Source organism: Rhodospirillum sp. A1_3_36, assembly GCF_047263945.1.
Lineage (GTDB): Bacteria > Pseudomonadota > Alphaproteobacteria > Rhodospirillales > Rhodospirillaceae > Rhodospirillum.
On sequence record NZ_JBLAVB010000021.1, the window covers coordinates 1 to 52,342 of the forward strand.

At 62.2% G+C, this 52,342-nt stretch carries 45 protein-coding genes and 1 pseudogene; 21 read left to right on the plus strand and 25 right to left on the minus strand.

Features of this window, described 5'->3' with window-relative positions; all coding sequences use genetic code 11:
• Positions 1-305 precede the first annotated feature (305 nt).
• The gene (locus ACLIRY_RS23240; protein WP_413207813.1) at positions 306-779 is read right to left on the minus strand and encodes a MarR family winged helix-turn-helix transcriptional regulator; all 474 of its coding nucleotides are present in this window, start codon (positions 777-779) and stop codon (positions 306-308) included.
• Between the two features lie 484 nt (positions 780-1,263).
• Here ACLIRY_RS23240 and ACLIRY_RS23245 point away from each other — a divergent pair, with 484 nt between their 5' ends.
• The 11 genes from ACLIRY_RS23245 to ACLIRY_RS23295 all read left to right on the plus strand — a co-directional run bounded on the left by ACLIRY_RS23245 (position 1,264) and on the right by ACLIRY_RS23295 (position 12,177).
• On the plus strand, positions 1,264-2,460 hold the full coding sequence (locus ACLIRY_RS23245; RefSeq protein WP_413207814.1) for an amidase: 1,197 nt from the start codon (positions 1,264-1,266) through the stop codon (positions 2,458-2,460).
• A 39-nt stretch (positions 2,461-2,499) separates the two neighbouring features.
• A complete protein-coding gene (locus ACLIRY_RS23250; RefSeq protein ID WP_413207815.1) occupies positions 2,500-3,783 on the plus strand; it encodes an aromatic ring-hydroxylating oxygenase subunit alpha in 1,284 nt (427 codons plus the stop codon).
• Positions 3,784-3,796: 13 nt separating this feature from the next.
• Positions 3,797-4,270, plus strand: coding sequence for an aromatic-ring-hydroxylating dioxygenase subunit beta (locus ACLIRY_RS23255; protein WP_413207816.1), 474 nt, complete (start codon positions 3,797-3,799; stop codon positions 4,268-4,270).
• Positions 4,270-5,232 carry a PDR/VanB family oxidoreductase gene (locus ACLIRY_RS23260; protein ID WP_413207817.1) on the plus strand — a complete coding sequence of 321 codons (963 nt, stop codon included), beginning with the start codon at positions 4,270-4,272 and terminating at the stop codon, positions 5,230-5,232. The genes ACLIRY_RS23255 and ACLIRY_RS23260 overlap by 1 nt, the downstream gene beginning before the upstream one ends.
• A 403-nt stretch (positions 5,233-5,635) precedes the next feature.
• Positions 5,636-6,691, plus strand: coding sequence for a TRAP transporter substrate-binding protein (locus ACLIRY_RS23265; RefSeq protein ID WP_413207818.1), 1,056 nt, complete (start codon positions 5,636-5,638; stop codon positions 6,689-6,691).
• A gap of 58 nt (positions 6,692-6,749) precedes the next feature.
• On the plus strand, positions 6,750-7,301 hold the full coding sequence (locus ACLIRY_RS23270; RefSeq protein WP_413207819.1) for a TRAP transporter small permease subunit: 552 nt from the start codon (positions 6,750-6,752) through the stop codon (positions 7,299-7,301).
• Positions 7,298-8,653, plus strand: coding sequence for a TRAP transporter large permease (locus ACLIRY_RS23275; protein WP_413207820.1), 1,356 nt, complete (start codon positions 7,298-7,300; stop codon positions 8,651-8,653). The genes ACLIRY_RS23270 and ACLIRY_RS23275 overlap by 4 nt, the downstream gene beginning before the upstream one ends.
• A 574-nt stretch (positions 8,654-9,227) precedes the next feature.
• On the plus strand, positions 9,228-10,409 hold the full coding sequence (locus tag ACLIRY_RS23280) for an acyl-CoA dehydrogenase family protein (protein WP_413207821.1): 1,182 nt from the start codon (positions 9,228-9,230) through the stop codon (positions 10,407-10,409).
• Positions 10,410-10,455: 46 nt separating this feature from the next.
• Positions 10,456-10,818: a hypothetical protein gene (locus tag ACLIRY_RS23285; RefSeq protein ID WP_413207822.1), complete on the plus strand. Its 363-nt coding sequence runs from the start codon at positions 10,456-10,458 to the stop codon at positions 10,816-10,818.
• 28 nt (positions 10,819-10,846) lie between these two features.
• Complete coding sequence (locus ACLIRY_RS23290) at positions 10,847-11,623, plus strand: SDR family NAD(P)-dependent oxidoreductase (protein WP_413207823.1); 777 nt, start codon at positions 10,847-10,849, stop codon at positions 11,621-11,623.
• Positions 11,624-11,670: 47 nt separating this feature from the next.
• Positions 11,671-12,177 (plus strand): flavin reductase, encoded by a 507-nt coding sequence (locus ACLIRY_RS23295; RefSeq protein ID WP_413207824.1) that lies wholly within the window; start codon positions 11,671-11,673, stop codon positions 12,175-12,177.
• On the opposite strand, the gene ACLIRY_RS23300 is transcribed toward ACLIRY_RS23295, so the two are convergent.
• Entirely contained in the window at positions 12,122-12,712 is a 591-nt protein-coding gene (locus tag ACLIRY_RS23300) for a MarR family winged helix-turn-helix transcriptional regulator (protein WP_413207825.1), read from the minus strand. The two genes, ACLIRY_RS23295 and ACLIRY_RS23300, sit on opposite strands and share 56 nt — an antisense overlap.
• 218 nt (positions 12,713-12,930) lie before the next feature.
• On the opposite strand from ACLIRY_RS23300, the gene ACLIRY_RS23305 reads away from it, so the two are divergent.
• The 4 genes from ACLIRY_RS23305 (at position 12,931) to ACLIRY_RS23320 (ending at position 16,636) form a co-directional block, all read left to right on the plus strand.
• Positions 12,931-13,959: a TRAP transporter substrate-binding protein gene (locus ACLIRY_RS23305; RefSeq protein ID WP_413207826.1), complete on the plus strand. Its 1,029-nt coding sequence runs from the start codon at positions 12,931-12,933 to the stop codon at positions 13,957-13,959.
• A gap of 4 nt (positions 13,960-13,963) precedes the next feature.
• Positions 13,964-14,482 carry a TRAP transporter small permease gene (locus tag ACLIRY_RS23310; RefSeq protein ID WP_413207827.1) on the plus strand — a complete coding sequence of 173 codons (519 nt, stop codon included), beginning with the start codon at positions 13,964-13,966 and terminating at the stop codon, positions 14,480-14,482.
• Between the two features lie 26 nt (positions 14,483-14,508).
• On the plus strand, positions 14,509-15,795 hold the full coding sequence (locus ACLIRY_RS23315; protein WP_413207828.1) for a TRAP transporter large permease: 1,287 nt from the start codon (positions 14,509-14,511) through the stop codon (positions 15,793-15,795).
• A gap of 274 nt (positions 15,796-16,069) precedes the next feature.
• Positions 16,070-16,636, plus strand: coding sequence for a nuclear transport factor 2 family protein (locus ACLIRY_RS23320; RefSeq protein WP_413207829.1), 567 nt, complete (start codon positions 16,070-16,072; stop codon positions 16,634-16,636).
• A gap of 207 nt (positions 16,637-16,843) precedes the next feature.
• On the opposite strand, the gene ACLIRY_RS23325 is transcribed toward ACLIRY_RS23320, so the two are convergent.
• The 10 genes from ACLIRY_RS23325 to ACLIRY_RS23370 all read right to left on the minus strand — a co-directional run bounded on the left by ACLIRY_RS23325 (position 16,844) and on the right by ACLIRY_RS23370 (position 26,049).
• Positions 16,844-18,127: an FCSD flavin-binding domain-containing protein gene (locus ACLIRY_RS23325; protein WP_413207830.1), complete on the minus strand. Its 1,284-nt coding sequence runs from the start codon at positions 18,125-18,127 to the stop codon at positions 16,844-16,846.
• Between the two features lie 30 nt (positions 18,128-18,157).
• Positions 18,158-18,868 (minus strand): c-type cytochrome, encoded by a 711-nt coding sequence (locus tag ACLIRY_RS23330; RefSeq protein ID WP_413207831.1) that lies wholly within the window; start codon positions 18,866-18,868, stop codon positions 18,158-18,160.
• The gene (soxC, locus tag ACLIRY_RS23335; RefSeq protein ID WP_413207832.1) at positions 18,852-20,168 is read right to left on the minus strand and encodes a sulfite dehydrogenase; all 1,317 of its coding nucleotides are present in this window, start codon (positions 20,166-20,168) and stop codon (positions 18,852-18,854) included. The genes ACLIRY_RS23330 and soxC overlap by 17 nt, the downstream gene beginning before the upstream one ends.
• 44 nt (positions 20,169-20,212) lie before the next feature.
• A complete protein-coding gene (gene soxB / locus ACLIRY_RS23340; protein WP_413207833.1) occupies positions 20,213-21,907 on the minus strand; it encodes a thiosulfohydrolase SoxB in 1,695 nt (564 codons plus the stop codon).
• 191 nt (positions 21,908-22,098) lie between these two features.
• Entirely contained in the window at positions 22,099-22,992 is an 894-nt protein-coding gene (soxA, locus tag ACLIRY_RS23345; protein WP_413207834.1) for a sulfur oxidation c-type cytochrome SoxA, read from the minus strand.
• A 97-nt stretch (positions 22,993-23,089) separates the two neighbouring features.
• The gene (gene soxZ / locus ACLIRY_RS23350) at positions 23,090-23,416 is read right to left on the minus strand and encodes a thiosulfate oxidation carrier complex protein SoxZ (RefSeq protein WP_413207835.1); all 327 of its coding nucleotides are present in this window, start codon (positions 23,414-23,416) and stop codon (positions 23,090-23,092) included.
• Positions 23,417-23,441: 25 nt separating this feature from the next.
• Positions 23,442-23,897, minus strand: a complete 456-nt coding sequence (gene soxY / locus ACLIRY_RS23355) for a thiosulfate oxidation carrier protein SoxY (protein ID WP_413207836.1) — start codon at positions 23,895-23,897, stop codon at positions 23,442-23,444.
• Positions 23,898-24,073: 176 nt separating this feature from the next.
• Positions 24,074-24,556, minus strand: coding sequence for a sulfur oxidation c-type cytochrome SoxX (soxX, locus tag ACLIRY_RS23360; RefSeq protein WP_413207837.1), 483 nt, complete (start codon positions 24,554-24,556; stop codon positions 24,074-24,076).
• 147 nt (positions 24,557-24,703) lie between these two features.
• On the minus strand, positions 24,704-25,303 hold the full coding sequence (locus ACLIRY_RS23365; RefSeq protein WP_413207838.1) for a SoxW family protein: 600 nt from the start codon (positions 25,301-25,303) through the stop codon (positions 24,704-24,706).
• A gap of 11 nt (positions 25,304-25,314) precedes the next feature.
• On the minus strand, positions 25,315-26,049 hold the full coding sequence (locus ACLIRY_RS23370; RefSeq protein WP_413207839.1) for a cytochrome c biogenesis CcdA family protein: 735 nt from the start codon (positions 26,047-26,049) through the stop codon (positions 25,315-25,317).
• Between the two features lie 143 nt (positions 26,050-26,192).
• On the opposite strand from ACLIRY_RS23370, the gene ACLIRY_RS23375 reads away from it, so the two are divergent.
• The 3 genes from ACLIRY_RS23375 (at position 26,193) to ACLIRY_RS23385 (ending at position 27,889) form a co-directional block, all read left to right on the plus strand.
• Positions 26,193-26,648 carry a transcriptional regulator gene (locus tag ACLIRY_RS23375; protein ID WP_413207840.1) on the plus strand — a complete coding sequence of 152 codons (456 nt, stop codon included), beginning with the start codon at positions 26,193-26,195 and terminating at the stop codon, positions 26,646-26,648.
• Between the two features lie 47 nt (positions 26,649-26,695).
• A complete protein-coding gene (locus ACLIRY_RS23380; RefSeq protein WP_413207841.1) occupies positions 26,696-27,208 on the plus strand; it encodes a GlcG/HbpS family heme-binding protein in 513 nt (170 codons plus the stop codon).
• Positions 27,209-27,532: 324 nt separating this feature from the next.
• Positions 27,533-27,889 carry an ArsR/SmtB family transcription factor gene (locus ACLIRY_RS23385; protein WP_413207842.1) on the plus strand — a complete coding sequence of 119 codons (357 nt, stop codon included), beginning with the start codon at positions 27,533-27,535 and terminating at the stop codon, positions 27,887-27,889.
• Between the two features lie 208 nt (positions 27,890-28,097).
• Here the strand turns inward: ACLIRY_RS23385 and ACLIRY_RS23390 are convergent, their stop codons facing one another.
• Positions 28,098-29,174 carry a YeeE/YedE family protein gene (locus ACLIRY_RS23390; protein ID WP_413207843.1) on the minus strand — a complete coding sequence of 359 codons (1,077 nt, stop codon included), beginning with the start codon at positions 29,172-29,174 and terminating at the stop codon, positions 28,098-28,100.
• A gap of 218 nt (positions 29,175-29,392) precedes the next feature.
• Here ACLIRY_RS23390 and ACLIRY_RS23395 point away from each other — a divergent pair, with 218 nt between their 5' ends.
• Complete coding sequence (locus ACLIRY_RS23395; RefSeq protein WP_413207844.1) at positions 29,393-30,454, plus strand: YeeE/YedE family protein; 1,062 nt, start codon at positions 29,393-29,395, stop codon at positions 30,452-30,454.
• A 215-nt stretch (positions 30,455-30,669) separates the two neighbouring features.
• Here the strand turns inward: ACLIRY_RS23395 and ACLIRY_RS23400 are convergent, their stop codons facing one another.
• The 10 genes from ACLIRY_RS23400 to ACLIRY_RS23445 form a co-directional block, all read right to left on the minus strand.
• Complete coding sequence (locus tag ACLIRY_RS23400) at positions 30,670-31,170, minus strand: acetone carboxylase subunit gamma (protein WP_413207845.1); 501 nt, start codon at positions 31,168-31,170, stop codon at positions 30,670-30,672.
• 83 nt (positions 31,171-31,253) lie between these two features.
• Positions 31,254-33,572: a hydantoinase B/oxoprolinase family protein gene (locus ACLIRY_RS23405; protein WP_413207846.1), complete on the minus strand. Its 2,319-nt coding sequence runs from the start codon at positions 33,570-33,572 to the stop codon at positions 31,254-31,256.
• 131 nt (positions 33,573-33,703) lie between these two features.
• A complete protein-coding gene (locus ACLIRY_RS23410; protein ID WP_413207847.1) occupies positions 33,704-35,857 on the minus strand; it encodes a hydantoinase/oxoprolinase family protein in 2,154 nt (717 codons plus the stop codon).
• A gap of 617 nt (positions 35,858-36,474) precedes the next feature.
• The gene (locus ACLIRY_RS23415) at positions 36,475-38,487 is read right to left on the minus strand and encodes a sigma-54-dependent Fis family transcriptional regulator (RefSeq protein ID WP_413207848.1); all 2,013 of its coding nucleotides are present in this window, start codon (positions 38,485-38,487) and stop codon (positions 36,475-36,477) included.
• A gap of 865 nt (positions 38,488-39,352) precedes the next feature.
• Positions 39,353-40,273: a formylglycine-generating enzyme family protein gene (locus ACLIRY_RS23420; RefSeq protein ID WP_413207857.1), complete on the minus strand. Its 921-nt coding sequence runs from the start codon at positions 40,271-40,273 to the stop codon at positions 39,353-39,355.
• A gap of 105 nt (positions 40,274-40,378) precedes the next feature.
• Positions 40,379-40,759, minus strand: coding sequence for a helix-turn-helix domain-containing protein (locus tag ACLIRY_RS23425; protein ID WP_413207849.1), 381 nt, complete (start codon positions 40,757-40,759; stop codon positions 40,379-40,381).
• A 525-nt stretch (positions 40,760-41,284) separates the two neighbouring features.
• Positions 41,285-45,142 (minus strand): formylglycine-generating enzyme family protein, encoded by a 3,858-nt coding sequence (locus tag ACLIRY_RS23430; RefSeq protein WP_413207850.1) that lies wholly within the window; start codon positions 45,140-45,142, stop codon positions 41,285-41,287.
• Positions 45,142-46,101: an AAA family ATPase gene (locus ACLIRY_RS23435; protein WP_413207851.1), complete on the minus strand. Its 960-nt coding sequence runs from the start codon at positions 46,099-46,101 to the stop codon at positions 45,142-45,144. Before ACLIRY_RS23435 ends, ACLIRY_RS23430 begins: the two co-directional genes overlap by 1 nt.
• Before the next feature lie 8 nt (positions 46,102-46,109).
• On the minus strand, positions 46,110-47,651 hold the full coding sequence (locus ACLIRY_RS23440; RefSeq protein ID WP_413207852.1) for a hypothetical protein: 1,542 nt from the start codon (positions 47,649-47,651) through the stop codon (positions 46,110-46,112).
• Positions 47,652-47,654: 3 nt separating this feature from the next.
• Positions 47,655-47,984 (minus strand): trypco2 family protein, encoded by a 330-nt coding sequence (locus tag ACLIRY_RS23445; RefSeq protein ID WP_413207853.1) that lies wholly within the window; start codon positions 47,982-47,984, stop codon positions 47,655-47,657.
• Positions 47,985-48,536: 552 nt separating this feature from the next.
• Between ACLIRY_RS23445 and ACLIRY_RS23450 the strand changes: the two genes are divergently transcribed.
• Positions 48,537-48,713 (plus strand): hypothetical protein, encoded by a 177-nt coding sequence (locus ACLIRY_RS23450; protein ID WP_413207854.1) that lies wholly within the window; start codon positions 48,537-48,539, stop codon positions 48,711-48,713.
• Between the two features lie 27 nt (positions 48,714-48,740).
• Positions 48,741-49,604, plus strand: a pseudogene (locus ACLIRY_RS23455) (NAD(P)/FAD-dependent oxidoreductase); the annotation flags it as partial.
• Positions 49,605-49,711: 107 nt separating this feature from the next.
• On the opposite strand, the gene ACLIRY_RS23460 reads toward ACLIRY_RS23455, so the two are convergent.
• Entirely contained in the window at positions 49,712-50,572 is an 861-nt protein-coding gene (locus tag ACLIRY_RS23460; protein ID WP_413207855.1) for an isocitrate lyase/PEP mutase family protein, read from the minus strand.
• 18 nt (positions 50,573-50,590) lie between these two features.
• A complete protein-coding gene (gene prpF / locus ACLIRY_RS23465) occupies positions 50,591-51,790 on the minus strand; it encodes a 2-methylaconitate cis-trans isomerase PrpF (protein ID WP_413207856.1) in 1,200 nt (399 codons plus the stop codon).
• Positions 51,791-52,342: the final 552 nt, after the last annotated feature.

Sequence of the window (52,342 nt, forward strand, 5' to 3'; positions counted from 1 at the left end):
CCTTTTTTCTGTCCCGCCCAACCCCTCTTCCGGTCCCCGAAGGAAGCGGTGGCACATCCGAAAATAATGCCAATTCAAGGAATTAAACAAAACCAGCCAGGGAGAAAACCCGGCCCCAACAAAACCACCGCTCCGTCGGGAGAGCGGGTTCTATAGGCCCAAACCCACCCCGTCAATCGGAAAAGATAAATTTTCTGAAATTTGTTTGCGACAGGGAATCAGGTCAACCCTCTGGCTAGAAAGGGTGGTTCCCCTGCTGGGGTGCGGGTCTCATTGCCTTCGATTCAACCTGCAGGTATCCCGCCTTAATCGGATAGATTTCCAAGCAGCAGGGCTAGGGTTTCATTCAATCGCCGAATCTGGGCTTCGCTCACGCCCTTGAACAACCGCTTGAACAGGTCCTTGGTCGACCCATTCACTTGGTCCACGACCTCCGCTCCCCGAGCGGTCAAACTCACCACGCTGATACGCCCATCGGATTCGGACTGGCGCACCAGAACAAGGCCCTCATCCTGCATCCGATAAACAATCTTGGTGATGGTAGGCAGTTTGCCGTGGGCCTCTTCCGCGATGCGCGAGATGCTCATCTCCCCATAAGCGCGCAGAAGCATGGCCACCCGCCAACGAGACACATCAAGGCCGACGACCTTCAGCTTCTTTTCCAACTCCAGCCCATACTTCGCATGCAGCCGGGTGATCCAATAGAAAGGGAACTCCGTCACTTCGAAGTCCTCGCCGCCGGGATAGTATTTGCTCGTCACCCGCTTTCCCGTCGCCATCCGTCCCTCTCTCCTTCCTGGCCGAATCTGGACCAAACCGAATCCTCCAGAGTCCGCTTGGAGCACGACCCGCACCGCTCTGCAAGAGAAGCCGGAGGACCCTAGAGCATCGAGCGGAAAAGTGGAAACCGGTTTTCCGCTCGATGCTCTAGCATTTGATCTAGAGGAATTCCCTGATGATCGGAATCACTTTCACATCCTGAATTTTTTCAGAATTTCAGTGATTTATAAAAAAAACCGGCAAAAAACACCTCGGTCTCCGCCCGCGACTCCCCTTGCCGCAGGCCAATGCCTGCCTGTTCTGCCCAATCTTGAGCCGGGTTTCTTTGACCAAAAGATGCCCCCATTTTTTATGAGGATAATAAGCTAAATCATTCTATTTGCGTGTAAATTTATTTTTGCCTTTTAGTTGACTTTTCAAGTGATTTTGGGGAACAATTTGATCGAAATCAAACGTCGGGACGCCTTCAGCTTCCCACCCTTCATGACCAGTTCGCTCCCCTTTGACGACCCGGCGGCGAACGCAATAGACGGGAAAAGGCCTTTGGATCAGGAGATTTTCAACGCGTGCTTCGTCCGCGCTGCGGACCTGGGCCCCGAAGCGGGGCGAACCTGGGCGGTAAAGGATACGATTGATATCGCAGGTCTTCCCACCCAGAGCGGATGTCGCGCCTTTGCCGAAACCCCGGCAGCCGAGGAGCACGCCACAGTGGTTCAATCCATTCTGACGGCGGGGGGACGGATCCTCGGCAAGACGACCCTGCACGAGCTGGCCTACGGCATGACCGGGATCAACGACTGGGCGGGCACGCCACCCAATCCTGCCTTTCCGGACCTGGTCCCCGGCGGTTCTTCAAGCGGATCGGCTGCGGCCGTGGCCGCCGGTTTGGTGGAGTTCGGCCTTGGCACCGACACGGGGGGGTCTGTCCGCATGCCTGCGGCCCACTGTGGCCTCTTCGGCCTGAAACCCACCTATGGACGGATCAGCCGCAAAGGTGTGGCGCCGACGGAGAGTTCCCTGGACTGCGTTGGCCCCATGGCCGCCACCATGGAGGGCCTGATCACCGCCATGGCCATGATGGACCCCACCTTCCTGCCGGAGGATCCGACCAACAGCACAATCCGCCTGGGGCTACCGAAGGTGGAGGCGAACCCAGTCATTCTCGCAGCCGTTGGCCGGGCCCTCGAAACTGCCGGCGCGGAGACGGGGGCCGTTTCGCTGCCTTCCCTTGAAGAGGCCTTCGCTGCGGGCCTGACCATCATCAATGCTGAGAACTGGCGCGCCTTCGGTGACATCGCCGACTCTGGTCTGCTGGGCCCCGACGTGGAGGCCCGCCTGAAGAAAGCCGCAGCGACCACGCCAGAGGCCGTCGCCAAAGCCGAGGGAATCCGGGCCCGTTTCACTGCGGAAGTCGATGCCGCCTTGGCCGGGGTCGACGCGCTCGCTCTGCCAACCCTGCCCAGTTTTCCCATGACCCTCGCCCAGGCGCGCGCGGGCAAGACCGACCTTCGGGCCTCCCTTCTGATCCGTCCGTTCAACTTGTCCGGCCACCCGGCCCTGGTCTTACCCCTGTCGCCCGCAGACGGCCAACCCGTCAGTCTGCAACTCATCGGTCGCAAAGGGGGTGAAGCCGCCCTTTGCGCCCTGGGACAGCGGTTGGCAACAACCCTGGGCCTGTAATCACCATTTTTTCGTCATCCCGAAACCGAGAGACGCACCATGACCGAGAACCATACTTGCCGTCGCAACGTCCCTGATGTGGATATTACCGGCCTTGTCCAAGAGGACCGGGTCCACTCCAGCCTCTATTCAGATCCGACAATTTTCCAAGCCGAACTGGACAAGGTTTTCAACAACACCTGGGTCTGGGTTGGCCATGAAAGCGAAGTTCCGGATACCGGAAGCTACAAAACCGCCCATATCGGCAAGCAACCGGTGATCGTCAGCCGGGACCGCAAGGGCGAGATCCATGTCTTGCTGAACCGCTGCCGCCACCGGGCCGCCACGGTCTGCGAGGGCAAACGCGGCAAGACCCGCAGCTTTGTCTGTCCCTACCACGGCTGGGGTTATGCGCTTGACGGGGAACTGCGCGCCATTCCCAAGGCCGATGAATACGACGGGGTCATGGACAAGAAGGATTTCCCCTTGGTCCGCGTGCGCCACGAAACCTACAACGGCATGATCTTCGCCACCCTGAAGGAGGACATGATCCCCCTGAGCGACTTCCTGGGCGGCGCGAAGAAGTGGATGGACCTGTTCATGAAGCAGGGGGGCGGCTACCCCATCAAGGTGCTGGGCGACCACCGCTTCCGCTTCCCCGGCAACTGGAAGATCCAGCTGGAGAACACCACCGATGCCTACCATTTCCCGGTGGTTCACAAGTCCTTCGTCAGTTCCCTGGACGCCCAGACCAGTCAGGTTTTCGACTTCCTCGACGGTGACGGCTTCGTCGAGGACCTGGGCAATGGCCATAGCGTCATGGTCATGATCCCCGAGTTGGTCGACCTGGAGGACAACCTGGATGCCCCCATCCCCGACCGGTTCAAGGACTTCGCCGCCGAACTGGCCAAGGAAGGCAAGGACGAAGCCGAGATCAAACGCCTCGTGCGGGCCGTCGGTGGGTCGGGTTTCAACCTCAACCTGTTCCCCAATGTTGCCTGCTCCATGGCCTTCTTCCGTGTCCTGCGTCCCATCTCGGTGGAGGAAACGGAAATCCACCATGTCGCAATCGGCGGTGATGGCGCTCCGGCCTCCTTCAACCAGTTGCGCATGCGTCTGCACGAACACTTCCAGGGCCCCATGGGTTTCGGCACGCCCGATGACGCGGAGGCCTGGGAACGGGTCCAGAAAGGCTCCTACGCCGGTCCCGACGAGTGGATCCTGGTCAACCGCGGACAAAGCAAACTGAAAACCAGCGCCGACGGCAATGTGGCCGGAGCCGTCTGCTCGGAAACGGGCATGCGTGCCGCCTACCGCAAATACCTCGCCATGATGACCGCCTAAGGAGCCGAAACAGATGAACGCCACTCTGAACGCCGTCACCGCCTTCATCAACACCGAGGCGGACATGCTGGACTTCCAGGAATACGAAGCTTGGTTGAACCTCTGGGACGAGGACGGCAGTTATGTCGTCCCCATCGACACCGAGACCGAGGATTACGCCAACAGCCTGAACTTCGCCTATGACAATGCGACCATGCGCCGCCTGCGCGTGAACCGTCTGATCAGTGGCGAGGCCGTCTCGACCCAGACCACGCCCAAGACCGTGCGCTCCCCTAGCCGCTTCCGGATCCTGGACGACGCGGATGACGTGGTCACCGTGCGCTGCGCCCAATTGCTCAGCGAGAACCGCCACGGCAATCTGCGCACCTATCCGTCCGACGTGACCTATAAACTGCGCCGCGAAGGAGACGGCTTCCGCATGGTCGAGAAGGTCGTGCGCTTGCTCAACGCAGACCACCACCTCTCCAGCATCGGATACATCCTCTGATGGAGGGGGGAGAAACCATCGACGTCGTGGTTCGCCGACGCGACGACCGGGCCGGGGGCACCATCGCCGTCCTCGAACTGGCCCGCCGCGACGGCGCCCCCCTGCCCGACTGGGCAGCGGGAGCCCATTTGGACTTGACCATCGCCGGGGATCTGATCCGTCCCTATTCCCTCTGCGGTATCCCCGGCGAAACCGGGTCCTACCGCCTGGGGATCCTGAATGACCCCGCCTCTCGGGGAGGATCCCAGGCGGTCCACGCCACCTTCACAGAGGGACTTGAGACCCAAATCTCGGCGCCGCGCAACCACTTCCCGCTGGACAACTCCGCCAAACACAGCGTTCTGGTTGGAGGGGGTATCGGCATCACGCCCATGCTCGCCATGGCCCATGCCCTGAAGGCAGCGGGACAGGCCTTCGAGGTGCACTATTGCGTCCGCACGCGGGAAAGCGCGGCCTTCCTCGACGAATTGGCCGCCACCTTTCCCAACGAAACCCACCTGCATTGTGACGATGGGGCTCCGGATCAACGCTTTGATCCGGATGGCGTCCTAAAGGCTGCGGGACCCGACGCCCACCTGTATGTCTGTGGCCCTGGCGGCTTCATGGATTGGGTAATCGACCGGGCCAAGTCAGCAGGACTCGACAAGGACCGGATCCACTTCGAGTACTTCAACGCCCAGATCGACACCCATGGTACCGCCTTCGAGGTCGTGGCAGCCCAAAGCGGCGTGACCGTCACCGTAGGTCCGGATGAAACCATCCTGGACGCCCTGGGCAAGGCGGGAATTAAGATCCCCAAATCCTGCCAACAGGGCGTTTGCGGAACCTGCCTTTGCGACTTGTTGGAGGGTGAACCGGACCATAAGGACAAGTTCCTGACAGACGAGGAGCGGGAGGACAACGACCAAATCATCACCTGTTGCTCCCGGGCGAAATCCCCTCGTCTGGTCCTCGACATCTAGCGGATTCGGTCCCTTTTGCCAGAGTGTTCCGAGATCAAATTGGACCATTCCGTGGCCTAACTTGGTCTCAAAGACACTCTAAATTTTAAGAATCAGAGAGAAACTGGGCCAGCTTGACGCAAGCCGTCCCAGTTTCTCTCTAGGTTATTTTCGCCCCCTTCGCGGACGCTGAAGGGGGTGCTTCCGCATGGCTTGAAATCGCCTTTTCCTCAGTAATTTTGTTGATTTACCGCAGTGCCCACAAAATTGACAATTCAAGTGATTGATGGAACGATTTGACCAGTCATTGAGCATTTCAAAGGGGAATTGCTCACAGGATTTGAAGAAAAGGCCTGCACAGATGGGCCATCGGTCAAACCAACCACCACCGGAACCACGCCCCCCTTACGTACTGGAGACACCCATGGGATCCTTCGCCTTCAAACGCCTCGCCACCATCGCCCTGACCGCCGCCACCCTGGGCGGCCTGACCCTATCCGCAGCTCGGGCCTCCGACTCCGTATCCCTGAGCGTTCAAAGCGCCTGGCCCTTGACCCTGCCCGCCAGCGGCCGGGACGCCCAACATTTCTCCGACACCCTGAACGCGGCCTCCGATGGCTCGATCAAAGTGAAGCTCTATTCTGCGGGCAAGCTGGTTCCCTCCCTGGAAATCTTCGATGCCGTCCGCAGCGGCTCCCTGGACGCCGGATACACCAGCCCCCTCTACGTGGCGGGCAAGTTCCCTGCGGTTCAACTTTTTGGTGGTGTTCCCTTCGGTCCGGACGCGGTGGAATACCTTGGCTGGATCTATAACGGGGGCGGTCTCGACATCTGGCGCGAGACCTATGCCAAACAAGGCGTGATGACCGTTCCCTGTGGCCTGATGGAACCCGAGGCCGGCGGTTGGTACAACAAGCCCATCGACAGCGTCAAAGACCTGGAGGGTATGAAAATTCGCTTTGCCGGATTGGCCGGGGAGGTGATGCAGAAGCTCGGCGCTTCGGTCGTGCTGCTTGCGGGCAGCGACATCTACCCCAGCCTGGAACGGGGCGTGATCGACGGCACGGAGTTCTCCATGCCAGCCATCGACAAGTCCGTGGGCTTCGACAAAGTGGCCAAATACTACTACCTCCCCGGCTGGCACCAGCCCGCTGCGATCAACGAACTGATCATCAACATGAAGAAGTGGAACTCCCTGACAGAGGCCCAGAAAACCCTGATCGAGACCACCTGCCGCGAGACCATGGTCTGGGGCGTGACCTCCACCTTCGCCGAGAACGCCCAAGCCATCGAGCAGTTCAAGGCTGCGGGCGTGGAGATCCGCTCTTTCTCGCCGGAACTCCTGGCTGCCTTCAAGGCCACCACCGAGGACGTCATGGCCGAACAGGCCGCAAAGACCCCCGAATTCGCCAAGGCCTGGGAATCCCTGTCAGCCTATCGGGCAGCCAATGCCGCCTGGGCTGACCAGCGCATCCAATAATCCTTCTCACTTGTACCAGGGACCAGATCGGCCCTGGCGGGTCGATCTGCGGAGAGAAATGATCGACTCCTTTCTTGCGTGTTTGGTCCGGTCCATTGACCGGACCACCACCACCATTGGCAAAGGGGCTGCCTTGCTCCTGCCCGTTCTGGTCGGTGTCATCGTCGTAAACGTGGCCCTGCGCTACGGCTTCAATCTCGGCTTGATCGAGTTGGAGGAACTTCAGTGGCACATCAATTGCGTTCTTGTTCTCTGTTGTCTCGCCTTCGCTTATTTGGGTGATTCCCATGTGCGGGTCGACATTTTCCATGCCCACTTCCGCATCCGGACCAAGGCCTGGGTCGAGGTTCTGGGGGGACTGTTCCTCCTGCTGCCCTTTGTCTTGGCCATTGGTGTCTTCGCCTGGGACAACTTCACCTATTCCCTCTCGCTGAACGAACGGAGCCCCATGCCCGGCGGCCTGCCCGCCCGTTACGTCATCAAGGGGGTCCTGGTGTTTGGCTTCGCGCTGCTCGGCCTTCAAGGCCTATCGGCCATTGGCCGCAACCTGCTGATCCTGCGGGGCATCACCCCGCCGCCCACCGGCGCTGTCGGGGAGGACCAGGCATGAGCACCGAGATCCTTTTCGTCGCGCTGATGTTCGTCAGCTTCATGGCCCTGTTATTCACGGGCTATCCCGTCGCCTTTGTCTTGGGCGGCGTGGGGGTGCTCTTCGCCCTCTTGGGCGACGCTCTGCCCCTGATGGGAATCGACAGCCTGCCGGTGGGCACCAACTTCCTGGGTTTTGCAACGGACCGGATCTTTTCCACCGTATCGAACTACAGCCTGGTCCCCATGGCCATGTTCGTCTTCATGGGCTACATGCTCGACCGGTCTGGCATCGCCGACCGGTTGCTTGATGCCCTATCGCTGGCCCTGAGACGGGTGCCTGGAGGCATGGCGCTGGCCGTGGTCCTGATCGGCGTGATCCTGGCGGCTTCCACCGGAATCATCGGCGCCTCGGTTATCCTGCTGGCCACCGTTGCCCTACCCGCCCTCTCCCGGAGCGGAACGAACCTCTCCCTCTCCCTGGGTTTGGTGGCCTCTTCCGGTTGCCTGGGAATCCTTATTCCTCCGTCGATCATGCTGATCGTCATGGGAGACCAGTTACGCCTCTCCGTGGGCGACCTGTTCATGGCGGCGGTCCTCCCGGGCCTGATGCTCTCCGGTCTCTATGTGCTTTTCGTTGTTGTTCTGGCCATTGTCAGACCGGATCTGGCCCCCAAGCCCCCGCGCCCGGAAGAGGGCGCCAGCACCGCCGAGGTTCTTCTTCAAGTGGGGCGCGCCCTGGTCCTGCCCCTGTTGCTGATGATCGCGGTTCTGGGGTCCATCTTCGCAGGCATCGCCTCGCCGACGGAGGCATCGGGCATCGGCGCCCTCGGCGCATCCCTTCTGGCGGCAGTGGATCGCAAGCTGAGCTGGAAGACCGTCAAAGACGTCTGCTTCGCCACGGCCAACACCAGCGCCTTCCTTTATGGCCTGATTTTTGGCGCCACCTGTTTCTCCGTGGTCCTGCGCGGATACGGCGGAGACGAGGTGATCGAGGCCGCATTCACGAGCCTGCCCCTGCCTCCCGAGGGGGTGCTCGGCCTGCTGCTGTTCATCGTCTTCCTGCTGGGCTTCTTCCTCGATTGGATGGAAATCGTGCTGATCGTCGCCCCCCTGACCGTCCCCGTGGTCACGGCCATGGGGTTCGACCCCCTTTGGGTGGCGATTCTCCTGGCGATGGTGCTGCAAACCTCCTTCCTGACTCCGCCTGTGGGCATGGCGCTTTTCTATGTCAAATGGACCGCCCCGCCAGGGACGCGCACCAGCCAAGTCTACAAGGGCGTCATCCCCTTCGTGGGCTTGCAGCTGTTGGCCGTGGCCCTGCTTTGGCTGTTCCCCGATCTGGCCCTCTGGCTGCCCGGGGCCTCCGGCTGAGAGGTCCCTTCCATGGGGCAGGGCTCGGACGACTCGATTCCCGGGTTTTTCCCGAATCTAGGTGATTTTTTTAAATGGCGGCTTTTCCGAGCCGCCATTTTCCCTGCTGAAATCCCATTGCCTCTCCGCTTTTTTTTGGCCAACTCCCCGCGCTGCAACATTAAATTTCTAAAACCATTTCAATTTAATACCGGAAATTTCAACGGAATGCTCTCGCACTTGCGAATAGTTTCGTTGATTCACGTCAAAAAAAATACTTCACTTTTCACGTTTTCTCCCTCAAGGTTGGCTTGCTTACGAGATGAGCACGATGTCGAGCGCGCCCATTTTCAAGGCAGGATCTCGATCCCGCCGAGAAAGGACCCACCGGGGTCCATCGGGTTCGCATCCCTTTTTCAACGGAGGGAAGAGTGCACAGGCAGCCCTAACGGGAGCCGGTTCCCATGATGGAATCGCCCCCACTGTCCGCCCACTCTTTCCGCGCCCCGCTTTCCCAACGGAAGCGCGACGCCCGATCCCCTGAGCGGGTGGGCGCACCCTTCCGCACGGAACGACACCAGGTGAGGAGAACACCATGAGTGCCCAGGCCGTCCCTCTCGCGTCCGCCCCTTCGGGCTCTATCGACTCCGCCCCTTCGGGCTCCATCGACAAAACCTCCGTCCTCTCGGAAATCCGCGCCCGCCGTGGCGAGTTTGAGGCCCAGCAACATGTGTCCCAGGACATCATCGAGAAACTGCAGGCCCTCGGCGTCTATCGCGCTTTCGTCCCCACCGAACTGGGAGGCGACGCGCTCTCTCCTTCGGACTTTTGCCGCCTGATCGAAGACATTTCCATTGCCGACGGATCCACCGGTTGGGTGGCCAGTTTCGGCGTCTCTGCCGCCTACCTCGCCGCCCTGCCCGTCCCCACCTTCCGCGAGATCTACGGGGCCTCGCCCGACACCGTCTTCGCCGGGGGCCTCTTCCCGGCCCAGGTGGCCAAACCCGTGGAGGGTGGCTATCTGGTCAATGGTCGCTGGAAGTACGGCAGTGGCTGCATGGGGGCCTCGCTCATCGGCGTGGGCATCGTCGTCCCCGGCGGTGACACAGGTGGCCTCCCCCGGATGGCCGTCATGCCCGCTGACAAGGTCCGCATCGAACCGAATTGGAACGTCATGGGCATGGTCGCCACGGGTAGCCATGATCTGGTCGTCGAGAACGTGGTGGTCCCCGAAGACTGGACTTTCATCCGGGGTGGCAAGCCCAATCTGGACCAGCCGATCTATCGCTATCCCGCCCTGGCCCTCGCCTCCCAGGTTCTGGCCGTCGTCGGCCTGGGTGTCGCCCGCTCTGCCCTGGAAACCTTCGCCGAGCTAGCCGGTCCCCGTCCCGGGATCACCGGTGCTCCGGGCCTTGCCGACCGGGCCTACGTCCAGTCGGGTCTGGCAAAAGCCGAGGCCAATCTGCGCTCCGCCCGAGCCTTCTTCTACGAGGCCACGGATGAAGCCTGGGAGGTCCTGACCCGGGGCGATGAGCTGACCCGGCAACAGACCGGTGCCCTGCGCCTGGCTGCCACCAACGCTGCCCATGTGGGGGCCGAAGTCACCCGATCCGCCTTCGCCCTGGCGGGCACCCCCAGCATCATGGTGGGCCACCCCCTGCTGCGCCTGCTGAATGACGCCACGGTGGTCGCCCAACACGCCTTCCTGGGCGAGGGAACCTGGCAGAGCGCGGGACAGGTCCTTCTGAACCTCCCCTCCCAGCCCGGTTATCCCTGATCCCGCCACGCTCCCGTTTCCAAGACACCGAAAGGACCATAATTCCATGAGCACCGACTCCCCCAAGAAGATCCGCGCCCTTTTCTGCATCGCCGTGCAGCAGAATTTCTTCGACCTGCCCGCCGCCGAGATCGGCACCGTCTGGCAGGCCTTCAGTGCCATGATGAGCGGCATCGCCAAACTGCCCGGTGTGACGATCCTGGGCACCCTGGACGATGACGAGACCATGGTGGGAACCTCGCCCAACGGCTGGCCCTGGACCTGCTACATCATGGCTGACATCCCCGACCGGGACACGGCTGTTGCTGCCTGCAACCTGTTCCGCACCACGCCCGTGGGGGACTACCGTCTGTGGAAGTACTGCCGCGTCGAGGCCCGCCTGGGTCGCGAACTGGTGATTCCCGATTAAGTCCCCAGACCGGAACAGGAGAAAAGCCATGTCCCATCCCTCGCCCCTCGCCTCGCCGCCTTCCCAGCCCCATTCCGCGCTAGTGACCGGCGGCGGCCATGGCCTGGGAGAGGCCGTGTCCCGGGCGCTCCATGCCGCCGGGTTCCGGGTCGCCATCGGCGACCTGGACCTGACCGCCGCACAGGCCGTGGCCGCCGACCTGGATCCCACCGGGAAAACGGCCCATGGCTTGGCGTTCGATGCGCGCGAACAGGCCTCATTCGAGCAGGCCCTCGTCCTCATGACCGACCTGTGGGGCGGGGCTCAAGTCCTGGTCAACAACGCCGCCATGACCGTGGCCCGCCCCGTGCTGGATATTCCACCCGAGGAATTTGACGCGGTCATGGCCGTAAATCTGCGCGGCACCTTCCTTGGATGTCAGGTGTTCGGTCGCTCATTCCGGGACAAGGGATATGGGCGAATCGTCAACATGGCCTCCCTCGCGGGGCAGAACGGCGGTACCGCCACGGGCGCCCACTACGCCATTTCAAAGGGAGGAATCATCACCCTGACCAAGGTCTTTGCCCGGGATTTGGCGTCCCATGGGGTCACGGTCAATGCCATTGCACCGGGTCCCCTGGACCTGCCCTCGGTCCGCCGCACCGTCCCCGAGGACAAGCTTCCCGGCCTGATCCAGAACATTCCAGCAGGTAGCCTGGGTGATCCGACCTTCGTCGCCCACATGGTCGCCCAACTGGCCGGACCGGACGCCGGCTTCGTCACCGGCGCCACCTGGGACATCAACGGTGGCCTGTTCATGCGCTGACCACCGCCAACGCACCCTCCGTATCCCCCAGAAGAAAGAAGACTGCGATGACCGTTAGCCAGGAAGAGTTCCGCACCGCCATGAGCCGATTGGGCGCCGCGGTCACCCTCGTAACCACCGATGGCTCGGCAGGCCGCCATGGCATCACCGCATCGGCCGTCTGCAGCGTCACGGACTCGCCGCCCACGGTTCTGGTTTGTGTCAACCGGGCGTCGGGCGCCCACCAGATCTTCAAGGACAATGGCGTGTTCTGCGTCAATGTCCTGGCCCCCGATCACCGGGATCTGGCCATGGCCTTTGCCGGAAAACTGCCGCCGGAAGAGCGCTTCGCCGCCGAAGGCTGGTCAGCCCTGTCGAGTGGCGCCCCCGTGCTCGAAGCCGCAACCGTGGCCCTGGACTGCCGCCTGGATCAGGTGACCGAGGCGGGCACCCATAGCGTCCTCTTTGGCGCCGTGATCGGCACCCGTTTGGCGCAGGAGGCCGAGGGGCTCGTCTACTTCAATCGGGACTTTCACTCTCTCGGCTCTTCCGCCGCGCCGTCTTCGGCGTCTTGAGAGAAGCCTGATCCCAATGGCCGGAGGGATGGAGATTATGGAATACGGTTTCAAGCAAACCGTTGATGACCGCGATATCGGGGTGGTTCAACCCCGTGAACGCGCGGGAATAAATAACCTTCACCTCCCGCCACGCCCGGCGCCGCGCGTCTTGCCCCTGGTCGGTCAAGGTCACCTCGGTGACCCGGGCGTCCGTCTCGCTGGGACGGCAGGTGACCAGTCCGTCGGCCTGCATGCGCTGAATGATCTTGGTCATGGTCGAAAGCTTGACGATGGCATGCTCGGCAATCTCGCTGACACTCGCCGTCTTCCGCTCGTACAGAGCCATCAGGACCCGCCAGCGGGGAACGTCCAAGCCAATCGGCTTCAGCGCCAATTCGATGTTCTGGAAGTACCGGCCCGTCACCCGGGTGATCCAATAGAAGGGCCAGTCGGCCATGCGAAAAGGGGGATCCACGTCCACAGCATCCTGCGGGCCCCCAGGCCTGATGGGGTCCGCGGTCCCGTCACCGCTCATGTCGTCTGTCCGTGCCATGCTTGTTCCGAATGCGCGCCGCTCGAAACCCCGGTCACCACGACCAGCGCCAGCACCCGCGCGTTTTCCGGTAGTCGTCCCTTTTCCTGGAAAAATCAACGACTTTTCGTCGGTCCATCCCGTCACCCCGTCAAACCAGCGACCCGACGGCCCAACCCGTCCGGGGGGTCCCCCACCCCCTCCCTCTTTCCCCACCCTTTCACGCATGGGAGTGCAGCATGAAGATCTCGCCTCACGTCGCCTTGGCCAGTCTGGCCTTAGCCTCCTCTCTGGTCCTTGGTGCTCCGGCCCAGGCCGAGACTGTCACCATGGCCAACTGGCTGCCCCCGAGCCATCCTCTCGTCAAGGACGTTCTGGTGCCCTACGCGGAGGATATCGCCAAGGTCACCGAGGGCCGGGTCTCCGTCAATGTCCTGCCCAGCCCACTGGGTCCACCGCCGATCCACTTCGATCTGGCTGTCAATGGCGTCGCCGACATCACCTATGGCTGCCAGGGCTACACCCCGGGCCGGTTCAAGACCCCTAGCTTGGCCGAACTGCCGTTCCTGGGAGACAGCTCCGAGGCCGTGTCCGTAGCCTATTGGCGGGTGTTCGATAAGACCCTGCGCAAAGCCGGTGAATATGACGAGGTCAAGGTCCTGGGTGTCTTCGTCCATGGTCCGGGGGAATTGTTCACCAAGGGCCGGGACCTGTCCGACCTGTCGAACCTCTCTGGCGCCAAACTGCGCATCGGTGGATCCGTGGCCCCCGACGTGGCTACCGCCCTTGGCGCCGTGCCGGTGCAGAGCCCCTCCTCCAAGGCCTACGAGCTGCTCAAGGGCGGCATCGTCGATGGCATCTTGTTCCCCTTCGAATCCGTCGCGTATTTCAAGCTGATCGACCTGCTCGACCAGGGGGTGACCGTACCGGGCGGGCTCTATAACACCTCGTTCTTCGTGGTCATGAACAAGGCCAAGTGGGAGGCCCTGTCCGACGCGGACAAAGCGGCCATCGACGCGATTTCCGGCGAGGCCCTGGCCCGCCGCGCGGGCAAGGTCTGGGATGCCGTGGACGCCAAGGGGCGCGCCGACATGGAGGGCAAGATCGCCGTCCGCGCCGCCACCGAGGCCGAGGTCGGCTCCCTGACCAAACTGCTGGAGCCCGTCGTGACAAAGCATTTGGCGAATGTGTCGGCCACCGGCATTGATGGTGCCGCCGCCCTGGCGGATCTCCGGGCCGAGGTCAAGGCCGTGGAAGCGGGGCAATAATCCGATGCCCGGGCACCCCCAAGCCCCCCACGACCAGTCGGCGCCCTCCCGGGCGTCGGCACTTTTCCGTCATGTCCTGGGTGGGATCTGCGCCCTGTTACTCCTGGCCATGATGGCCTTGACCCTGGCCGACGTGGTGGGCCGGTACCTATTCTCCGCCCCGCTCTCCGGCGCAGGAGAGCTGACGGAGCTGCTCCTCGCTGCGGTGATCTTCATCGGCTTGCCTGCTGTCTGCCTGGACGATGGCCATGTCACGGCAGATCTGGTCGTGGATCGCCTGCCCCGGGCCATACAACCGGCCCGCCGGGTTCTGGTCACCCTGACCTCTGCCCTGGTGCTGGGCGTCATCGCCTGGCGCCTGGCTGTCCACGGAGTGAAGCTGATCGGATACGGAGAGGCGACCTTGTTCCTCCATATCCCCATCTGGCCCCTGGCCCTGGGAACCGCCTTTTGCACGGGTCTGTCCGCCCTGGTGGTTCTGGCCAATCTGTTCCCCCGCCCTCCCTCGTCCGGCGGGGCGTAAATGTATTCCAACCGGAGAGGTTTCCGATGGACTGGCCCTTAGGTATCGCCGTTTTGATCGCCCTCATGCTCGTTGGGCTTCCCATCACCTTTGCCCTGACCCTCGTGGGAACAGTGGGGGTCATGACGATTATCGGACCGGAACCGGCCCTGTCCCTGCTCGCCCAGACTTTTTTCGACAACAGCCGGGATTATTCCCTCTCCGTCCTTCCCCTGTTCCTGATGATGGGCAATTTCGTCGTCCAGTCCGGCATTGCAGAAGACCTTTACAAGGCCGCCCACGCCTGGCTCCGCCATGTGCGGGGTGGGTTGGCCATCGCCACGGTCCTGGCTTGCGGCGGGTTCGCCTCGGTCTGCGGCAGCTCCCTGGCCACTGCGGCGACCATGTCCAAGATCGCCCTCCCCTCCATGCGGCGCTTCGGCTATCCGGACGGCCTGGCGACGGCCTCCATCGCGGCGGGGGGCACCCTGGGGATCCTCATCCCACCGTCTGTCCTGCTCGTCTTCTACGGCATCATGACCCAACAGGATATCGGCAAGCTATTCCTGGCGGGCATCCTGCCCGGCTTGCTTGGGGTCCTGGGATACGTCCTGGCGGTGGTGTTCTCGGTCCGCATGGGGCGCAACGAGATCCCCAAGGAGGACCGCCTGCCCCTCCGCGACCGTCTCCTCGCCCTGCGCGGCGTCATCGGAGCACTGGTGCTGTTCGCCTTCGTCATGGGCGGCATTTATCTGGGTGTCTTCACCACCACGGAAAGCGCGGGTATGGGCGCGGCGGGCGCCTTCCTTTTGACCGTTCTGCACCGGAAGCTGACCTGGGAGATGACCCTTCGGACCCTGTTCGACACGGCCAAAACCACAGCGATGATGTTTTTCATCCTCTTTGGCGCCCTGGTCTTCAGCAACTATGTGAACCTGTCGGGCATGACCCGAGATCTGCAGACCCTGCTGGAGACCTTCGGCACCGGCCCTTTGACCATCATCCTCCTGATGTTGGCCCTCTACATCGTTCTTGGGGCCGTGTTGGAGAGCCTGTCCATGATCCTTCTGACCGTCCCCATTTTTTACCCGGTGGTGGAAGCAGCAGGCCTGGATCTGATCTGGTTTGGCATTTTCGTCGTCGTCGCCACCGAGATCAGCTACATCACCCCGCCCGTTGGCATGAACGCCTTCGTTCTCAGGGCCGTTACCGGGGATGTGTCCCTCCGCACCATTTTCTCGGGCCTTATTCCCTTCGTCGCGATGGATTTGGTCCGCATCGGCCTGATCATCGCCCTTCCCGGAATCGCCCTGCTGATTCCTTCGACCATGTAATACCCAGGTGCGGTGAGTTTGCCTCACCGCACCTAGAGCGGAATGAGGAAAAGTGTATGCGGTTTTCCGTCTCATTCCGCTCTAACTATATGATTTAGATCACGTTTATGAAATCAGGTCGGACAGACCTGATTTCATCGTGATCTAGGAAGCGGCCAAGTGGCCGCCGCGCCTTATGGCGCGTAAAAGCCCGCCTGGCGTTTGAACGCAAAAAAAGCAGCGTGGGTTTCAACCCGCGCCGCTTGGTACAACCCTTAGAGAGGAGACGTCCTCAGTGACCGACAGCCCCCAACCAACCGATATCGCCGCCCTCGTCCGACGCATCGAGGTCCTGGAAGCCGAAGCGGATATCCGCCGTCTCCAGGCCCGCTATATGTTCCTCTGTGACACCCCTTTGCCGGAATACGGCGTCGAAGACGATGCCGGACGCATTGACCGGATCATGGCGCTGTACACGGAAGACGCCGTTTGGGAAGGCGTTGGGGAATATTATGAGGGCCAATTCGGCAAGGCCGTCGGAGCGGCCGCCATCCGCAAGCATTTCGAATCCTTCTGGGGAGAAAAGAAGGATCCCGCCTTGCTCCTGAATTGCCATTACCTGACCTCGGAACAGATCCAGGTCCATGGCCAGACCGCCGAGGGTCAGTGGGTGCATATGCAACCCTGGCTATTCTCCGACGGCAAGGCCCTGCTGCGCTCTTCCCGGCTGAACAATGCCTTCCGCTTGGAACCCAATGGGGTCTGGAAGATCACCCGCACCCGCACGGAGAATGTGTTCATCGCCCCTCTCCCCTCCGGGTGGGCGTCCGACTATCCATCCAAGTCAGTTCTCATGAAATAACACCAAAAGTGTGATCCGCCGGGGATGTTTTCCCGTCATGGGGCAAAAAAAATGGGGGTTTGGGGGCATTGGCCCCCAAATGGGCTTGGGCAATCGCCCAAAAAGCATAAGACACTGTCGTGTACCGTGGGTGTGATCCCCTCCGGGTCGCATTCCCTGCATTTCTCTTCGGGATAAACCGCAAAGGACATGCCCGTCGGTTTTGCCTCACCCGTAGCCGAACATGTCCGAGACGATGGCGGCATACCAAGCCGCAGCCTCCTCGGCGTTGGCGCGGCGGACGTCCGGACTTTCTCCGGGTTGGCTGAGGACATGGTGGGTGGCCGTGATCCGCCCATCGAGCGGGGCGTACCGCCCCCCCTCCTTCACCGCATCGTTTTCCTCGATCACGCTCCAGCAGGTGTTGGCGTAGCTGGCGGGAGACCGCGCCCTTTCCGTCAGATCGGCGAGTACCGCCAGCGCCGCCACCTGGGCTTGACTGTTGGCGGCAAAGGCACCCTTGGGCATGTCCCCGGCAATGGCGGAATCCCCCAGAACGTAAATCCCCGCGTCCACCCTGGAGCGCATCGTCTCGGCCTCAATCGGGCAAAAGCCCGTCCCATCGGCCAGCCCCGCGTCTCTTGCGATGCCTCCCGCCCGTTGGGCCGGGATCAGGGTGAGCAAATCCCCCTCGAAGGTATCGAAATCCGTTTCAACAGAGCCTGCGACCACATCCACCCCGATCACGCCGCCATGGACTCCCGGCCCATACCATTCGATCATGCCGGGGTAGAGGGTACTCCACCCCTCGTCGAACAGGCGTTGCTTGGGGAAGGACGGTTTGGGATCGAGGATAATAATCCGCGTGTTCGAAAACCCCTTGGCCTTGAACAGATGGGCCATCATCGATGCCCGCTCATAGGGGGCTGGCGGACAGCGGTAGGGGTTGGGCGGCGGGACCATGATCACCGTCTGGCCGTCTTCCACCGCATCCAGCTTTGCCTTCAGCAAGCGGAGTTGCTCGCCTCCCCTCCAGGCGTGGGGAGCGACCTGGGCCGCCTCCTCCGAATAACCCGGAAGGGAGTCATACATCATATCGATCCCCGGTGAGAGGATCAGCCGGTCATAGGGCACCCGCTCGCCCCCCTCCAGCACCACCATCCGGGCGTCGCGGTCGATGGCCGTGGCGGAGGCTGTCACCGTCTTGATGCCAAAGCGGGAGTGAAGCTGGTCGTAGTCATGCACCAGGGTCTCCAGGGATTGAAGCCCCCCAAGATAATGATTGGAGAAAAAGCAGGAGGTATAGCGCGCGGAGCGCTCGATCAGGGTGACATCCACCGCCCCTTGGGACAGCTCCGCGACACGGCGGGCGGCGGAGGCTCCGCCCGCACCACCGCCCAACACGACGACCCGGGGTTTGCCCGCCGCCCGGGCCAGCCGGGACCGCAGCGCCCCCACAGACAGGGCCGCCAGGGTCCAGCGACCCAAGGTCCGGCGTGTGATCTTGGTCATGGTTTGCCCCCCTGTTTCGTCCCCAAACGCCTATTCGATGGCATCCCCCTCCCCATCAGGGGTCACGTCCAGGATGCGCGCCCGCATGGTCACCGTCACCGGATCGGGCTTGCAATCGGTCATGCAAGGTTCCGCGTCGGCTTTCCAATGGGGCTCCTCGTATCGGTCATCGTCGATGAAATTGGCCTCGTTGGGCAAGTGAATGTCCGTAAAGTTGGCCTTGGACAGCTCGAAATCCTCGTCCGTGACGATATCATTCAAATAGAGCAGATAGGCCGTGATGGCATAGACATTGTCATTGGTCAGGGACTTGGCGTTGCCGAAGGGCATGGCCCGGCGCACATAGTCGTAAACCGTCGACAAATAGGGCCAGTAGGAGCCGATGGTCTTCTCGGGCCGCTCGTTGGTCAGCGTGTCCTGCCCACCGGCCAGAACCGGCCACCGGCCCACGCCCTCGCCGAAATCGCCATGGCACATGGCGCAGTTGTCGGTGAAGAGCACCTCGCCCTCGGCCACCGTGCCCCGGCCGTCAGGCAGGCCCATGCCGTCGGGGCGGATATCGATGTCCCAGGCGGCGATTTCCTCGGGCAGAGCAGCACGGCCCAGGCCATAGCCCCCTTCCGGCCGTTCGATACCGCCCTCTCCAGCCCCCTCCCCGGCCAGAGCCGGTGTGGACAGGGCGATCAGGATGGCGACGGCGGTTGCCGGTCCCTTGGGAAAGGTCTTAGGAAACTTCAACATTTTCGGTCACTCCATCCGCCTGCACCCGCCAGGTCTGGATGCCATTGTTGTGGTAGATCGAATTCTCTCCGCGGCTGGCCCGCAAGGCAGTCTTGGTGGGCTGTACGTAGCCCTTTTCGTCCATGGCCCGGGACTGGAGCAGCAGCTCTGACCCGTCCCAGTCGAATTCGTAATAGAAGCGGTGCAGGGATTTATCGAGGCTGGGGCCATCAATCCGCGCCCGATGCCAATTGCGGCCCCCATCAAGGGTCACATCCACCCGTTTGATGGTGCCTGCCCCAGACCAGGCCAACCCGGTGACGATGGTCCGGCCCTTGCCATGGGACAGGGGCGCCTGGGGACTGGGGCTGGTGATGACCGACTTCACATCCATCATCCAGGTAAAGCGCCGCGCCTTGCCGTTGGGCAGCAGGTCCGTGTACTTGGAGGTCTCCTCCCGCTGCTGCCAGGGCTTGTCGCCGACCTCGAGCCGACGCAACCACTTGACCCACATATTGCCTTCCCAACCGGGAACGACCAGCCGAACCGGATACCCCTGTTCGGTGCGCAGGGCTTCGCCATTCATCTTGAAGGCCACCAGACAATCATCGAGCGCCTTCTCCATGGGGATGGAGCGGGTCATGCCCGATGCGTCGGCGCCCTCGGCCAGGATCCACTTGCCCGAAGGCTTGACCCCGGCTTCCTCCAACAGCAGGCGCAGGGGGACGCCCGTGTACATGACATTGTGAATCATGCCATGGGTGAACTGGCAGCCGTTGAGCTGCGAACCGCGCCATTCCATCCCCGAATTGGCCGCGCATTCCAGAAAGAACACCTTGTTCACCCGGGGAAAGCGCATCAGATCGGCCATAGTGAAGACCAGGGGCTTGTCCACCAACCCATGGATCATCAGGCGATGCTCCGCCGGATCGATCACGGCGGCTCCCCCGTGGTGGCGTTCGAAACAGACGCCGTTGGGGGTGATGATGCCGTCCAGGGCGTGGAGCGGCGTGAAGTTGATCGAGGACGTCGTATCCGCGGTCAACCAAGCCACGTTGCGTCGGACCACGTCGGCCTCGAATTCCGAGGGAAGTCCATAGGGCGCGCTATCCACGCCATCGCCCAAATAACGGTTCCAGTCCTGAACCTCGGTAATCAACGGATCAGGTCCCGCAGCCGGAGCAGCAGCCCTCGCCCGGCCCGTCAACAGACCCACCGCCGCCGCACCGCCTGCGGCAAGGGTGCCACGCAACAGGCCCCGGCGGGAGGGATCGGGTACGCCCGCCGCGCGCGCGGGCCGCAATGTATCTTGCTTCGCCATGTCGTCCTCTTTCTTAAACACCGGCTTTTGACCGCGAGGCGGCTCTAGCCCTGGCCTTTGATGGCCACTGTGGTGTCGCCCATGGGCCCGACCACCGGGTTGTTCTTCAGGTGGTTTTCGACCACATCCCAGATGGGCGGCCCTTCCGTGCCCTCATTCACCGAGGCCCAGCCCGCCACGACATATTCCCGGGCCGGGTCGATGGCCTCGCCATTGGTCAGGGTCATGTCCGAGACCCGGTTGCCCATGGTCTCCCAGGGGTTGATCGCGTATTTGAAACCGCCCACCCGCACCATGTCGCCGCCCTGTTGGTAATAGGGGTCGGGGTTGAACAGGTTGTCCGCCACGTCCTCCAACACCGCCTTCAGGGTCTCGCCGGTCATCTTGTTGCGATAGGCGGCGGGGTAGGTCATGGCCGTGGCGTTATGGATATCCTCCACGGTGATCGGCTGGCCCGGCAGGATGGAGGTGCCCCAGCGGAACCCCGGCGAGAGGGCAATTTCCGCATCCCGCTCCGCCAAAAGGGCGTCACAGATCAGATCATCAAAGGTGCCGTTGAAATTGCCCCGGCGATACAGCAAGGTATCGGCCCGGGCCAACTCCCGGGAGAGCTCTGCCGCATGGGGCGCGCGGACCTTGGTCACCAGGGCGGCCATATCCGCGTCGGGGGCGATGATGTCGGAAAAGACCGGGATCAGGGTGAACTTGAAGTCCTGGACCTTGCCGTCCGCCACGTCCAGGTCAACGCGGGAGACGAATTTTCCATTCGAACCAGAGGCCACCAACAGGGTGTTCCCCACCTTGACCACATCGGGCAAGGCATCGTGGGTATGGCCGGTGAGCAACACATCGATACCCGTCACCCGACCGGCCATCTTGCGGTCCACGTCGAAACCGTTGTGGGACAGCACCACGACCACATCCGCGCCCTCGGCCCGGGCAGCGTCGACGTTGGCTTGCATCTGCTCCTCGCGGATGCCGAAAGTCCAGTTGGCCATCATCCAGCGGGGGTTGGCGATGGGCGTATAGGGGAAGGCCTGACCGATCACGGCGATTTTAGCCCCGCCCCGCTCGAACATCGCCGTTGACTCGAAGGCTGGCTCGTCCCATTCGGCGTCAAAGACATTGCCGCAAAGGAAGGGGAAATTCAGCTTGTCCACCAACTCTTTCACCCGGTCTGTGCCATAAGTGAATTCCCAATGGGCGGTCATGGCGTCGATACCCAGAGCGTTCGTGACTTCCACCATGTCGTCGGCCTGGGTGGCCTGGGCCGTGTAACTGCCTTGCCAGGTGTCGCCGCCATCCAGGAACAGAGTGGCATCCGGTCGCTCTGCCCGCACACGCTTGACGATGGCAGCGATGCGGTCGACGCCACCTATGCGCCCATAGGTCTTGCCCAGGCTGGAGAAATCCTCGGAACTGAGCGCATAGGCGTTCCGCGACCCGCCCGGGATCCCATATAGATCGAGGAAGGCCTTGCCGGTGACATGGGGCGGCAACCCCGCAACCTCGCCCACCCCCAGGTTGACCGAAGGCTCCCGGAAAAAGACCGGCATCAACTGGGCATGGAGGTCGGTCATATGCAGCAGGGTCACATTGCCCAGGGGCTTGACTCCCAGCAGATCGTCCTCGGTCAGAGCCTGTTGGGCCGCAGCCCGGTTCCACCGGCCGGAGAAGCCGGTGCCGACAATCCCCGCCAGCGCCGCAGAGGCCACCAGAAACTCCCGTCTTGAAACCATGCCAAAGCACTCCCTATAGCGTTAAGGCTCGATACCTTGAATGATGGAGCGCAGACAAAGGCGCCCCTTCGCGCCGGTCCAAACGCAGGACCGCGCCTTGAATAGCGAAAAAATGGATTGGAAAATTCCGGTCGGGACATCCCCTTTTGAGTTTGGGGGGAAAGGGGGTACCCCGACCGGATGGACCGCCCCTAGTGACGGACCGAGGGCGTTTCCATGGACAGGCCCGTGCCACGCCAGGTCACATAGACCTCAATGGCCATCAGATCGTCCGAGAAGGCCTTGGGGATCTCTGCCCGGGTATCCCGGATACAGCCCCGCAAGCGGTTATGCAGGGACACCAACCCCTGTTGCTTCAGGCGATAGGTGGGGAAGCCATTGACCTGCCCCTGGCTGAGGTGGTCGGCCCGGATCATCTTGCCCATGGAGACCTCATGGCAGGAGGCACAGGCGAGATTGAGCTGCCCGGTGCGGGTGTAATAGAGATCCTTGCCCTTATCCCACCAGCTCTGCATATCGCCCTGGGTCAGGTCGATGGACATCGGATCGCCCAGGGATTGGTATTTAATGAAGGCGGTAAGAGCCTTCTGTTCGCGGGCGTCGAACTTGTAGGGCTCAGCCCCCATGTTCTTTTCCCGGCACTGGTTGATCTTCAGTTCGACATTGATCGGTCGTTTGGTCACAGGGTCCCACTTTGGATAGTGGGCACCAATGCCCGCCATGCTTTCTGCGGCATCCCCATGGCAGGACGCGCAGGACTTCCCGGCCGAACCCTCCACCGTCTCCCAGATCTCGGCCCCTTCGTCGACACCAAGCATGGCCGGGTTCTGAAAGGAATCCGCCTCCAGTGCACGGGTTTCTTCCGTGCGGAACAGCCAGCCGGAGTAGAGTTCCTTGAAGGGATGCCCTTGGGGCGCGGCGGTCCGGGTGATCATCTCCTTGCCATCGATGACCAAGGTGTCATCCACCGGATCGGCCTGGGCCCCCGTAGCGGCCAGGAGACTGGCAGTTAAGAGGCTGGCGGACAACAGGCCCAGGCCGAACAGGCTGGCAGACAGTCCCCTTTTGATTTCGTTCTTGCTCACGATGGTCCTCCCCATGTGTCCCACGCCCTGGACCGGGTTCACCCGGTTCTTCATCACCGACTCTTCGTCACCGGCGCGGACCCTGTTTCACGTCGACTTACGACACCGCGACCTTGGCTTCTGCGGTATAGGTGGATCCATCGTCGTCCAGCCAGGTGAAGACGAAGGTTCCGCTTTCCTCCACCTTGGCATCGAACTCAAGGTAGGGGTTGGCCGAGACGGCCGGTTCCATGTCGCAGGAGAAGACCTCCTGACCATTGAACGCGCAGGTGAAGGTATGCAGGATCTGGCGGGGGATGGTTTTGCCAGCCTTATCCTTCCGCTGCCCGGATTCCATTTCATGGCTGATCAGGGTCTTGATGGTGATGATTTCACCCTTACTGGCCTTCTTTGGCACTTTCACGCGAGGTTTGACGTTCGCCATTGCTTTATTCTCCCTTAACCGTTGATCAGCCGCCGCAGCCGCCGATGGTCACCTTGACTTCACTGGCGGCCATAGTGACCGAACCATCGCTCATGCGGGCGACCGCGACCACGTTCTGGGTCTTGGCCAAACGGATGCGGGTGGAGGCTTCCGCCTTGCCCGACAGTGGTGTGAAGTGGAAGGTCACCACCCCCGGCGAGGGATTGCCCTCGGCCAGGACCATCACGGCGGCCACATGGTCCTCGGCGGTCATGGGGCTGTCGACGGACACGGAAATCGGAACCGTATTGCCATTCTCGGCGATCTCCGGGGCGGTCAGGGTCAGCTTGCCCTCGCCCGGAGTGGCGCCACCGGTGAATTCCTTAATCTTCGCCTCCATTTCGGGGGCGGCGGCCAGAACCTGAGACACCGGTATGCCCACAAGGGTAACGGCGGCGGTCGCGGCGCCAAACGCCAAGACCTGGCGACGGGTCACTCTCATCGATTTCTCTCCTGAACATTTTTTGACGGAACCTGGGAAACCACAAGCCCCGCGCTAGAGTGCTCAGAGATCAACTTGGGCCACTTTCCGGCCCAAGTTGGCCTCGAAGGCACTCTAAACTCCATATAATTAGAGTGAAATGGGGCCAGCTTGTTCCAAGCTGATCCCATTTCACTCTAGTCCTTAAGGGTGGCGAGGAAGGCCACGACATCCTCCACCTGATCGGCGGTGAGGATCGTCTTGCCCGCGTGTTTCTCGTCCACATGAAGACCGACATGGTTCGAATAGAACCCAGGCATCACGGTCTCCGGCCCAAAGACTTTCTTCGCGTCAACAACAATGGCCCGCAATTGATCGACGGACCAACGGCTCGCCGCGCCATCCAAGCTGGGACCGACGGTTCCGTGGAACAGCTCTTTTTTCAGAACTGTCACCTCGTGACAGGCCAGGCAATTGCCCAGGGACCGACTGACGAAAACCTTCGCCCCGCGTGCCGGATCCCCAGGGGTCGCAGAGACCGGCGTGGCGACCATAAGGTCGGTGAAAGTCACGTCATCGGGAGCGACTGTCGCCGCCCCTCCAGCCGCAACCGTCACCGGAACGGACGCCAGGATCGCCAAGCATCCGGCGATAATGGATTTGGTGACTGTACGTTTCATTGAACCCACTTCCTCCCTGAGGGGGCGGACCTTTGAAGCGGCCGCCTTTCTTTATCCTCTCTGCAACGCTACCCGGTCACGACACATAGGGCAAGCTTGATATATAATTTTTTGAATGTTTTGCATCGCACCACGACAGTCGGGTTTTTACTCCTCCAGTTTTCCAGCGGCGCGCAGTTCGGCGATGATCCGGGCATGGTACTTCTGGAAGTGTTCCTCACCTTCATAGCCCTTCTCATGAACCCAGCGGAACATATTGAGAAAAGTCCACTTTCCGAAGGCCCCGGGCATGGTTGCCACGGCAACCGATGAGGCGCTGGCGGCTTCCGGAACCGACTCCGGCATGAACAGCAGGGTTGGGGTGAACACCACCCCCCACTTCCGGGCCGCGGTTTTTTCGGTCAGTACCTCACCATCGGTATCAACCACTTCCTCGTCTCCGAAGAGGTTGTACTGAACGACCATAAAGTTCGCCTTGATGAAGTCCCGCACCTCCGGATCGGTCAGAAGCGTCTCGTGCATCTTGGCGCAGTAGATGCAGCCCCGCTGTTCGAAGACCAGGACGAGGCGCTTATGGGCCTCCTTCGCGGCTTTGATGTCCTCGCCCACATCCTTGAAGGTCAAGGAGAACCAGTCTTCCTTATGCAGACCATCCTCGCCCACGGTGGCCGAGGCGGAGCCCGCCCCCCCTAAGATCGCCAGTGCAAGACCAGCAACGAGTATGCTTATCCGCCAGGGAAATCCCATGACAGCCTCCCTTATCCGAGTTCGTTGAAAATGGGGAATGTCTCCAGCAGCCAGAAGGAGATCTCCTTCATCTGGCCGGTCATGAACAGCAGGCCCGTCACGATCAGGAAGCCGCCCATGACCTTTTCCACCGTGCCCAGGTGGCGCCGGAATCGGGCCGCCCAGGACAGAAAGCGGCTCGCGAAAGCGGCGGCCAGCAGGAACGGCACGCCGATTCCCATGGAATAGGCCACCAAAAGCCCCGCCCCGGTCCAGGCGGTATCGCTGGTCCCGGCAAGGAACAGGATCGCCGCCAGCACCGGTCCGACACAGGGCGTCCAGCCGAAGGCGAAGGCCAGCCCCATGAGAAAGGCCCCCGCCAGTCCGGCGGGTTTGCGCTCCACCTGGATGCGGGCATCCCGGTAGAGCAGACCAATCCGCAGGATCCCGGTGAAATGCAGCCCCATGACCAGGATCAAGCCCCCGGCAATAACGGACAGAACGTCGAAATACTGGGCCACGGTTTGTCCGATGAGACTGGCCGTCGCACCCAGGGCGACGAAAACCACCGTGAATCCGGCAACGAAAGCAGCAGCGGCGAAAATCACCCGACGCCCCTGCCCCGGCACCGGCCCCTCCTGGCGCAAATCATCGAACCCCATGCCGGCCAGATAGGCCAGATAGGGGGGCACGATGGGCAGAACACAGGGGGAAATAAAAGACAGAATCCCAGCCGCCAAAGCGGCTCCAAGACCAACATCCAACATATGAAACCTCCCAGCCGCTGCCCTTTTTATCGACGGGCCCCTTTTTGGGACCGATGGGCGCGGCACTTGCTTCAGAAGGTCATTGTATGCAAGATTTTAGATGTGTTGCAATCCCGCTCTCATCGAAACCAGGGATATTGGCCATGACACCCCGCCCCGGTGCCTTCGGATCGCCGCCGTTTTTGCCCCTCCGCCTCTTTCGGGTTTTCCTGGTTGTGGGCGTCCTCTGGGGGACCCTTCCGACTCCCATTGCCGATGCCGCAGAGCTGCTTTTCGTTGAGCAACCCGGCTGTCCCTGGTGCGCCAAGGTGCGCAAGGACATCCTGCCCGCCTGGCCCGGTACCGAGGTGGGGAAGCGCGTGCCCATGCGCCGCGTCGACATCGCCGAGGGGTGGCCGGACGACCTGTCGGCGATCCCCCGGGAGCACCTGACTCCAACGTTCATCCTGATAGAGAACGGGCAGGAACTGGCCCGTCTACGCGGATATCCAGGAGAGCATTTCATCTGGCCCCTGCTTGAGCAGTTGATCGAATCCCATCTCCCGCCTGAGTCCGAGCTCCCCCCTTCCGGAAGCGAAAAACAAACCCTGTCCCAATAAAACCGGTCCGCGACCAACAGACGGACCACCCCAAGGAGGATTCCCCCATGCCCCGCACCCTCACCATTCCCTTGCTTGGCCTCGGCCTGCTTCTGGCTGCACCGCTCCCAACCCAAGCCCAAGATCAGTCCCGAACCTTCGACGTGAAGGTCATGACCCCGGAAACGGCGTTGGACATCGTCACTGCGGCCATGGAAGCCTGCCGGGAGAAGGGGTTCCAGGTCGCCGTGGCAGTGGTTGACCGATCCGGCGTGCCCCAGGCCCTGGTGCGGGACCGCCTCGCCGGAGCCCACACCCCGGACACGGCCCAGCGCAAGGCCTGGACCGCCGTCAGCTTCAAGGCCAACACCCTGAATCTGGCGGAGACCACCCAGCCGGGCTCGGAAGCCTTCGGCGCCCGCCAGATCACCAACGCCCTGATGCTGGGAGGCGGCATCGTCGTCAATGCCCAAGGAAGTCTCCTGGGGGGCATCGGCGTATCCGGCGCGCCATCCGGCGCCGACGACCAATCCTGCGCGCAAGCGGGTTTGGACAGCGTGGCAATGGATCTGGAGTTTTAGAGCATCGAGCGGAAAAGTGGGCACCGGTTTTCCGGTCCACTCCATGCTCAACCTGTTTGATCTAGACAAAGGTCTAAGAAAATGGGAAGGAGCGCGACACAGCCGCTCTTTCCCTTGCATCCCACGGCCTTCCACTAGAGCGGAATGAGGAAAAGTGTGCGCGGTTTTCCGTCTCATTCCGCTCTAACTATATGATTTAGATCACGATGAAATCAGGTCGGACAGACCTGATTTCATCGTGATCTAGACGCGACCTTCTCCGCAGTGCTATTCCCCAAGGATCGGAATGGCTAAGAATGGTCGCGGCAAGGAGCGGTGGTCAGTTTGAACAGGATTGAGACAGAGCCGCCCGAGCCCCCCCATGCGTTGTCCGGGGAAGAGGACGATGTCTTGGAGGGTATCGACGAAGTGGCCAGCCTGTTGAAGGCCATGGCCCATCCCGCCCGGCTGAAGATTCTCTGCTGGCTGGCCATTCGGGAACGCAGTGTCGGCGAGTTGGAACACCTGCTGTCCGAACGGCAACCCGCCGTTTCCCAACAACTCAGCCGCCTGCGCGAGGACAATCTGGTCACCACCCGCCGAGTCGGCAAACAGGTCTATTACAACCTCGTCGAAGGGGAAGCAGAAGCCTTCGTCCATCTGCTCCACGATCGCTTTTGCCGGAAACGCTCCAACCGCTAGAATGTCTCGTAATTTTTTGGGCGATAGCCCAAGCCCATTTGGGGGCAAATGCCCCCAAACCCCCATTTCTCTTTTATAAGGTCTGGGGCTTTTCGGCCAATAAACGTCCGGGGTCTGGGGCCTTTCGGCCCCAGTGGGGGACGGGGCAAAGCCCCGTGAAGGGAAAACACCCCTGTCGTGTGCCGTGTTTCACTCTAACCATTGCGGATCAAGGCTTCGCCCGCCCGGGGAATCCGGGGAACAGCCGTCCTTCGACCAAAAATCCCAACCCCGCCCGGGCGCCCAGAGCCATGGCCAACATGGCCAGGGGCGCGGACAAGGCAAAAGCCGAGGCCGCCGTGAGGCCCTGACCGACGGAACACCCCAAGGCCAGGATGCCGCCTACGCCCATCAGGACCCCTCCGGTCATATGGCGGCCCAGTTCGCGCACATCATCGCAGGCTTCCCATTCAAAGGTCCGCCGTACCAGGGTCGTTCCCCAGGCCCCCAGAATCACCCCGATCAGGGCAGCGACTCCGAAATCGATCCCCCGGCTGGACTGGGTCATGGCATAGAGCACCGCCTGTCCCGTCGGCGCAACGAAGCTATGGGACTTGATGGGGATGATCTCGAAGGTTTCCTTGGCCCCCAGGCCGGTCACCAGGAAGCCCGCGCCAATGGCGGCACCGACGATCAACCCCGAGATCCAATAGCGTGGGGTGCGCCGAAACGCCCTGTCCCGCAACGCCCACCAGAGCAATCCGACGATGGTGCAAAGCACCAGAGGACCGCTCAGCGGCACCCCCAAAGCCTCGGACAGCAGACGCCCCATGTGCTGATTTCCCTCCAGGGCCAGGGTCCAAGGCTCGAAGATGGCGATCCGCAAGGGACTGAGGATCCCCACCATGGTGGCATAGCCCGCCACGGCGATGACCAACAACACGATGACCGATCGCAGATCTCCTCCACCCACCCGGGCTAAAACGCCGAAAGGACAGGTTCCTGTCAAGGCCATACCAAACCCGAAGACAACCCCGCCAACAACCAAACCCAAAGGGGCGAAGGGCGCGCTGAGAACGAAACTCTCCTCCAGGGAAACGAGACCGGACCACCATGCCAGATGGGTGATCAGCATCCCCGTGGCAATGGCCAAAGCCCAGGCTCTCAACCGTCGAAAATCATGGCCATAAAAGCCGTCCTCCAGCGCGCCCAAGGTACAGAAGCGCCCCCAGCGGGAGGCTATTCCCAAAAAGACTCCGCCGAGGAGTCCGCCGAGGGCGACCATCGTCGCCACGGACATCTCCATGTGGTTCCTCCCTCCGCGCCCGTCCCCATGAGTCCGCCAAAGGGTGTCTTGGCTGTTACGCAGAGACCTTCGGGTGCGGTGCATTCTTCATGTTTGTCAACACGACCGATGGTCGCATTCATTTTTTTCTATGTAAAGGCACTGTTCCAGGTCTAGCCTATACCGCCAAGATCGAAAAAGTCGACCTATTCCAGGGGGGAATCATGGAAGCTTGGTTCATGTCCGATGTCTTGGGGGATTTGGAGAAAGCAGGGGTCGGTGGACTTGTGGTCGGCTTGATCTTTGGCTTTTGCGCCCAGCGGAGCCAATTTTGCTTGAGAGCCGCCACCATCGAGTTCTGGCGGGGATCCATTGGCCCGAAGATCGCCATTTGGCTGACGGTCTTTGGCGTCACCCTGCTACTCACCCAAATCGAGGTGGCGACGGAGCTCCTCTCTCTTCGCAATGTTCGTCAAGTCACCTCGGCGGGAACCCTCTCGGGTGCCCTGATCGGTGGCCTGTTGTTCGGCGTCGGCATGATCCTCTCCCGAGGTTGCGCCAGCCGTCTGCTGGTGCTGTCCGGCACGGGCAACATGCGTGCCCTGGTGACCGGCTTGGTGGTTACCGTGGTTGCCCAGGCGAGCCTGACCGGTGTCCTCTCGCCCTTGCGCGAAGCCCTGTCCCGCCTGTGGATCATCGGGCCAGAGGCGCGGAACATGGCTGCTCTGCTGCCCGATGGGTCCGGTTTGGTTCTGGGAGCGATGACGGTCGGCCTTGCCCTGGTCGTCCTGTTGCGGAGCCCTTCGGCCCGCACCCCGGTCCTGGCGGCTGCGGGGGTGGGTGGCTCCATCGCGCTGGCCTGGGCCTATACCCAAGCCCTGTCCTCCACCGCCTTCGACCCGGTTCCCGTGGTTGGGGTCACCTTCACGGGACCCTCGGCAGATACCCTGATGGCCCTGATTACCCAACCCACGGTCGCTCCGGAATTCGGCATCGGGCTGGTACCCGGCGTGTTTCTGGGCTCCCTGCTGTCGGCGGTAACCTCCGGAGCCTTTCGCTTTCAGGCCTTCGACGCGTCAACGGGGATGACCCGGTACATGGTGGGTGCGGCCCTGATGGGCTTCGGCGGCATGTTGGCGGGGGGCTGCGCCGTCGGCGCAGGGGTCACCGGCGGCTCCGTCCTTTCTCTGACGGCCTGGGTGGCGCTTGGGGCCATGTGGCTGGCTGCGGGCGTCACCGATGCCCTGATCGACAAGCCCCGGAGTATGGATGCGGCACTCTCCTCGACCAGATCTCGATAATCCCCGTCCCGGAACAGGAGAGAGACGGAAAACAAGGCCGCCGGAGGTATGCTCCGACGGCCCCGCTTGGAAAGGGGGAAGGAGAAAGAGCCCGGGGTCTGGGGCCTTACGGCCCCAGTGGGGGACGGGGCGAAGCCCCGTGACGGGAAAGCACCGACTGTCCTGTACCGTGTTCCTAAACAGTCTCCCCTTGCCTGGAAGGCGTTTGACAGCCGTCAGGCCTTTTCAGGGACCGGCAGATGGACCCAATCCTTATAAAAGGTCTCGATATCGGGCTCGAAGTCATGCATCACCGGATACCAGGGAGTGGGTGCTTCCACGTCGTGCATGATGCCGCAGGAGGGGCAGTAGAACTCGCGGTAGACCTGCCATTGGGGATCGGGGGCCATCAGGGTCGGATAAACCTCAGCCAGCGCTTCCTCCGTATCGCGAACGAAGACGGCGGCGTTCAGCTTCCAGTTTTCCTTGTAGTCGCCGAAGTCATGGCCGCAATCGCACATGGTCACCCAGTGCTTGTTCTTGGTCTGGACCACATAGAGGTGGGGCCCCAACGGCAAGATGATCTTGGCATCGAAGGAAACCTTGTCCTGGAGAACCTCCAGGTACATCTCGAAGCGCTCCGCGTCCTTGGGCATGGAGAGCATACGGTGAACGGTTTCCCAGTTGGCACGGCCCTCGACCAGTTCCGAGACCTGCTTCTTGGTGTATTTCGACATGGGTTCGTTTCCAAATTCTCGCGTTTTGCTTATGTCTGAATGGGAGCGCGGCGGTGGCCCACCGCGCCCCGACCCAGGGCCGCTTATTCCTCGACCAGCACGACGGTATGGACGTCGGGCAGCTCTGACAGATCGCTCCGGTACTTGGAGCCGAAGGACGGCACGCCCAATTCATCCTCGACCACGATCCAGTCCTCGGGCAGGTCCCAGAAGGCTCGGAAGGAGGCCAGGAACTTTTCACTGAGGCCAAAGCTGCTGGCGAACATATGCTGGACCTGGGTGGCCGCATCCTTGGCGAGGATGCGCGCCCGCTCCTCCTTCATCCACTCCCGGGTCGGTTTGGCCCGGGCGAGCCGTTCCTTGCGGATCTCCGCCCGGCGTTTGGTCGTGGCCTCGACGTCCACCGTAACGTGACCGTCGGCGGCCTGGGACAACACCGCCCCATAAACCTTTTCGGCATATTCAGGCAGCAGCAACCGCTCGTTCAGGTCCTTCTCGACGCCCTTGGGATCCCGGTCCAGGGGGTCACCGTACCCCGGCCCGCCCCGCAGGTAGTTCAGGTAAAGGTCGTGGTTCTCGAACACGTTCTCGGTGGTCATCGCTTGGCTGTCGCGCTTGACCGCCGCGCCCTCGGCCAGGTGCTTCTCGTATTCCCGGGCGTCGGGGTTCCGGTCGGCGCCGATGGGCAGGCTTTCTCCCTTGGCGATGCGCTCTTTCAGCCCGGTCTTATGGGCCTCGAACCGGTAGCCTGTCGCCGAGGGATAACCGCCCATGAGACCCCAATCGGAGTTCATGTAGCCATTGCCCATGAAATACATGGTCCAGTCTTCGGCTTTCCAGACCATGCGCAGGGTCTCGAAGCCGCAACCGCCCCGGAACTTGCCATATCCACCCGAGTTGGTCTTGATGTTGCGACCCAGATACAGCAGGGGTTCGGCCAGCTCCCAGATCTCCATGTCCCCCATATCGCCTTCCGGGTTCCAGATGGCTGCGGCATTGTTCAAGCCATCTTTGACCGCACAGGCGCCGGTTCCGCAGGCCGCAGCCTCGAAGCTGTTGACCGCGTGGATCTCGGAATCCTGATTGATGCCACCGCCTTGGAGCCAGTTGGAGGTATTGGCGTTGCCCGCATTGACCTCCTCCAGGTAACCGCGCGCAAAGTAGGAAGACGACAGCGCCCGCCAGAGGGCGCTCCAACCCGAAACCAGGAAGTGCCAGGCATAGGCATGGCCCGTGCGCCGGTCATCCGGGTTCATCCAGGTGCCCTTGGGCAAGCGGAACTGGGTGCCGTAATAGGCGCCGTCGTTGATGCGTTCGGTCGGCACCAGAGTCTGGGTCATCATCACCCAAATGCCGGAGGTGAAGGCCACCTGGTTGGCATTATAGGTATGCCAGCCCCAGCGGCTCGCCCCCTCGAAGTCCAAGCGCCAGGAGGCATCCGGCCTGATTTCGATCTCCACCGGAGAATGCATGATGGTGTTGACCTTGGCGAATTCCGACGGGCACCCAACGTCCTCGTGGGCATAGGGCACGTCGACGAAGGCCACCCGGCGGTACTTGCCCGGAACGGTCAGGGCCTTGATCCGGCTCCCCAGACCCCGGCGCCCCTCCTCGATGACCTCGTAGGCGAACTTCTCCCAGCTCTCCAGGCCATCCTCGCGGATCACTTCTTCCACCAGATCGCGGACCATATGGCAGCCAGCGATGCGGGTGCGTTCGTCCAGGATCCAATATTTGGTGGTCCGCACCGCCCGCTGGCTCTCATGCAGCCAGTCGCGAAGGGGCTCGTCGTTAACGCCCGTCTTGCGGCAGGTGATCTGCAACCCATCGCCAAAGCGCTGGATCTGGCCCGTGGACATGGAGCCGGGACCGACGGAGCCGGTATCGATGACATGGGTCACGCCGCCGACCCAGCCCACCAGCTTGTCCTCTGCGAAGATCGGCACGATGGTGGCGATGTCGCAGGGATGGACATTGCCGATGGAACAGTCGTTGTTGGTGAACATATCGCCGGGGTTGATCCCGGGATTGCCCTCCCAATTGTTCTCGATCATATACTTGATCGCCGCGCCCATGGTGCCGACGTGGATAATGATCCCCGTCGAGGTGAGCACACAATCGCCCGCCGCATTATACAGGGTGAAGCAGAGCTCCCCTTCCTGCTCGACGATGGGCGAAGCGGCGATCTTCTTGGCCGTTTCGCGGGCATGGACCAAACCACCGCGCAGTTTGGAGAACATCTTCTCATAGGCGATGGGATCGTTTTCCTTGAAGGAGAGCGCCTTCAAGCCGTTGTAGTATCCGGTCTTCTTGGTGCGGGCGAGGACATGGTCCCGGTGCTGCTTGAGGGTCTTACCGCCCCCGGCCAACCCCCCGCGATCCGTCTTGGAAATGGCGTTCATGGTGTTCTAACTCCCTTGGAGCATCGAGCGGAAAACTGGGAGCCGGTTTTCCGGCCCACTCGATGCTCAACCTGTTGAATCCAAATCAAACTATTCGTCTAGAATAGATTTCTATTTCAAGACGGCTTGATCTAGGAGTTGGTTTCCTCGAGGTGAAACAGGCGATGCTCGTCGAGCCAAGTGGCGAAACCATCCGGAACGACAAAGGTGGTCGCCGGGGATTCGATGATGGCGGGACCGACAATCCGGTTTCCGGCCTTGAGGGTCTCCATCTGATAGACGTCGGCGTGGACCCAATGGTTGTGGCGGAAGAAGGGACGACGGCCGATGTGGGCCTCGACTGGAGGTTCGGGGCCTTCCAAAGGCTCCTTAGGCAGGTGCGGTTTCTGGGTGGCCACGACCCCGCGCATGATGGCGCCGGTGACACTGAACCCCAGTTCCGGGGAGCGGGCGGCGCTGGCATAGACCCGGGCATAGGTCTCGTCAAAGGCCTCGACCAGTTTGTCCCAATCGGCTGCGGTCGCCGCAGCGGTGATGGGGCTGTCGATTTCCAGGTCGTTGAGCTGCCCCATATACTGCATGCGATAGCCCGGCCGCAGGGCCACGTCGGCGACATCGAAGCCGTTGATCTTGAACTCCTCCACCACCTTGCCGGCGAGTTCGGCCCAGGCCTCCTGCAGGGTCTTGGCGGCCTCCACCTTGAAGGCGTCCGGCGAACCGAAGGGGATCGCCACGTCCACGGACTTGTCATAACGGTATTCGAAATCCGCCGTGGCGCAGCCGAAGGCCGAGAAGCCCGCCGCCCAGGCCGGAACGATCACATCCTTGAAGCCCAACCCTTGGGAATAGCCATAGGTATGGACCGGGCCAGCCCCCCCGTAGGAGAAGCAGACAAAGTCCGTAGGGCTGTAGCCCTTGGCACTGATGGTGGCACGCAAGTAGTCTCTCAAAGACAGATCGAGAAGCTCGATCACGCCCGCAGCCGCTTCCTCCACGGAGAGGCCCAGGGGATCGGCGATCTGCTCCTTGAGGGCCGCATGGGCACGCTCCACATCCAGCTTGATGTCCCCACCCAGGAAGTTATCCGGGTTCAGGTAGCCCAGGATGACATGGCAGTCGGTGACCGAGACCGTATCCAAACCACTGTCGGGCCAACAGACGCCCACCCGATAACCCGCGCTGTCCGGCCCCAGTTTGATGGCGCCAGTATGGGGATCCAGGCGAACGAAGCTGCCCGCACCTGCCCCCACAGAGTCCATGGCCACCAGCGGCAGGGAAAGCACCAACCGCGCCATATCCGGGTCGGAGACGATGGCGAAGCTGCCCTTGGTGATCAGCGCCATGTCGAAGGAGGTGCCGCCGATGTCCGAACAGGCGATGTTGTCGTAGCCCAGAAGCTCGCCCAGGAACTTGGCGCCGATCACGCCGCCCACCGGACCGGAAACCATGGTGCGGGCCAATTCCTTGGCCTTCCAGGAAATGGTGCCCCCATGGGTGGCCATGACCCGCAGGTCATAGGCCGCGCCCTCGGCCTTCATGCGATCACTGATCTTGGTCAGGGTCTTGCGCGAGGGCTCGGCGGCATAGGCCTCCAGGATGGTGGTGTTGGTGCGGTGGCTTTCCTTGCGCACCGGGTAGTAATCAACGGACGCGAAGATCGGCAGGTCAGGCTTGCCCTTCTCGACGGCGACCTCCCGACAAAGGTCGCGAACCCGACGCTCACCGGTGCCGTTCTTGTGGGAATGCAGAAGGCTGATGGCGATGGCTTCTACGTCCATATCGATCAGCTCGGCTGCGGCTTGGCGCACCTCATCCTCACGCAGGGGGATGGCAACATCGCCCTGGGAATCTGTCCGCTCGGTCACGCCCCGGGTGCGTGAGATGGGAACCAGCGGCTCGTCATAGCGGTGAGTGTTGAGGTGGATGCGATCTTCGAAGGCGTAGCCCAGGTAGGACTGGATCGCCCGACCCATGCGGTGGAAATCCTCAAGGCCCTTGTTGACGATCAAACCGACGGCCAGCCCCTTGCGCTGAACCACGCGGTTGAGCATCGCCGTGCCCGAATACACACAGGTGACCATTTCCGGATAGACCTCGTCGATGCTCCGGCCCCATTGGGCCAGGGCGTCCACGGAGGACTGGGAAATCGCGAGGGATTCATCCTCGGGATTGCTTTGCGCCTTGCCGACGACGAACTCGCCGTCTGCCCGGACAAAAAAGGTATCGGTCATCGTGCCACCGGCATCGATACCCATGACCTGGACGGGGTTGTTCTGGTGTCCCACTGTTTCCTCCAATGAGAATTCTTCGTTGACGGGCTCCCGTCCAGCCGCTCCTCCACGGACCGCGAACGGGACCCGCTGGAGGAATGGCAAGGACCGTGCCAAAGGGAGGAATTTTTTTAATTTCTATATTTTCAATTACTTACCGCTTTCCCAAAAGGGAATGCCGCGTCTGCGGAATCCGTCCTTCGCGTTTGCGTTCCGGACGATCCGAACGGAACGGGCGGACGGGCGGTCAGAAAAAAGGCCACCGGATCACTCCGATGGCCTTTTGAAGCGGAATGCGGAAAAGTGGGCGCCGGTTTTCCGCCCTCACCATATGAGTGAGATCCCGTTCATGAAATCAGGCGCGGGACACGACACGGCTTCGTAGTTTTTGGGCGATTGCCCAAACCCATTTGGGGGCAGATGCCCCCAAACCCCCATTTCTCTTTTATAAATGGAACCCGGGGTCTGGGGCCTTACGGCCAGTAACTGCCTGGGGTCTGGGGCCTTACGGCCCCAGTGGGGGACGGGGCAAAGCCCCGTGACGGGATAACACCCGCTGTCGTGTACCCTGGGAATCAAGTCGGGCAGACCTGATTTCATCGTGATCCAGACACCCCCCACTCCACTCAGGGTCACCGATCCCGATAGGCCTTGAATGCGGTCATGCGGTCGATGCCGTGACGCTTCATCTTTTCGTACAGGGTGCTCTTGGCGATGCCCAGGCGGGTGGCGGCCCGGGTCAGGTTTCCAGCCTCAAGGGCGATGGCCTCGATCATGCCCTCGCGCTCTCGATCAGCCAGGGCGCGGCCCCGTTCCTCTTCCCAGGCCAGGCGTATTGGCCCCGGCCCCGGATTATATCGGTCCATCGTTGGGGGCGGCGCGCCAAAGCCCGGGGGGAGGTCCTCCACCTCCAGCCAATCCCCCTCGGCCATGCAGACGAGGCCTTCCACAACGTTGCGCAGCTCCCGCACGTTCCCAGGCCAGGCGTAGGCCCGCAAGCGGTCGAGGAGCTCTGGCCTTGCCCGTTTGCAAGAAAGACCATGGGTCCGAACGGTCTGTTCGATGAAGTGATCCACCAACAAGGGAATGTCCTCCCCATGGTCTCCCAGGGGCGGCAGGTGCAGCACGGTCACCGCGAGACGATAAAACAAGTCCATGCGGAATGTTCCAGCGGCAACCTCTGCCCGCAAATCCCGGTTGGTGGCGGCGACCACCCGGACTGCCACCTGTCGGGGTTTGTTGTCTCCCAGGCGATAGACCACGCCATCCTCCAGGACCCGCAGAAAATGGGCTTGCAGGTCCGGGGGCATTTCGCCGATCTCGTCGAGAAACAGGGTACCGCCGTCCGCCGCTTCGAACTTGCCCGCCATGCCGCCCCGCCGAGCCCCGGTAAAGGCCCCTTCCACATAGCCAAAAAGCTCACTAGCCAAAAGATCGCGGGTCATGGCCCCGCAATTCAACGGCACGAAGGGACTAGGCGCACGGGGGCCGGCCTTGTGCAAGGCCCGGGCGAAGACTTCCTTTCCCGCTCCCGTAGGACCCAGTAACAGAACGGGAACGGGAAGGCGCGCCAAACGGCGGGCCCGGGCCTTCACCGCCCGTAGGGGCTCGCTTTCCCCGATGATCGCAGCGAAGGGATCCCCCTCGGAGGGGGAGGAGGCCAGGGAAGGAGACAGGGCTTTGCCGCGCAGGGGCTCTCCCTTGCGGGGGAGAGCAAGGATCGTCCCCAGACGTTCGTTTCGTTCCATCACCGGCTCCAGCCAATCGGAGCGCATCCAGTCTGGCAAATCCTTGTCGGGGGGAGCCCCCTCGGGCAGGACCAGTCTGTTGATGGCTCCCATATCCAGGCCGAGAGCATTGATATAGGCCTCCGCGCGGTCATTGGCTCGGACCATCCGTCCCCGATGATCAAAGAGGACCACCCCCCGGTCCGCCCAAAGCCGTCCATGGGCCAATGTGGAATCCAGCAGCCGCCCCCGACGCTCCATTTCCAAGCTGGCCAATCGGTTCTCTATGCGGCTCGCACCGGCAACGGCCAGGGCCATGCAATGGGTGTTGTGACTTCCCGACAAACCCGAGATATCCAGAACCCCAAGAAGCGCGCCGTCATAGGGATCGCGGATGACCGTGGCCGAACAGGTCCAATGCTTGATCCCCTCGCAAAAATGCTCTTCGGACCGGATCTGAACGGGTTGGGCTGCGGCAAGCGCCGTTCCGATGGCGTTGGTTCCACTGACGGATTCTCCCCAAGAGGCCCCAGGAACAAGCTTGATATCCTCGCTTTTGGATTTGGCCTTGGGATCTCCCTCCACCCAAAGGATCACACCGTCAGGATCGGTCAGCGCCATCAGGGTTTGGGACTCGGCCAGCAGCTCACGGGCCTGGGCCATAACGGGCCGGGCCGACCGAATCAAATCGCGGTGGCGCTCCTTCAAGCCGTGAAGGCCATCTTCGGTGACGGCCAGGGGTGCCCTCCCCCTGCCTGGGTTCACACCAAGATCTCGGCACCGCCGCCAAGAGTCCTCCACCATGCGCCGCACGGCATCGCCGGGCATGCCATCTCCAGACAGGAATTTTTCCCAAGCCACAGCGATCGCCTTGTCATGGCCCTCCGTACCGGACGGGCCACCCAGGTCTCGTCTCATCGACATGTCCTCCCCACGCCCGGTCTTCATCGAACCGATGCGCGTTTTTGTCTTCTCCCCCGATACTACACGGCGAAGACAGGCTTTGTCCGCCATTCCCCACCAGCAATGGTCGGAGAAAGACAGAACGTCTCCGGATCCTCCCGACCCAGAGCACTCCCGTACAGGACACGACAGTGACTCGTCTTTTTTGGGCGATTGCCCAAACCCATTTGGGGGCCAATGCCCCCAAACCCCCATTTTTCTTTTACAAATACGAGCTTGGGGTCTTGGGCCTTTCGGCCCAAGTTGGGGGACGGGCAAAGCCCCGTGATGGGAAAGCACTCCCTGTCGTGTACCGTGATGCCCCCGTACCTGACGCCTAGAGTGAAACGGGATCAGCGTGAGTCAAGCTGGCCCCGTTTCACTCTCATTATTCGGAAACATAAAGCAAAGACTGGGCCAATGGTGATTTGGCGAAAATGGGCTCCCCTCTCCCCGTTCGCGGGACGGATTGAGGAAGAAAGCGGCACTCCCCTTCGGACGGTTCGTCCGATCAGCCGGACAAATCGTCCGAATTTCGAACACCCCTTTGTCCCTGGTGCACTGATGCCCTAGGGTTTGCGGACAATTATCGCATGGCGATGATGGGTGCCACGAGGTTTACGGTTGCGACAAAGCGAGTATCGGTTTTGTCATATCGTGCAGGGTACACTGTCGTGGACCCTGCCGCCGGAAGCCGCTCTCCCGGGTCCTGTTCCGGCACAAGGCGCCCATGCTCCCGTTCACCTCGACCGCGCTTCGCGCCTTGTCTTTAGTCCGCCGTACCGGCATCCCGACCACGGCCCGGAGGACCGTTCACCGCAAGACGCCCCTCCGGGTCGTCTCACGGCTTTCTGGAGCTCGGGACCTGACCTCCGGCGGGGCGAAAACCCAGGCTGCCGCGCCGGGCATCGGGCGCGAACCCGCTCCGGACTGCGGCCCGGCAGTTCCAGGCGTCACCGTCCCAAGAGCCCCCACGAACAACGCGGTACCGTCCACCTGTCCCGCTTTCCACTCGGGGCTTGCCGAAAGCGTCCTTGCACCATTCCCACACATTCCCATGCATATGCCACAGACCCCAGGCGTTGGGCCGAAACCCGGCCCCCTTTACCGGAACCGTTGCCTTTCGATATGTGCCCTCGGACGCTTCGCCCAGGGGAAACTTCCCATTGTAATTGACCTCTTCCGCCGTGATATCTAGTCCCACATGGCGGGAGGCCACCGTCGGTTCGAAGGAGGTCGACGATCCCGCCCGGCAGGCGTACTCCCATTGTGCCTCGCTCGGAAGGGACAGGGCCAACCCGGAGATTTCCCCGTTGAGACGCTCCAGAAACGACCTGGCCTCCTCCCAACTCACCTGTTCCACGGGACGATTGGCACCATCCTCCGTAAAACGGCTCGGGTTCGTCCCCATCACCGCCTCGTAAAGAGCCTGGGTCACGGTCGTGTCGAAGAGCCAGAACCCCTCGGGGATGGTGATCTCCGTCAGAGGGCCTTCATTTTTAAATCGCTCGGTCTCCCCCTTCGGAGAGCCCATGCGGAACCACCCCGGCGGGCACCAGCGGAGACGTTGGGTGATCTCCCGATAGGTGAACTCGACGAACACACCCTGCCTGTCCTGGCCCCAGCCGCTCGCCCATTTCGGGGGGCGGCCATCGGCCAGGGGGTGCCCTCCGGTGTTTATGATCCTCCCCTCTGTCACACCCCGTCCTTTCCAACCCGCAGCGAACGCGGTTCCGCTCGTTCTTTCAACAGACCTTTCCATTTTCACGCTACGCCTCCCCCAAGGCCGGGGCAATGGGGGAGGCGGAAGCGGGACCCACGACAGCGGGTCTTTCGCTTCACTGGGGCTCTGCTCCAAACCCCGCCATCACGGTGACTCCAAGGCTTGAAGAAGCCGCGCCCGTCGCTCCACCGGGGGGGCTGTCACTGCGGTTTGAAGCAGGGTCCGCGTCAGGTGTTCCTGAAGAAGGGTTTCCAGGCGTTTGGGGCGATAGGGGACCTCCAGTCCCTCGACAAAATAGGTCATGGGGACGTCCAGAAGGACCGACAGGTCATGGAGCGTCTTGCCGTCCATGCGTGCCCATCCCTCTTCCCAGGCGCGACACTCCTGCTGCGCAATGCCCAGCAGGGATGCCAGCCACCGACGGGACAGACGAAGGTCATTGCGCCGCCGGGTGAGCCGACGGCCCATATGCAGGGCCGCCGGATCGGGGACGGAAGCGGGGGATATGGTGGTTTCCGATGTCATGGCCGAACTCCTCGAGCCAGAGGCGGAACCGTGGCCAGGGGAACGGGCCGAGTCTGTACGGCGCTGCCGATAAGGCGGGTGGCAGGACAAACCCGGCCCACCCGGCGCCCGGTCCTCAGCCTCCGGCCTTCACCATCAGTAAACAGGCCCGCGTCCATGACGGGTCTGGGGAAACGACGAACAATCGGATATAACAAGCATTAGCCATGGCTCTGCTACTCCTGTGGTTGAGCAGGGTTGTGGTCAGGCGACGGGGGGTGCTGCTACACCTTCCGTCGCCGCTAAAGCTTGCCCGAGGAAACGGACAGGCGCCCCTACTATACCTGGAAAGGGGTGCGGACTCCACCTGAAAGGGTTGTTCTGGCGGAGGTCTGTTGGACGCAAGTGGCTTGGACGGAGGCCATCCTGCGAGGCGCAGGGGTGAAAAAATCAAACCGCATTGTCGCCGTCTTTCTTGGAAGAGCCCTTGGCTGCTGAGCCGCGCTTCGCGCGGCGGCCAGGATCCCGAACGGCGGACGCCTCCGGCTAGTCCGCCGTACCGGCATCCCGGCCACGGCCCTCCGGGCCGTTCAAACTAAGACTGCCCTCCGGGCCGTCTCCGGACTTGCTGGAGCTCGGGACCTGACCTCCGGCGGGGCGGAAACCAATGGAGTTGAGCCGGACATCGGGCGCGTACCCATTCCGAATCGCGGCCCGGCAGTACCTGGCCCTGCTGCGCCAGGAGCCCCCGCGAACAACGCGGACCCGCTCGCCCTTCTCGCTTTCCAAGCGAGGCTTGCCGAAAGGGTCCGCTCCGTCGTGACTGTCGCTCCACAGATCCGCGCACCATTCCCAGACATTTCCCAGCATGTCATGGAGTCCCCAGGGGTTGGGGTCTTTTCCCTTTACCGGATGGGTGCCCGCCGTCTTATGGTCATGGGCTTTCTCTTCCCAATGGGAACTGTCGAGCCCATTCTCCAGGTCAAACTCCACACCGCTGTTGCCGCCGTACCAAGCGATCTCCTCCAGGATCGGCGCATTGTGCTCACCCAAGATGTCCATGGGACCGGCATAGGTCGCCTCCCGCGTTCCCGCCCGACAGGCGTATTCCCATTGCGCTTCGCTGGGAAGACCCAGGTCCAGACCCGGCAGGAGTCCGTTGAGGCGGTCCAGGAAACGCCCCGCGTCCTCCCAACTCACCCGTTCCACCGGACGGTCGGGGGATTGGAAGCGGCTCGGGTTCTTTTCACCCGTCACCGCCTCGTACAGGGCTTGTGTCACTGGCGTGTCGAACAGCCAGAACCCCTCGGCGATGGTAATCTCCGTTTGGGGGCCTTCCCTGTCATATCGCCCGGACTCATCCTCCGGCGAGCCCATCAGGAACCGTCCGGGGGGACACCAGCGGAGGCGCTGGAGCACCCCCTCATAGGTGAACTCCGACCACAGGCCATAGCGGTCCCGCCCAACGGCGGAGGCCCAGGGCAGCGTTTCAAGGGTCCGCTGCTGGACGACCAATTCCGCCCGGTCCGTGCAAAGGATGAAGGGCGCGGCGGGCAACCCGATGCGCGCCCCCCGCCCCGGCGTCACCCGCAGACGCTCCGGCACCGAGCCGCGCTCCGCGCGGCCGCCGGGATCCCGAACGGCGGACGCCTCCGGCTTGCCCGCCGTACCGGAACCCCGGCCACGGCCCTCCGGGCCGTAAAAGCCAAGACGCCCCTCCGGGCCGTCCCCTGGCTTGCTGGAGCTCGGGACCTGACCTCCGGCGGGGCGGAAACCAAGATAGTTGAACCGGTCATCGGGCGCGAGCCCGTACCGGATCGCGGCCCGGCAGTCCCTGGGGTAGTCGTACCAGGAGCCCCCGCGAACAACGCGGTCCCGCTCGCCTTTCTCGCTTTCCAAGCGAGGCTTACCGAGAGGGTCCGCTCCGTCGTGGCTGTTGCTCCACAGATCCGCGCACCACTCATCGACATTGCCCTGCATGTGCCACAAACCCCAGGCGTTGGGACGAAACGGTACCCCTTTCACCGGAACCGTCTCTTTCCGATACGCGCCCTTGCCCTCTTCGCCCAGGGGGTCATTTCCATCATAATTCACTTCCTCCACCGTGATATCCTGCCCTCTATGGGTCGCCGCGACCGTCGGCTCGAAGGGCGCATCCGACCCCGCCCGGCAGGCGTATTCCCATTGCGCTTCGCTTGGAAGAGAGAGAACCAGTCCCGACATCTCCCCGTTCAGGCGAGATAGAAACATCTCGGCATCCTCGAAACTCACCCGCTCCACGGGGCGGGAAGTCCCATCCTCTGTAAACCAGCTCGGGTTGGTTCCCATCACTGCCTCGTAAAGGGCCTGGGTCACAGCCGTATCAAACAGCCAGAAGCCGTCGGCTATGGTGATCTCTGTTAGAGGGCCTTCATTGTCGAACCGGTTCACCTCATCCTGCGGCGAGCCCATGCGAAACCGCCCCGGCGGACACCAGCGGAGACGTTGCGTGATCCCCCGATAGGTGAACTCCGCCCACACCCCATGGGCATCCCGTCCTGCGGAGGACGCCCAGCCATCAATGCCGCGCAAAGCGCCCCCAACCATCCTCTCCGCCATGGAATAGGGCATCTGGAATGGGGGGGCCGACCAGTCGATCGGCACCGATTGCCCCGGTCGGACCTCATACCGTCGCCTTTTCACCGCCAGGGGGTCTTGTCCTGGTCCGGACCAGGGAAACCGCCGCCGAACCTCCTCGCTCAGGGGGTCGGGCCCCTCCATATCCACGATGCCGTTGTTCGTGGGCAGAATCGCCACAAGAGACCCCGTCCCGGGTATCACGGGATCCAGGGTCAAGCGGTCGCCGTCATGGCGCAAAGCCACCGCCTCCAAGGCCCCGCCAGAAGAGGGTTTCTTTCGCGTCCGTTGCACCGCTCGAACGGCATCGACCACCGCCCGGACCTCCTCCTCCCGGTCAGCCGCGGCGGGGACCCTCTGCTCCAGTTGCGCAACCCAAACCCGTTGTTCCAGGGTGAGGGTATCCCCGCCCCTCTGCCGCCGGTGCAAAGCGCCGAAATAGCGCCGGGCCTCCGCCAAATCCCCAGGGTCGGGAAGACAGTGCCGGATCTCCGGTGACAGGTTAAGAATTTCCGGAAACCAAAACTCCTCGGCGCCCCGACAGATCCGCCCGCCGCTTCGCCAGGAGCGGATCACCTTCAGCGCCTCTGTTCGCTCGCCATCGGTCAGCAAATCGCCTTCGAACGCCCGGCGCAGACCCTCCGCCCTGTCCGGTCGCAGACAGGTCAGGATGGGCGACCAGACTTCCACGGCGGGATCCGCCCAAACCAGACATTCCACGGTCATATCGGCCCGGGGCAACAGGGCGCGCCGCATGGCCCGCAGCAGCCCCGGGGAAAAGCAAAGCGTCGGCGACAGGTAAATCAATAGTTTATGGAGCATGCGCCGACGCTCTTCCGCGTCACAGGGACTGTTCCGGTCCATGTCCTCCCAGGTTTCTATCCGCCAGAGGGCCCGCAGCTCCGGGGCGACATCTCCCACCCCACCGGTCGTCAGGGCCAGCGCCTGCCCGGGAGCCAGGGTCCGCCCCAGGGAAAGCCAAACCGCTTGATCCCGCCCGGAAGCCGCGCCGAGGTCCCCCAAGACCAACCAGGGGCCGTCTTCCCTCTCCGGATCGACCGTCTCCCACCGGTCCCCGCAAAAATGCCAGAACCGGCCATCCCCCCTGTCCAAGGTCACGGGAATGACCTCCATCGCCGGTGCCACCTCCCGCAGAGTCGTGATCACCCGGTCTTGATCCGCCCATAGGGGGATCAAGGCCTCATCCCGATCCATCACCACATGACACCGCCGCGCCCAACTCCGATCGACGCGGCGCGGCGGTTTGCGTATCGGCAGGCATTTGGCCACGCCGCGAATGCCCTCGTCGAGATCGATGCCGCCCGACAGCCAGGACGGCGCAAGCAGCCGCCGAAGCTGGGACACCAGGGACTCCCGGGACCGTGCCGGTGGCCAGGGCGGGGGGGCCGTCGGGGCATTGGACCAGGCCTTGGCCATGCCCGGCCCCCCGGCCTCCCCGGGCTCTTGCGGTGGCTCTGGCTCGGGGTCCATCCGCAACCACAGGGGCATCAGCAGGGGAAGCGGAGCCTGGGGGGCCTGACGCACCGGTCCCGGTGCGGTCTTTGACGGTATGGGCCTCTGCGGCGAGGGGGGCTGTGGCGGGGGCGTCTGTGGCGGGGGAGACGATCCAGTATCCGGCCTCTCACCGCTCCAAAGCGGCCTCCCGTCCAATGCCTGCTCGGCCCGGGCGTATCCGAGGACCAACCCCAGACGGTCCTGGTCTGCCTCCGCCGCAACGGCGAGGAGCCGGGCGAGATCGGCCCGGCCACTGCTCCCCCGCTCCGCCATCACTGCAAACTCGCGTGTTTCAGCAGAAAGTACTTGGAGATCCGGTTCATCCATTGCGATGGGGTACAGTCCGGCGGTCGGGGACCGGTCATCACCGCCCGCAGCAGATCCAGGTATTCCGCCTGACCGGGCAACGGCCTCAGACGCTGCTGATCACATATCCCCCGATCCCGATGGGTCACCTTCGCCGCCTCGCGCAACAACGCCTCGTCCGCCGCAGGGAAATGCGCCCGCCCGACGGGCACCAATCGGTCGACGAAGGGCGCTTCCTCCGCTGGTAGGCTGAGAGTATGAACGATACACCGGCGCACGAAGGCATCGGGTAGGCGCCGTTCGTCGTTACTGGTGACCACGATCAACGGCCACCGCTTGGCCTGGACGGCGGTAATCCCCCCCGTGGGCTGGAATTGCCTGGATCCCAGGGCCTCCAACAAGCCGTTGGGCACATCGGCCTCGGCCTTGTCGATTTCGTCTATCAGCAGGACCGTTCCCTTGTCCGGGCTACAGTCCGGATGAAGATAGGGGCTCCCTCCGCCAGCCTCCTTGGCCTGTCGTTCGGCATCGGTCCAATGGAACGCCCACCAGAGTGGGCCTGGCTGAATGTATTTCTCCAAGGCAAGGTCCACCCGGGTCTTCTTTGCCTCATCCGGATCGGCCATGACTCCGACAAGTTGGGCATCGGCCAGCCGTGCGACCATGTCCTCGGACCAATGCAGGTCTCGGGCCTCGGTGCGGGCATCGACGACGACATGGCAAAAGGCGCGCCGGAGGACCCAAGCCGCCGCCCTGGCGAGTTGGCTTTTCCCAACCCCGGGCTCCCCCAGCAGCAACAGGGTGCGCTCCGCCGCCATCGCCGCCGAAAGGGCGTCGATATCCTCCTGCTCGAAAATATGCGGGCAGGTTCTGTTTTCGGAGAGGGGAACGTCTTTGATCGGAACATCGGCCTGGGCGGGGAACATGGTCTCTCCTATGCGTCGGGGGCACGGATGGGAAGAAAATAATGAAATCCGCCCATCCGCAGCAAATCTCTGTCCATCAGATCAACATCCAACGTCAGCACCGGCAGCGGTTTCCCTAGACGGGCGACTTCGTTCACAACCTTCTCCAGGTTTTCCCTGAGATCGGGATTCAAATCATTCGGAATGACGACGGCCAGATAGGGCATGGGACGTTTGCTTTGTTTCGCGATCAGCAACCTCGTTCTGAGGTTCGACCATTCCCCCCCGGCAAAGGACAGGTCCGAGCCGAGCTGACGCCTCACTTCCGGTATAAATCCATTTTGATCAACCCAGGTCAGTTCCGGGTATTTGGCCATGATGGCGTCCAAGATACCCTGCGCCTGACCGCCAACCGTTTGGTCGGATCCCATCACCGGCAGAAGCGAAATCAGCTTCCTTCCGAGGGGTCTGTGCTCCTCCCCGTCGCGGGGGTGATAGTCCACCGGTCGGTCTTCGGCGGCGGCCATGATAATTTCGGCGAAACAATGTGTTCCTGCGGGGAGAGCGATCGGCAGAGCCACGGGCTCCCCCTCCGTGAGGCGGGCGCGGATTTCTCCAAGGTCCGCTGTACTGACCCAAAACGCATAAGGGGCAAAGACTTGTGTCAACCGGCGCAGGTCTAGCACCTCCTCTGGCGTCCGTATCTCCAGATCATGGGAGAGAACGGAAAAAAACTGCCCTGGCGGCATTGTCTGCACCGCGTCCAGAAGATGGTCAATCCACCGTTCCGAATCAAAAGACTGGAAGGCCGGATCCAGCTCTTTCAAACTCGCCAGAACAATCTCCTGGACCTCTTTGGAGATGGGTTCCTTTCCAAGAAGGCCCTTCACCCTCGCCCGCATCTCCTCCATGGCTTGGTAGCCGGGCATCTGGTCCCTTAGAGAACCATGGGAACAGTCCTTGTGATCCCCCGTGAACGCCCGCGTCACCGCCGCCGCGCTTAACATTGTCTCTTTACGGTTCGGCATTTTCTTGATGCAGACACCGACGACACCCAAACCCTCCACATAAACCGGCATCCCCGATGCGCCCTTCCAGCCCCCGCCGGTATCAGGCTCCGTACCGCTCGCCGTTACGGAGATGACTTCGTCAAATGAGGCCATGGATAGCCCATCGCCTCTAAAGTCGGCGCAACCCAGACCGTGGTCTTGTTTTGCCACCTCGGGAAAACCGCGACCTTCCCAGGAAAACACCTTGGTGATCTCTGGCAAATCCCCTCGCAAGATCAGGTGGCCGACGAACTCCTTCGGCCTCGAATCCACGTGCAGAAGGGCAAGGTCGAGTTTTTCGCACTCCCAGACGACGGGATCGGGTGTCACCGCCAAGGGAATCCAACCCGAGTTTTCTTTCGTCTTCCAAAAAAACTCAATTGGCGCCTTGGAGCGGTCTTTTGGCCTGACCACATGCCGGGCGGTCATGAGCTTGTCCGACGCGACCCAAAAGGCCGTGCCCGTTTTCCCTCCCTTCGTTTTCGGAACCCACAGTTCGACAACATGATCCTTCCAGTTCATGGTTTATGTCCTAGGGGGGCGCCCGGGTCCGTCCTGAGAGATTTCGTTTCTGTCGCCGTCCGGTCCCGGCGCCAGCTTCAACCGCATCTGAAGCCGCTGTGTCTTTACGGACGACACATCCCCGCCGAATTCAAAACCGACGACGGACAGTTTCACACCCGCCCCCGCTTTTCCCGAGGCAGAGGCCACCACCTGAAGGTCGAGATCCACATGCTCGATCTCGAATTTAACCGATTTACCTATCCCGCTTTCCTTCGCCGCTTCAAGATCCGCCCTAAGGCTGATCAGCAGATCTCCCAACGAGAAGGCGCTGTCCGGACTGTCTTTCGTCATAGCCTCATCTCCCATCGTCCCAAGGGATTCGCGTTCCCCTGACCATTTTACCCACAACCCGTTGACCGTGCATAGAACGCGAATAGGGAATGACGATGAAACCTTTGAAAGAATGAGAGTCATTTTGAATGAGGCTCTAAGCTCACTTTACTGAACCGTCCTGGGAGGCCGGGGTCCTCCCATTCTTGTCGAACCTTTCGAAAAGCAACCCTCCGTGAATTGAGGGTTTCGAGGCAGCCGCCCAGCGTGGCGAGACAGGTACAGCAAATCCGCATGAAACCCCGGAATGACGGGCGCATGGAACCGAACCACTCCGTTGGACCATGGTACACGACAGGGGGTGCTTTCCAGTCACGGGGCTTTGCCTCGTCCCCCACTGGGTCCGAAAGGCCCCAAATGGGCTTGGGCAATCACCCAAAAAATGACGAGACACTGTCGTGCCCTGTGCCGTTGGATCGTTCAAGAGCCGCAGGTAGGGCGGGCTCGGCAGTGCGGCGCGGCTCCAGAAATTCCGGGAAATAGCTCCCTTTGCACAGTTTGGGACTCTGGAAAATGATGAATTACAAATTCGCGATCGTCGGCGCTTTCGCGCTGAACGCCGACCCCAACATCGTCAGCCTGCAGGCCTATACCGTCGACCTGATGGCGGAGATCGAAAAGGAAGCCGATCACTCCGTCGGGATGCAGATAACCGGCGGCATGCCTCTTGCCGGTACACCCGATCGTTAGGAATGGCAGCAGTCGGCCTACCGGACCTTTCAGTCGATTGGCATTACCGATGTGCACTTGATCACCCCGAAGGAGGCCAAAGAGGCCTGTCCGATCCTCTCGACCGATGGCATCATCGGAGGCATGTGGGCCGAACGCGAAGGCTATGTCGATACCACCGGTACAGTGTACGCCTATGCCAAGGCCGCGAAGAAGCGCGGCGCCAAAGTGATCGAGCACAACCGCGTTCTCGGCCTCAGGCAGACCCGCGACGGTTGGGAGGTCATCACAGAGAAGGGCACGATCAAGACCGAGCACATGGTCAACGCCGGGGGGCTGTGGGCCAAGCAGGTCGGTCGCATGGCGGGGATCGAGCTGCCGCTGTCGCCGCTGAACCACCACTACCTGATCACAGAGACCATCCTGGAGGTCGCGGCACTCGACAAGGAGATGCCAATGGTCGTCGACCTTGAGGGGGTCACCTACATGCGGCAGGATCAAAAGGGCCTGCTTCTGGGCATCTACGAAATCAATCGTGAACACGGGATGATGGACGGCGCGCCCTGGGATTACGGGATGCAGCTGCACCCTCTCCGAAGAGCTGCTCGGCGCCGATGTCTTCGAGCAGCAGGAGCGCCTTTTGAAGGCCGTCGAGGCCAAGGAACCAGCCAAGCTCGTCCCCCCCACGGGCGAGATCATGGTGGGGATCGCCGAGAACGGCCTGAACCTGACGGACAGCCTGTCCCCTGCCCTGACCGAGGCCATGTGGGAAGCCGACGACAACACCTGTCACGCCCTGGCCAAGGCCCGGGCCGCCGTGATCACCCATCTGAAGACCACCGCCCCAGGCCTGCCTCAGCGCACCCTCTGGACCCCCGAGGCGCCCAGGCCGGTGGTGACCACCGCGCATAAGCTCTACGGCAACGACCCGGCCAGCGAGAAACCGCCGTCGCCGGGAAGGTCTCCGACGTCATCGACGATGCGATGTCGTCTCACGCGTAGCCCCCGGGAAGCAGCACTCAACTGTACCGGCTTTCCAGGGCATCCCAGGCGGGCTTACCCACCAGCCGTTGGCGTTCGGCGAAGGGCGCAACCAAGCCACTGGATTCCTTCACTTCCTTCTCGTCGCGCAACACCGTCAGCGCCTTCTGCATCCCCGAAACCGCGCCCTGGAGCGCAGCGTTGGCATAGAGCACGATACCAAAGCCCAAATCCGCCAGTTCCGTGGCATTGAAGATCGGCGTCTTACCGCCGATGACCATGTTCATCAACTGGGGACGATCCAGACGCCGGGGCAAGGCGCGGATTTCCTCAGCGGTGGTCACGGCCTCAACGAACAGGATATCGGCCCCCGCCTCGGCGAAGAGTTGGGCGCGCTCCACCGCCGCCTCGAAGCCGTGGACAGCCGCGGCGTCGGTGCGGGCCATGATCAGCAGGTCCGGATCCCGGCGGGCATCGGCGGCGGCCTTGATCTTGCTCACCGCTTCCTCCGTCGAGATGACGGCCTTGCCCGAGAAGTGGCCACAGCGCTTGGGCGCCACCTGGTCCTCCAACTGGATGCAATCGGCGCCCGCCCGCTCCAGGGTCCGCACCGTGTGATAGACGTTCAGGGCATTGCCAAAGCCCGTGTCGGCATCCACGAGCAGGGGAAGCGAAACCGCGTCGCGGATCCGCGCCGTGTGATCGGCGATCTCCGCCAACCCCATGAACCCCTGGTCGGGCATGCCAAACCACATGTTGGTCACCCCCGCCCCGGTGACATAGATGGCCTCGTAGCCCAGGTCCTCGATGACCTTGGCGGACAGGGCATTGAAGGCGCCGGGAACGATGACGCCCCGACGGGCCTCGACGAGGGTCTTGAGCTGCTTGCGCGTGGACATGAAAACTCCCCTATAAACCTAAAAACAATCGCCGGGTACACGGACCCAGCCTTCCATGAGAATGCGGGCGCTCCGGCTCATGACCGCCTTGGTCACGCTCCATCGGCCCTCCTCCAACCGGGCTTCCGCGCCCACGCGCAGGATGCCGGAGGGATGGCCAAACCGCACGGCGCTCCGCCCCCTTTCCCCGGCGGCTTGGGCCACGAGGGTTCCCGGAATGGCTGCAGCGGTGGCTATGGCCACGGAGGCCGTGCCCATCATGGCGTGGTGCAATTTCCCCATGGACAGGGCGCGGACCAACAGGTCCACCTCCCCGGCCCGGATCACCCGACCGCTGGAGGCCGTGTAGTCTGCCGGTGGCGCGACGAAGGCGATCTTGGGCGTATGTTGACGTTTGACGGCCCCGTCCAGAGTATCAATCAACCCCATGCGCAGGGCGCCGATGGCGCGCAGGGCCTCAAAGCGGGCCAAGGCCGCGCCGTCCCCATTGATCTCCCCCTGGGTTTCCGTCCCCCGATAGCCCAGATCCGCAGCATTGACGAAAAGGGTGGGGATGCCCGCGTTGATCAGCGTCGCCGGGAGTTTCCCCCCCGCGACCAAGCTTTCCGGAACGTCCAGGACATCGACGGGGTGTCCGGTGGGGAACAGGGCGCCGCTGTCCTCCCCCTCCTCGGCGGGATCGAGGAATTCCAGAACGATTTCCGCTGCGGGAAAGGTCACACCGTCCAATTCGAAATCTCCGGTTTCCTGGACTTGACCACCACGGATGGGAACATGGACGAGAATGGTCTTGCCGATATTGGCCTGCCAGAGGCGCACGACACAAACACCGTCCAACGGCACACGGCTCCGCTCCACCAGACCGGCATGGAGGGCGAAAGCCCCCGCCGCCGTGGTCAAATTACCGCAATTCCCCGACCAATCCACGAAAGCGCCATCAATGGACACCTGCCCATAGAGATAGTCCACGTCATGGTCCGGTCGCGCGCTCCTGGAGAGGATCACACATTTGCTGGTGCTGGAGGTGGCGCCCCCCATACCATCGGTCTGTTTGCCGTAGGGGTCGGGGCTTCCCATGAGCCGCAGGAAAAGATGGTCCCGCGCCGCGCCCGGAACCTGGGCCCGGCCGGGAAGGTCCTCCAACCGGAAGAAGACCCCTTTGCTGGTTCCCCCGCGCATGTAGGTGGCCGGGATGCGGATTTGTGGAGCGAAATGCATGATACGATGTCCCTTCCGACCTCCGCCACGGCCAGGACGTCCTGGGCGAACCGTTGCAATACGCCTCCGGCCTCATAGATCGTCCCCTCTTCCGCCGTATCAAGGCGGCGGGGTACCGGCACGCGAAGGATCTCTCCATTCCCACGGTTGATGATCAGGGTCAAGTCTGCCCGTGGCACCCGGCCTGTCCCGGCGGGCGGAGAGCATGGGGCGCCCGGCCTGGGACAGGATCGCGCAATGGGTTCCAAAAGGCCCTCCAACGGCAAAACATCAGTGGATTTTCAACAACCTATTGAATAACCTATTCAATAATAGAATCGCGAGAGAAAACATGAAACTTTGCCGCGAAAACACGACAGTTTCAGGCCAGATCAGTGGAAAGTCCTGTCAAAGATCAGCCTTGCGCAATCCCTTCCAGGGAGGTAGGGTGAACGCCCTTCCGCTTATCCACGCGGACTGAAACGAAAATCTCGATCAGACGCGGCTCGAAGTGCGGTGAACGCCCTTCCGCTTATCCACGCGGACTGAAACTGGCGTGTGGTTGTCCCACCG

What these genes read in the sequence shown, in the direction of transcription:
- ACLIRY_RS23240 (WP_413207813.1), bottom strand. Translation starts at nt 779, where the DNA reads ATGGCGACGGGAAAGCGGGTGACGAGCAAATACTATCCCGGCGGCGAG.
- ACLIRY_RS23245 (WP_413207814.1), top strand. Translation starts at nt 1,264, where the DNA reads ATGACCAGTTCGCTCCCCTTTGACGACCCGGCGGCGAACGCAATAGAC.
- ACLIRY_RS23250 (WP_413207815.1), top strand. Translation starts at nt 2,500, where the DNA reads ATGACCGAGAACCATACTTGCCGTCGCAACGTCCCTGATGTGGATATT.
- ACLIRY_RS23255 (WP_413207816.1), top strand. Translation starts at nt 3,797, where the DNA reads ATGAACGCCACTCTGAACGCCGTCACCGCCTTCATCAACACCGAGGCG.
- ACLIRY_RS23260 (WP_413207817.1), top strand. Translation starts at nt 4,270, where the DNA reads ATGGAGGGGGGAGAAACCATCGACGTCGTGGTTCGCCGACGCGACGAC.
- ACLIRY_RS23265 (WP_413207818.1), top strand. Translation starts at nt 5,636, where the DNA reads ATGGGATCCTTCGCCTTCAAACGCCTCGCCACCATCGCCCTGACCGCC.
- ACLIRY_RS23270 (WP_413207819.1), top strand. Translation starts at nt 6,750, where the DNA reads ATGATCGACTCCTTTCTTGCGTGTTTGGTCCGGTCCATTGACCGGACC.
- ACLIRY_RS23275 (WP_413207820.1), top strand. Translation starts at nt 7,298, where the DNA reads ATGAGCACCGAGATCCTTTTCGTCGCGCTGATGTTCGTCAGCTTCATG.
- ACLIRY_RS23280 (WP_413207821.1), top strand. Translation starts at nt 9,228, where the DNA reads ATGAGTGCCCAGGCCGTCCCTCTCGCGTCCGCCCCTTCGGGCTCTATC.
- ACLIRY_RS23285 (WP_413207822.1), top strand. Translation starts at nt 10,456, where the DNA reads ATGAGCACCGACTCCCCCAAGAAGATCCGCGCCCTTTTCTGCATCGCC.
- ACLIRY_RS23290 (WP_413207823.1), top strand. Translation starts at nt 10,847, where the DNA reads ATGTCCCATCCCTCGCCCCTCGCCTCGCCGCCTTCCCAGCCCCATTCC.
- ACLIRY_RS23295 (WP_413207824.1), top strand. Translation starts at nt 11,671, where the DNA reads ATGACCGTTAGCCAGGAAGAGTTCCGCACCGCCATGAGCCGATTGGGC.
- ACLIRY_RS23300 (WP_413207825.1), bottom strand. Translation starts at nt 12,712, where the DNA reads ATGGCACGGACAGACGACATGAGCGGTGACGGGACCGCGGACCCCATC.
- ACLIRY_RS23305 (WP_413207826.1), top strand. Translation starts at nt 12,931, where the DNA reads ATGAAGATCTCGCCTCACGTCGCCTTGGCCAGTCTGGCCTTAGCCTCC.
- ACLIRY_RS23310 (WP_413207827.1), top strand. Translation starts at nt 13,964, where the DNA reads ATGCCCGGGCACCCCCAAGCCCCCCACGACCAGTCGGCGCCCTCCCGG.
- ACLIRY_RS23315 (WP_413207828.1), top strand. Translation starts at nt 14,509, where the DNA reads ATGGACTGGCCCTTAGGTATCGCCGTTTTGATCGCCCTCATGCTCGTT.
- ACLIRY_RS23325 (WP_413207830.1), bottom strand. Translation starts at nt 18,127, where the DNA reads ATGACCAAGATCACACGCCGGACCTTGGGTCGCTGGACCCTGGCGGCC.
- ACLIRY_RS23330 (WP_413207831.1), bottom strand. Translation starts at nt 18,868, where the DNA reads ATGTTGAAGTTTCCTAAGACCTTTCCCAAGGGACCGGCAACCGCCGTC.
- soxC (WP_413207832.1), bottom strand. Translation starts at nt 20,168, where the DNA reads ATGGCGAAGCAAGATACATTGCGGCCCGCGCGCGCGGCGGGCGTACCC.
- soxB (WP_413207833.1), bottom strand. Translation starts at nt 21,907, where the DNA reads ATGGTTTCAAGACGGGAGTTTCTGGTGGCCTCTGCGGCGCTGGCGGGG.
- soxZ (WP_413207835.1), bottom strand. Translation starts at nt 23,416, where the DNA reads ATGGCGAACGTCAAACCTCGCGTGAAAGTGCCAAAGAAGGCCAGTAAG.
- soxY (WP_413207836.1), bottom strand. Translation starts at nt 23,897, where the DNA reads ATGAGAGTGACCCGTCGCCAGGTCTTGGCGTTTGGCGCCGCGACCGCC.
- soxX (WP_413207837.1), bottom strand. Translation starts at nt 24,556, where the DNA reads ATGAAACGTACAGTCACCAAATCCATTATCGCCGGATGCTTGGCGATC.
- ACLIRY_RS23365 (WP_413207838.1), bottom strand. Translation starts at nt 25,303, where the DNA reads ATGGGATTTCCCTGGCGGATAAGCATACTCGTTGCTGGTCTTGCACTG.
- ACLIRY_RS23370 (WP_413207839.1), bottom strand. Translation starts at nt 26,049, where the DNA reads ATGTTGGATGTTGGTCTTGGAGCCGCTTTGGCGGCTGGGATTCTGTCT.
- ACLIRY_RS23375 (WP_413207840.1), top strand. Translation starts at nt 26,193, where the DNA reads ATGACACCCCGCCCCGGTGCCTTCGGATCGCCGCCGTTTTTGCCCCTC.
- ACLIRY_RS23380 (WP_413207841.1), top strand. Translation starts at nt 26,696, where the DNA reads ATGCCCCGCACCCTCACCATTCCCTTGCTTGGCCTCGGCCTGCTTCTG.
- ACLIRY_RS23390 (WP_413207843.1), bottom strand. Translation starts at nt 29,174, where the DNA reads ATGGAGATGTCCGTGGCGACGATGGTCGCCCTCGGCGGACTCCTCGGC.
- ACLIRY_RS23395 (WP_413207844.1), top strand. Translation starts at nt 29,393, where the DNA reads ATGTCCGATGTCTTGGGGGATTTGGAGAAAGCAGGGGTCGGTGGACTT.
- ACLIRY_RS23400 (WP_413207845.1), bottom strand. Translation starts at nt 31,170, where the DNA reads ATGTCGAAATACACCAAGAAGCAGGTCTCGGAACTGGTCGAGGGCCGT.
- ACLIRY_RS23405 (WP_413207846.1), bottom strand. Translation starts at nt 33,572, where the DNA reads ATGAACGCCATTTCCAAGACGGATCGCGGGGGGTTGGCCGGGGGCGGT.
- ACLIRY_RS23415 (WP_413207848.1), bottom strand. Translation starts at nt 38,487, where the DNA reads ATGAGACGAGACCTGGGTGGCCCGTCCGGTACGGAGGGCCATGACAAG.
- ACLIRY_RS23420 (WP_413207857.1), bottom strand. Translation starts at nt 40,273, where the DNA reads ATGGAAAGGTCTGTTGAAAGAACGAGCGGAACCGCGTTCGCTGCGGGT.
- ACLIRY_RS23425 (WP_413207849.1), bottom strand. Translation starts at nt 40,759, where the DNA reads ATGACATCGGAAACCACCATATCCCCCGCTTCCGTCCCCGATCCGGCG.
- ACLIRY_RS23430 (WP_413207850.1), bottom strand. Translation starts at nt 45,142, where the DNA reads ATGGCGGAGCGGGGGAGCAGTGGCCGGGCCGATCTCGCCCGGCTCCTC.
- ACLIRY_RS23435 (WP_413207851.1), bottom strand. Translation starts at nt 46,101, where the DNA reads ATGTTCCCCGCCCAGGCCGATGTTCCGATCAAAGACGTTCCCCTCTCC.
- ACLIRY_RS23440 (WP_413207852.1), bottom strand. Translation starts at nt 47,651, where the DNA reads ATGAACTGGAAGGATCATGTTGTCGAACTGTGGGTTCCGAAAACGAAG.
- ACLIRY_RS23445 (WP_413207853.1), bottom strand. Translation starts at nt 47,984, where the DNA reads ATGACGAAAGACAGTCCGGACAGCGCCTTCTCGTTGGGAGATCTGCTG.
- ACLIRY_RS23450 (WP_413207854.1), top strand. Translation starts at nt 48,537, where the DNA reads ATGATGAATTACAAATTCGCGATCGTCGGCGCTTTCGCGCTGAACGCC.
- ACLIRY_RS23460 (WP_413207855.1), bottom strand. Translation starts at nt 50,572, where the DNA reads ATGTCCACGCGCAAGCAGCTCAAGACCCTCGTCGAGGCCCGTCGGGGC.
- prpF (WP_413207856.1), bottom strand. Translation starts at nt 51,790, where the DNA reads ATGCATTTCGCTCCACAAATCCGCATCCCGGCCACCTACATGCGCGGG.